The 57,017-nt window shown below is 56.2% G+C and carries 52 protein-coding genes (1 of these 52 running past the window's edge); 31 read left to right on the forward strand and 21 right to left on the reverse strand.

Going from position 1 to position 57,017, the window contains the following annotated elements; genetic code table 11:
- On the forward strand, positions 1 to 319 hold the end of the coding sequence (locus PU624_RS05185) for a hypothetical protein (protein ID WP_283546834.1). It extends 509 nt beyond the left edge of the window; the window shows 319 of its 828 coding nt (coding positions 510-828); its start codon lies beyond the left edge, outside the window; its stop codon occupies positions 317 to 319.
- A gap of 31 nt (positions 320 to 350) precedes the next feature.
- Here PU624_RS05185 and PU624_RS05190 read toward each other — a convergent pair whose 3' ends face one another.
- Positions 351 to 1,433 carry a type I restriction endonuclease gene (locus PU624_RS05190; protein WP_283546835.1) on the reverse strand — a complete coding sequence of 361 codons (1,083 nt, stop codon included), beginning with the start codon at positions 1,431 to 1,433 and terminating at the stop codon, positions 351 to 353.
- Between the two features lie 343 nt (positions 1,434 to 1,776).
- A complete protein-coding gene (locus tag PU624_RS05195) occupies positions 1,777 to 2,796 on the reverse strand; it encodes a LacI family DNA-binding transcriptional regulator (protein ID WP_283546836.1) in 1,020 nt (339 codons plus the stop codon).
- A gap of 229 nt (positions 2,797 to 3,025) precedes the next feature.
- Here PU624_RS05195 and PU624_RS05200 point away from each other — a divergent pair, with 229 nt between their 5' ends.
- The gene (locus tag PU624_RS05200; protein ID WP_283546837.1) at positions 3,026 to 3,703 is read left to right on the forward strand and encodes an SDR family oxidoreductase; all 678 of its coding nucleotides are present in this window, start codon (positions 3,026 to 3,028) and stop codon (positions 3,701 to 3,703) included.
- Between the two features lie 15 nt (positions 3,704 to 3,718).
- On the opposite strand, the gene PU624_RS05205 is transcribed toward PU624_RS05200, so the two are convergent.
- On the reverse strand, positions 3,719 to 5,107 hold the full coding sequence (locus PU624_RS05205) for a sugar porter family MFS transporter (RefSeq protein WP_283546838.1): 1,389 nt from the start codon (positions 5,105 to 5,107) through the stop codon (positions 3,719 to 3,721).
- A gap of 270 nt (positions 5,108 to 5,377) precedes the next feature.
- On the opposite strand from PU624_RS05205, the gene PU624_RS05210 reads away from it, so the two are divergent.
- Entirely contained in the window at positions 5,378 to 6,037 is a 660-nt protein-coding gene (locus tag PU624_RS05210; RefSeq protein ID WP_179898766.1) for an epoxyqueuosine reductase QueH, read from the forward strand.
- Here the strand turns inward: PU624_RS05210 and PU624_RS05215 are convergent, their stop codons facing one another.
- Positions 6,038 to 6,538, reverse strand: a complete 501-nt coding sequence (locus tag PU624_RS05215; protein WP_283546839.1) for a helix-turn-helix domain-containing protein — start codon at positions 6,536 to 6,538, stop codon at positions 6,038 to 6,040.
- A 338-nt stretch (positions 6,539 to 6,876) separates the two neighbouring features.
- On the opposite strand from PU624_RS05215, the gene PU624_RS05220 reads away from it, so the two are divergent.
- A complete protein-coding gene (locus tag PU624_RS05220) occupies positions 6,877 to 7,899 on the forward strand; it encodes an alpha/beta fold hydrolase (protein ID WP_283546840.1) in 1,023 nt (340 codons plus the stop codon).
- Positions 7,900 to 7,925: 26 nt separating this feature from the next.
- Here PU624_RS05220 and PU624_RS05225 read toward each other — a convergent pair whose 3' ends face one another.
- The 5 genes from PU624_RS05225 to uxuA all read right to left on the reverse strand — a co-directional run bounded on the left by PU624_RS05225 (position 7,926) and on the right by uxuA (position 15,132).
- Positions 7,926 to 8,894 carry a sensor domain-containing diguanylate cyclase gene (locus PU624_RS05225; protein WP_283546841.1) on the reverse strand — a complete coding sequence of 323 codons (969 nt, stop codon included), beginning with the start codon at positions 8,892 to 8,894 and terminating at the stop codon, positions 7,926 to 7,928.
- 102 nt (positions 8,895 to 8,996) lie between these two features.
- Positions 8,997 to 9,974 (reverse strand): porphobilinogen synthase, encoded by a 978-nt coding sequence (hemB, locus tag PU624_RS05230; RefSeq protein ID WP_283546842.1) that lies wholly within the window; start codon positions 9,972 to 9,974, stop codon positions 8,997 to 8,999.
- Positions 9,975 to 10,101: 127 nt separating this feature from the next.
- Positions 10,102 to 11,607 (reverse strand): glycine betaine/L-proline transporter ProP, encoded by a 1,506-nt coding sequence (gene proP, locus PU624_RS05235; protein WP_283546843.1) that lies wholly within the window; start codon positions 11,605 to 11,607, stop codon positions 10,102 to 10,104.
- A 447-nt stretch (positions 11,608 to 12,054) separates the two neighbouring features.
- Entirely contained in the window at positions 12,055 to 13,662 is a 1,608-nt protein-coding gene (locus tag PU624_RS05240; protein WP_283546844.1) for an EAL domain-containing protein, read from the reverse strand.
- A 285-nt stretch (positions 13,663 to 13,947) separates the two neighbouring features.
- Positions 13,948 to 15,132 (reverse strand): mannonate dehydratase, encoded by a 1,185-nt coding sequence (uxuA, locus tag PU624_RS05245; RefSeq protein WP_283546845.1) that lies wholly within the window; start codon positions 15,130 to 15,132, stop codon positions 13,948 to 13,950.
- Between the two features lie 148 nt (positions 15,133 to 15,280).
- Here uxuA and PU624_RS05250 point away from each other — a divergent pair, with 148 nt between their 5' ends.
- Entirely contained in the window at positions 15,281 to 15,964 is a 684-nt protein-coding gene (locus PU624_RS05250) for a FadR/GntR family transcriptional regulator (protein WP_283546846.1), read from the forward strand.
- On the opposite strand, the gene PU624_RS05255 is transcribed toward PU624_RS05250, so the two are convergent.
- Positions 15,953 to 17,008, reverse strand: a complete 1,056-nt coding sequence (locus tag PU624_RS05255) for an AI-2E family transporter (protein ID WP_283546847.1) — start codon at positions 17,006 to 17,008, stop codon at positions 15,953 to 15,955. The two genes, PU624_RS05250 and PU624_RS05255, sit on opposite strands and share 12 nt — an antisense overlap.
- Before the next feature lie 278 nt (positions 17,009 to 17,286).
- Here PU624_RS05255 and PU624_RS05260 point away from each other — a divergent pair, with 278 nt between their 5' ends.
- Positions 17,287 to 18,507 carry an MFS transporter gene (locus PU624_RS05260; protein WP_283546848.1) on the forward strand — a complete coding sequence of 407 codons (1,221 nt, stop codon included), beginning with the start codon at positions 17,287 to 17,289 and terminating at the stop codon, positions 18,505 to 18,507.
- Between the two features lie 74 nt (positions 18,508 to 18,581).
- Here the strand turns inward: PU624_RS05260 and PU624_RS05265 are convergent, their stop codons facing one another.
- Entirely contained in the window at positions 18,582 to 19,397 is an 816-nt protein-coding gene (locus PU624_RS05265; RefSeq protein ID WP_283546849.1) for a TIM barrel protein, read from the reverse strand.
- Between the two features lie 421 nt (positions 19,398 to 19,818).
- Between PU624_RS05265 and PU624_RS05270 the strand changes: the two genes are divergently transcribed.
- A complete protein-coding gene (locus PU624_RS05270; RefSeq protein WP_090966892.1) occupies positions 19,819 to 21,324 on the forward strand; it encodes a CoA-acylating methylmalonate-semialdehyde dehydrogenase in 1,506 nt (501 codons plus the stop codon).
- Positions 21,325 to 21,436: 112 nt separating this feature from the next.
- Positions 21,437 to 22,255 (forward strand): 5-deoxy-glucuronate isomerase, encoded by an 819-nt coding sequence (gene iolB, locus PU624_RS05275; protein WP_283546850.1) that lies wholly within the window; start codon positions 21,437 to 21,439, stop codon positions 22,253 to 22,255.
- Positions 22,256 to 22,346: 91 nt separating this feature from the next.
- On the opposite strand, the gene PU624_RS05280 is transcribed toward iolB, so the two are convergent.
- Together PU624_RS05280 and PU624_RS05285 are read right to left on the reverse strand one after the other, a co-directional pair.
- Positions 22,347 to 23,195, reverse strand: coding sequence for a MurR/RpiR family transcriptional regulator (locus PU624_RS05280; protein ID WP_283546851.1), 849 nt, complete (start codon positions 23,193 to 23,195; stop codon positions 22,347 to 22,349).
- 589 nt (positions 23,196 to 23,784) lie between these two features.
- Positions 23,785 to 25,698, reverse strand: a complete 1,914-nt coding sequence (locus tag PU624_RS05285; protein WP_283546852.1) for a bifunctional 5-dehydro-2-deoxygluconokinase/5-dehydro-2-deoxyphosphogluconate aldolase — start codon at positions 25,696 to 25,698, stop codon at positions 23,785 to 23,787.
- Between the two features lie 544 nt (positions 25,699 to 26,242).
- Here PU624_RS05285 and iolD point away from each other — a divergent pair.
- From iolD to PU624_RS22290, 4 genes are all read left to right on the forward strand, one after another.
- Complete coding sequence (gene iolD / locus PU624_RS05290) at positions 26,243 to 28,183, forward strand: 3D-(3,5/4)-trihydroxycyclohexane-1,2-dione acylhydrolase (decyclizing) (RefSeq protein ID WP_283546853.1); 1,941 nt, start codon at positions 26,243 to 26,245, stop codon at positions 28,181 to 28,183.
- A gap of 62 nt (positions 28,184 to 28,245) precedes the next feature.
- Positions 28,246 to 29,256 (forward strand): bifunctional inositol 2-dehydrogenase/D-chiro-inositol 1-dehydrogenase, encoded by a 1,011-nt coding sequence (gene iolG / locus PU624_RS05295; RefSeq protein WP_283546854.1) that lies wholly within the window; start codon positions 28,246 to 28,248, stop codon positions 29,254 to 29,256.
- A gap of 47 nt (positions 29,257 to 29,303) precedes the next feature.
- Positions 29,304 to 30,200, forward strand: a complete 897-nt coding sequence (iolE, locus tag PU624_RS05300) for a myo-inosose-2 dehydratase (RefSeq protein WP_283546855.1) — start codon at positions 29,304 to 29,306, stop codon at positions 30,198 to 30,200.
- 6 nt (positions 30,201 to 30,206) lie between these two features.
- Positions 30,207 to 30,263, forward strand: a complete 57-nt coding sequence (locus PU624_RS22290) for a hypothetical protein (RefSeq protein WP_502921583.1) — start codon at positions 30,207 to 30,209, stop codon at positions 30,261 to 30,263.
- On the opposite strand, the gene PU624_RS05305 is transcribed toward PU624_RS22290, so the two are convergent.
- A complete protein-coding gene (locus PU624_RS05305) occupies positions 30,250 to 30,804 on the reverse strand; it encodes a DcrB family lipoprotein (RefSeq protein WP_003852180.1) in 555 nt (184 codons plus the stop codon). The two genes, PU624_RS22290 and PU624_RS05305, sit on opposite strands and share 14 nt — an antisense overlap.
- Positions 30,805 to 30,920: 116 nt before the next feature.
- Complete coding sequence (locus PU624_RS05310) at positions 30,921 to 31,586, reverse strand: 7-cyano-7-deazaguanine/7-aminomethyl-7-deazaguanine transporter (RefSeq protein WP_283546856.1); 666 nt, start codon at positions 31,584 to 31,586, stop codon at positions 30,921 to 30,923.
- A 204-nt stretch (positions 31,587 to 31,790) separates the two neighbouring features.
- Between PU624_RS05310 and tusA the strand changes: the two genes are divergently transcribed.
- Complete coding sequence (tusA, locus tag PU624_RS05315; RefSeq protein ID WP_283546857.1) at positions 31,791 to 32,042, forward strand: sulfurtransferase TusA; 252 nt, start codon at positions 31,791 to 31,793, stop codon at positions 32,040 to 32,042.
- A gap of 53 nt (positions 32,043 to 32,095) precedes the next feature.
- Here tusA and PU624_RS05320 read toward each other — a convergent pair whose 3' ends face one another.
- A complete protein-coding gene (locus PU624_RS05320; protein WP_283546858.1) occupies positions 32,096 to 34,384 on the reverse strand; it encodes a zinc/cadmium/mercury/lead-transporting ATPase in 2,289 nt (762 codons plus the stop codon).
- A gap of 85 nt (positions 34,385 to 34,469) precedes the next feature.
- The gene (locus PU624_RS05325; protein WP_179898785.1) at positions 34,470 to 35,099 is read right to left on the reverse strand and encodes a lysoplasmalogenase; all 630 of its coding nucleotides are present in this window, start codon (positions 35,097 to 35,099) and stop codon (positions 34,470 to 34,472) included.
- Positions 35,100 to 35,244: 145 nt separating this feature from the next.
- Between PU624_RS05325 and PU624_RS05330 the strand changes: the two genes are divergently transcribed.
- A complete protein-coding gene (locus PU624_RS05330; protein WP_283546859.1) occupies positions 35,245 to 35,601 on the forward strand; it encodes a DUF2500 domain-containing protein in 357 nt (118 codons plus the stop codon).
- Between the two features lie 26 nt (positions 35,602 to 35,627).
- On the opposite strand, the gene PU624_RS05335 is transcribed toward PU624_RS05330, so the two are convergent.
- Both PU624_RS05335 and rsmD read right to left on the reverse strand, forming a co-directional pair.
- The gene (locus PU624_RS05335) at positions 35,628 to 35,900 is read right to left on the reverse strand and encodes a DUF1145 family protein (RefSeq protein WP_003852192.1); all 273 of its coding nucleotides are present in this window, start codon (positions 35,898 to 35,900) and stop codon (positions 35,628 to 35,630) included.
- Entirely contained in the window at positions 35,890 to 36,489 is a 600-nt protein-coding gene (rsmD, locus tag PU624_RS05340) for a 16S rRNA (guanine(966)-N(2))-methyltransferase (protein ID WP_283546860.1), read from the reverse strand. Before rsmD ends, PU624_RS05335 begins: the two co-directional genes overlap by 11 nt.
- A 232-nt stretch (positions 36,490 to 36,721) precedes the next feature.
- Here rsmD and ftsY point away from each other — a divergent pair, with 232 nt between their 5' ends.
- From ftsY to rpoH, 4 genes are all read left to right on the forward strand, one after another.
- Positions 36,722 to 38,395: a signal recognition particle-docking protein FtsY gene (gene ftsY / locus PU624_RS05345; RefSeq protein WP_283546861.1), complete on the forward strand. Its 1,674-nt coding sequence runs from the start codon at positions 36,722 to 36,724 to the stop codon at positions 38,393 to 38,395.
- Between the two features lie 5 nt (positions 38,396 to 38,400).
- On the forward strand, positions 38,401 to 39,069 hold the full coding sequence (ftsE, locus tag PU624_RS05350; protein ID WP_003852197.1) for a cell division ATP-binding protein FtsE: 669 nt from the start codon (positions 38,401 to 38,403) through the stop codon (positions 39,067 to 39,069).
- On the forward strand, positions 39,059 to 40,042 hold the full coding sequence (gene ftsX / locus PU624_RS05355) for a permease-like cell division protein FtsX (protein ID WP_283546862.1): 984 nt from the start codon (positions 39,059 to 39,061) through the stop codon (positions 40,040 to 40,042). Before ftsE ends, ftsX begins: the two co-directional genes overlap by 11 nt.
- A gap of 241 nt (positions 40,043 to 40,283) precedes the next feature.
- On the forward strand, positions 40,284 to 41,141 hold the full coding sequence (gene rpoH / locus PU624_RS05360) for an RNA polymerase sigma factor RpoH (RefSeq protein WP_003852201.1): 858 nt from the start codon (positions 40,284 to 40,286) through the stop codon (positions 41,139 to 41,141).
- 60 nt (positions 41,142 to 41,201) lie between these two features.
- Here rpoH and panM read toward each other — a convergent pair whose 3' ends face one another.
- Positions 41,202 to 41,597, reverse strand: coding sequence for an aspartate 1-decarboxylase autocleavage activator PanM (gene panM, locus PU624_RS05365; protein WP_283546863.1), 396 nt, complete (start codon positions 41,595 to 41,597; stop codon positions 41,202 to 41,204).
- A gap of 395 nt (positions 41,598 to 41,992) precedes the next feature.
- On the opposite strand from panM, the gene PU624_RS05370 reads away from it, so the two are divergent.
- The 10 genes from PU624_RS05370 to ugpQ all read left to right on the forward strand — a co-directional run bounded on the left by PU624_RS05370 (position 41,993) and on the right by ugpQ (position 52,267).
- On the forward strand, positions 41,993 to 43,105 hold the full coding sequence (locus tag PU624_RS05370; RefSeq protein ID WP_090966866.1) for a branched-chain amino acid ABC transporter substrate-binding protein: 1,113 nt from the start codon (positions 41,993 to 41,995) through the stop codon (positions 43,103 to 43,105).
- A 134-nt stretch (positions 43,106 to 43,239) separates the two neighbouring features.
- Positions 43,240 to 44,166 carry a high-affinity branched-chain amino acid ABC transporter permease LivH gene (gene livH, locus PU624_RS05375; RefSeq protein WP_009087789.1) on the forward strand — a complete coding sequence of 309 codons (927 nt, stop codon included), beginning with the start codon at positions 43,240 to 43,242 and terminating at the stop codon, positions 44,164 to 44,166.
- The gene (locus PU624_RS05380; RefSeq protein ID WP_283546864.1) at positions 44,163 to 45,434 is read left to right on the forward strand and encodes a high-affinity branched-chain amino acid ABC transporter permease LivM; all 1,272 of its coding nucleotides are present in this window, start codon (positions 44,163 to 44,165) and stop codon (positions 45,432 to 45,434) included. The genes livH and PU624_RS05380 overlap by 4 nt, the downstream gene beginning before the upstream one ends.
- Entirely contained in the window at positions 45,431 to 46,198 is a 768-nt protein-coding gene (livG, locus tag PU624_RS05385) for a high-affinity branched-chain amino acid ABC transporter ATP-binding protein LivG (RefSeq protein WP_013359342.1), read from the forward strand. Before PU624_RS05380 ends, livG begins: the two co-directional genes overlap by 4 nt.
- A gap of 1 nt (position 46,199) precedes the next feature.
- Positions 46,200 to 46,913 (forward strand): high-affinity branched-chain amino acid ABC transporter ATP-binding protein LivF, encoded by a 714-nt coding sequence (livF, locus tag PU624_RS05390; protein ID WP_008926291.1) that lies wholly within the window; start codon positions 46,200 to 46,202, stop codon positions 46,911 to 46,913.
- Positions 46,914 to 47,351: 438 nt separating this feature from the next.
- A complete protein-coding gene (gene ugpB, locus PU624_RS05395; protein ID WP_283546865.1) occupies positions 47,352 to 48,668 on the forward strand; it encodes a sn-glycerol-3-phosphate ABC transporter substrate-binding protein UgpB in 1,317 nt (438 codons plus the stop codon).
- A gap of 54 nt (positions 48,669 to 48,722) precedes the next feature.
- The gene (gene ugpA / locus PU624_RS05400; RefSeq protein ID WP_283546866.1) at positions 48,723 to 49,610 is read left to right on the forward strand and encodes a sn-glycerol-3-phosphate ABC transporter permease UgpA; all 888 of its coding nucleotides are present in this window, start codon (positions 48,723 to 48,725) and stop codon (positions 49,608 to 49,610) included.
- Positions 49,607 to 50,452 carry a sn-glycerol-3-phosphate ABC transporter permease UgpE gene (gene ugpE, locus PU624_RS05405; protein WP_031592696.1) on the forward strand — a complete coding sequence of 282 codons (846 nt, stop codon included), beginning with the start codon at positions 49,607 to 49,609 and terminating at the stop codon, positions 50,450 to 50,452. Before ugpA ends, ugpE begins: the two co-directional genes overlap by 4 nt.
- Position 50,453: 1 nt before the next feature.
- Positions 50,454 to 51,527 carry a sn-glycerol-3-phosphate import ATP-binding protein UgpC gene (locus PU624_RS05410; protein ID WP_283546867.1) on the forward strand — a complete coding sequence of 358 codons (1,074 nt, stop codon included), beginning with the start codon at positions 50,454 to 50,456 and terminating at the stop codon, positions 51,525 to 51,527.
- Complete coding sequence (gene ugpQ / locus PU624_RS05415) at positions 51,524 to 52,267, forward strand: glycerophosphodiester phosphodiesterase (RefSeq protein ID WP_283546868.1); 744 nt, start codon at positions 51,524 to 51,526, stop codon at positions 52,265 to 52,267. Before PU624_RS05410 ends, ugpQ begins: the two co-directional genes overlap by 4 nt.
- Here ugpQ and PU624_RS05420 read toward each other — a convergent pair.
- Positions 52,264 to 52,557: a DUF2756 domain-containing protein gene (locus PU624_RS05420; RefSeq protein WP_283546869.1), complete on the reverse strand. Its 294-nt coding sequence runs from the start codon at positions 52,555 to 52,557 to the stop codon at positions 52,264 to 52,266. The two genes, ugpQ and PU624_RS05420, sit on opposite strands and share 4 nt — an antisense overlap.
- Before the next feature lie 206 nt (positions 52,558 to 52,763).
- Here PU624_RS05420 and ggt point away from each other — a divergent pair, with 206 nt between their 5' ends.
- The 3 genes from ggt (at position 52,764) to gntR (ending at position 56,930) form a co-directional block, all read left to right on the forward strand.
- On the forward strand, positions 52,764 to 54,515 hold the full coding sequence (gene ggt / locus PU624_RS05425; RefSeq protein WP_283546870.1) for a gamma-glutamyltransferase: 1,752 nt from the start codon (positions 52,764 to 52,766) through the stop codon (positions 54,513 to 54,515).
- Positions 54,516 to 55,136: 621 nt separating this feature from the next.
- On the forward strand, positions 55,137 to 55,832 hold the full coding sequence (locus PU624_RS05430; protein ID WP_013359331.1) for a pirin family protein: 696 nt from the start codon (positions 55,137 to 55,139) through the stop codon (positions 55,830 to 55,832).
- A 102-nt stretch (positions 55,833 to 55,934) separates the two neighbouring features.
- Entirely contained in the window at positions 55,935 to 56,930 is a 996-nt protein-coding gene (gene gntR, locus PU624_RS05435) for a gluconate operon transcriptional repressor GntR (protein WP_283546871.1), read from the forward strand.
- Positions 56,931 to 57,017: the final 87 nt, after the last annotated feature.

Genomic DNA, 57,017 nt, shown 5'->3' on the forward strand with positions numbered 1-57,017 from the left:
CTTTGAATATGAGAGCACCAAAAACATCGTGCTGATCCCGATGCTGAGCGGATACCGCGACAGCAAGACGCTGAAGCTGGCAGTGGAACATAACTACAGCAAGTGGTACGCCGAGCATGACATCACGCTCGACTCTAAACCCAAAGATGCGATGTCGTTCCGTAAAGTGATCATGGTTGACCAGATTGAGAGCCTGTCACTGTTCGATCCGGCCAGCGCCACGGCGCTTTCGATGGGACATCCGCAGGAACTGGAGAAGAGTCAGGGCAAAGACGATGGCGACAGCCCGGACGATAAAAGCCGGGACGAGCAGGATTAAAAAGCCAGGAGAGCATCCTGGCTGCTGGCTATCAAGAGTATTGCTGTGCAGTATCTCTCAGCTGATCAGTTAGATTGTAAATATCGTTGAGTGACGTAATGGGATGGCGAGTCTCTTTTTTCTCGCCATCAAACATCCCGATATACAACTGGCTACGGTTGAAATGAAGACGGCAAATTGGCTTACGATTGTTATCGTCGATCAAAATACCAAGATAACTTTGGGTGTCGCGGAAGGTAATCCTTTGAGGATCAATAACTTTTCTGATTATTGATTTTACGATATGAAACCCTTCGATCTCCATTTCTGTCGTAACAACTGTGCCGTTATCTGCATCGTTTTTATCAACACTACTTTTCGACAAATCTTCACTATTAAGTTGGTTTGATACCATCGTTCCACCGCTAATAGCCGATTTCAGTCTTTCATTTACCTGGTCATTAAGCCACTGAGTGGCCGCTTTTTTAGTCAGTATAGTAAATTGCTCTCTGACTTTTTGCGTGAGTATGCCGTCATAAACACGTGAGGCAAAAAATTTAACAAAATCCTCATCGGGTTCGCTGAACTGGCTGGAAATCATCTTTTTTATCTGGCTAATGAATTTAAGTTCACCAGCTGCACTGACTATCGAATCTACATCAAAAGCACTTTTTGTGAGTTTAACCAGTTCTGGAACTACATGTTCATCGATATCCAGTAAATCCAGTTCTAAAAATGGCTTCTCATCCATTTTGTTCGGTGCATCCAGATCGGTAAAAAATTTATAAAGCTGGCCATTTGTTAAGATAGAAATTCGGGCATTTGTCACATGGAAGTAACGGAAGAGTTGCGAGGCATGTTTAACGTTTAATGGTTCTCCAATTTTTTTACATTCAATCAGGATCTGGATTTCACCACCTTTAGATATAGCGTAATCAATCTTCTCACCTTTTTTAGTACCGACATCACAGATGAACTCAGGAATGACTTCCGTCGGGTCAAAAACATCATATCCCAGGATCTGGCTAATGAAGGGCATGACAAAAGCACTTTTAGTGGCTTCTTCTGTCTGAATAATTGCTGCTTGCTGCTGAATCTTCGCTGAAAGCCCATTGAGGTTATTGAAAATATCCATAGCTCACCCTGTTTTGGTTCTACTTAGCTGTAGTTTTTAACTTCATTAGCTGAGGTAATGAAGTTGCCAGGACGCAAAAGGTCCGAACTCTTTTTTTCTTATATTGGTCAGTTATATAGTTTGTTGTGGGCGTGTTGAATTGTTCCTTCAATTCTTTTAAAAGTAAGAAAAAATTATCAGAAAAAAATGAGATTGGCTATTTAGTGATCGCTTATGAAGAGATTTTTTTCGAAAAGGGTTACTTTCTATGAAAGGTAATGAGTTCTTCCTGGGACTTCAGACCGCATTTAGCAACGTTTTGAGGATTCATCGCGTTACCAGAGCCTGGCAAATTTAGCCCCCCTCATACCATATTTTCCGCCGTAAACAGCCGAAACGCGACTTTACCCGCCTGATAGACATCCGGTTGATAGCCGGTCTCCAGATGATTCAGCATCAGATCAATCGCTAACCGGGCATGCTGCTGAGCATGCTGATCCAGCGTAAACGCCACTTCATCGTTCAGCAGCAGCTGGCGGGTCACATCATACAGCTCATGGGTGATGTAAGTGCATTTGCCCAGCAGCTGATGGGCGCGCAGGGTATCGCTGACGTCGGTGTTGCCCATGCCGGTGTTATAGACGCCGGCAATTGCCTGCGACGGACGCAGGTTACGCGCCAGTTCGCTGCGGATGGTCTCCCGCTGATCCTGACCTGCCAGCACCTCACGCAGATGACGCTGCGGCGCGCGCTGCGCCATCGCCTCACGGAATCCCGCGATGCGCTGACGGTGGGCGCGGTAATCAAAGCGACCGCTGACCATCAGAATGTCGCCAGGCTGATTCACTGTTTTACTCATCAGCAGTCCGGCCGTGCGGCCCGCCTGATACTGATCGATGCCGACATGACACAAACGGTCGGCATCGGGCAGATCGGTGACGATGGTGATCACCGGCACATTGCGGCTGTGGCACAGCGCCAGTGCCCGATAGATGGGCGGCGAGTCGTGCGCGAACACAATGATGCCGTCGCGGTTACTGCTGCGGGCGATAATGCTCTGCGCCAGCTGCTCAGGCTGCGCTTCGGCCACCAGGGTTTTGTGCAGTTTCAGGCGGCGATAGCCCAGCTGACTGGCAACCTCGCTGAAATGGGTCGTGAGTTGCTGAAAAAAGGATGAGCCGTTATTGCTGAGGAAAACCTCGATTTGCCACGGATGCTGGTACTCCTCTGGCAGCAGACGTTTCAATCCCACTTCACGTGCGGCTTTCAGGACTTTGCGGCTGGTCTCCAGCGACACGCCGCCGCGCTCGTTCAGCACCCGATCGACCGTCGCAATCCCGACGCCCGCCATTTTTGCCACCACTTCTAAGGTGAGCTTTTTCATTCAGACTCCACGCGGAAAATGGCGATTAACTGCTGCCTGCCAGGCTGTTTATCTCTTCTAACCGTTTAAAAGTAAAACATAAAGCGATTTAATGATGGAAAACCATCAACAGCGCTGGGGTGCGATGTTTTTACCGACCGTGCGGTCGACAGGCGAAAAAGCACAGCGGGTCGCTGTCCCGGCGGAATAGCCGTTAAGCTTCTAGTGAGACAATCAATGAGGAGTGAATATGGCTCAGCAAAAAGAGGTTCTGATTATTGGTGCTTCGCGCGGTATCGGTCTGGCGGTGGCACAGGCATTTGCCGGAGAGGGCTGGCAGGTCACGGCTACGCATCGCAGTGGCATTCCGGAACAGGGCAAAAAGCCAGAGATTCACTGGTATGCGCTGGATATGACCCATGCATCGGCGGTTCAGCAGCTTGCCAGCCAGCTCAGTGGCAAAACGTTCGATGCGATTCTGATCAATGCCGGGATTTCCGGGCCTTCGCATCAGAAGGTGTCTCAGAGTGACGATCAGGCGCTGGCACAGCTGTTCCTGACCAATGCGATAGCGCCGGTTCGAAGCGCAGAGATTTTGCTGCCGCTGCTGAAGCCGGAAGGCGTGCTGGCGCTGACTTCATCTCAGCTCGGCAGTCTGAATGAAAATCCAGAGGCGCAGATGCCGATTTACTCGGCCAGTAAAGCCGCCCTGAATATGCTGAGCCGTACGCTGACACCGGCGGTCAACGCGCAGCACGGGACGCTGCTGACGCTGCATCCCGGCTGGGTGAAAACGGATATGGGCGGTGAGAGCGCGCCCCTGACGGCAGAAGAGAGTGCCGCGGGTATCGTCCAGCAGCTGACCCAGTGGCGCGGACGCGGTGGTCATCACTACGTCGATTACGCCGGCCAGCAGCTGCAATGGTAAGCGGATACGGGGCGGTTACGCCCCGATGTCACGCAGCGCCTTACCCTTCATCAGGTTGCGTTCGATATGCTCCAGCGTGACGTGTTTGGTCTCGGGTACCAGCATGACTGTCAGCACGATAAACACCAGATTGAGCGCGCCATAGAACCAGAAGGTGTTGGCGTTCCCGAGCTGATCCAGCATCGTCAGGAAGGTTGCCCCCACAATCATATTGCCGACCCAGTTAGTGGTGGTCGAAGCCGTAATCCCGAAGTCACGCCCTTTCAGCGGCTGAATCTCTGAACAGAGCAGCCAGATTACCGGTCCGGCCGCCATTGCAAAGCCGACGATAAACATCAGCAGCATCGCGACAGCAAAATATTTGCGGAAATCGGTTTCAACGCCCATATGCAGCAGCGTGCCCAGCACGCCCATACCCACCGCCATCACCAGAAAACTGGTGGTGAGCATGGGTTTGCGACCCCAGCGATCGACAAAGAAAATTGCAATCAGCGTGGCCAGCATGTTCACCAGCCCGACAATCACCGTGCCCCACATCTGCTCACTGGTGCTGGAGAAGCCGGCAATGTTGAAGATTTTGGGCGCGTAATACATCACCACATTCATACCGGTAAACTGCTGCATCACCTGTAGCAGCATCCCCAGCCATACTGCGCGGCGGAAATTGCCATTTGAACGGAACAGCGACCAGCCGCGCTGCTTCACCTGCAGGCTTTCACGGATCTCTTCCAGCTCCTCCCGGGCCTGCTCACTGCTGTTACGCAGCCGATCCAGCACCCGCTGCGCCTCGTTAAAGCGTCCGTGTGCTGCCAGCCAGCGTGGGCTGTTGGGCAGAAACAGCACGCCGATAAACAGGATCACTGCCGGAATGGCGATCACGCCGAGCATCCCGCGCCAGTTGCCGCTGTAGCTGAACGCGGTGTCGGAGAGATAAGCCACCACGATGCCGGTGGTCAGCATCAGCTGGTACATCGAAATCATTGAGCCACGAATCCGTTCCGGCGCAATCTCCGCCAGATAGAGTGGCGCGGTATAAGAGGCGATCCCCACCGCCAGACCCAGCATCACACGGGCGCAGACCAGCGATTCCACATCGGGTGAAAAGGCTGACCACAGCGAGCCAATCACAAACAGCGTTGCGCCCGCCAGCATACTTTTTTTACGTCCCAGTTTTGATGACATCCAGCCCGCCGCCAGCGCGCCCAGCGCTGCACCAAACATCATCGAACTCACTACCCACTCCTGCTGATGGTTAGTGATCTGCAAATCCTTCGCCAGAAACGGCAAGGCACCTGCGATGACGCCGATATCCAGACCAAACAGCAGGCCGGAGAGCGCCGCCATAAAACAGACGAACCAGGTAAAGCGGTTCTGTTGATTTCCCGATTTTTTTGCCGCAACCATGCAGGTCTCCTTGCCGTGATTCAGTGTCAGTATTGTTAATGTTATGTAAACATAGTCGATACCAGTGTGGGGGCGATCACACTTCCGGCCATCGCCGCGGTCACACAGCCTTGTCGCGGCAAGAAAGTTTGGGAGATCAGCAGAGTGGCGCGGAAAGAGCACATCGCGGCAGAGGCACGAATACGCAAAGCAGGGCGTTTCAGGAGAGATTTTGCAACTGCCCGCCTGCGGCATTACACTGCCGCTTTCCTGCATTGATTGAAGGTGCTTATGTCTGAACCTTTCCAGCGTCAGCCGCTGCCCCTGCCGGGCGGTCATAAAAAAGTCCTGCTGCACTCCTGTTGCGCACCCTGTTCGGGTGAAGTGATGGAAGCGATGCTGGCATCCGGCATTGAATACACTATCTATTTCTACAACCCGAATATTCATCCGCTCAAAGAATATGAGCTGCGCAAAGAGGAGAATATTCGCTTTGCTGAAAAATTTGGTGTGCCGTTTGTTGATGCGGATTATGACCGGGATAACTGGTTTGAGCGGGCGCGTGGATTGGAGTGGTCACCGGAACGGGGTGAACGCTGCACCATGTGTTTTGATATGCGCTTTGAGCGCACGGCACTCTATGCCCATGAGAACGGCTTCCCGGTGATGACCAGTTGCCTGGGGATTTCACGCTGGAAAGATATGAAGCAGATTAACGACTGTGGTGTTCGCGCAGCGGCGGCGTATCCGGATCTGATGTACTGGGATTTTAACTGGCGTAAAGGCGGCGGGTCGTCGCGCATGATTGAAATCAGCAAGCGCGAGAGTTTTTATCAGCAGGAATATTGTGGCTGCGTCTATTCACTGCGCGACACCAATCGTCATCGCGTCACCCAGGGACGTGAGCGTATTCAGATTGGTGTGCAATATTATCAGCCGGATGAATCCTGATTAACCCCTGTCGCGGAAAGCGTCTGCCTGCGCATATCCGCGCACTGTGTGCGTAACAGGCCGGACTGTTACGCCACAGCTCTGCTTCAGGCTTCCGGGTCGCACGTAGCTGCACAGCGCACAGGGATCATCAACGTCGCCGATCTGCTGCTTCGCCTCGTCGTTCATCAGACGCTTACGGCAGGCGCTCGGCGTGCAGCCCATAATCTGCTTAAACGAGCGGGTAAAAGATTGCTGGCTTTCAAAATGATATTTCAGCGCCAGACTGATAATCGGCGTACTACTGTTTTTTAAATCATTAACACTGGCATTAAGCTTTTTCTTACGAATATAACGCGCCAGCGTTTCATTATGATAACGGGCAAAGAGTTTCTGCAAATACCACTTAGAGTAACCGGCCTTTTCTGCAATATCATCAACGCTTAAACGCTGATCCAGATTATTATTAATCCATTCCGTGACGGAGACGATTACGCTTTCGTTATATTTATTCTCGTTCATAGACCCCCCTTTTAATTTGGGAAGATTCTAATTAATTTATCTTAATGTGCTTATTCTTTGCGTAAAGATTTTTCAGTATTTGAATCGTTATCTCTGAAGATATTCATCTGAACGGCAGTTATTAATAAACAGGATGCATTGTGATTAATATGTTGGTAATTATGGTTAAACCGATAACGGATTCAGACTGACAGGCATTAACGCGCGGCAGGATGCTGCCCGCCTCAGATTCAATGCGGTCAGCGCCTGTGTAATCAACGTGATAGCACAGCTCATCAATAGATTTTTCGCTGTGACCTGCCAGGCTTACGACTGACCTTTAACCTGGAGACCCCCGGATGAGCCCGATAGATGCGCTGAGAAAACCGCTTGCCGCCTTGCTCACCTCGCTGGCTTTATTTGCGCATGCATCGGCCAGTGCCGCGCCTGTCTATGGCGAGCAGCTGGAAGGATTTCACTATCCTTATCCTCTGCAGCATTTCGATTTTCAGTCCCAGCAGCAACCGCTGAGCATGGGCTATATGGATGTGAAACCGGCGCAACGGGCCAACGGCACAACCGTGGTGCTGATGCACGGTAAAAACTTCTGTGGCGCGACCTGGGAAGAGACTATTCGCGCCCTGAGTCAGCAGGGATATCGCGTTATCGCGCCCGACCAGATTGGTTTTTGCAGCTCGACCAAGCCCGCCAGCTATCAATACAGCTTTCAGCAACTGGCAGAGAACACCCATCAGCTGCTTGCCCGGCTGGGTGTGGAGAAGGCGGTGATTGTCGGTCACTCCACGGGCGGGATGCTGGCCACGCGCTATGCACTGATGTACCCGGCACAGACGCAGAAGCTGGTGCTGGTTAACCCGATAGGGCTGGAGGACTGGAAAGCCAAAGGCGCGCCGTGGCGTTCGGTGGATCAGTGGTATCAGCGCGAACGTAAACTCAGCGCAGCGGGCATTAAGAAGTATGAGCAGCAGACTTACTATGTCGGGCGCTGGAAACCGGAATATGACAAGTGGGTCGATATGCTGGCCGGGCTCAACAGCGGGCCGGGCCATCAGAAGGTGGCATGGAACTCGGCCTTAATCTACGACATGATCTTCACGCAGCCGGTGTTTTATGAATTCGGCGATCTGAAAGTCCCGACGACGCTGATGATCGGCACCTCAGACACCACCGCCATCGGCAGTGATATCGCTTCTGCAGAGGTGAAAGCCCGGCTGGGGGATTATGCGGTGCTGGGGAAAGAGACGGCAAAACGCATTCCGGGCGCGCGCTTGATTGAATTTCCCGGTATGGGACACGCGCCGCAGATGGAAGAACCGGCAAAGTTTAATCAGGCGCTGCTCGACGATCTGGGCCGGCCCTGATGGGTCAGGCGCTGCGGCGCCTGACTTTACACCGCGATGCGTTTCTGCTTTTTACTGAGGTACATCTGCTCATCGCTGTCGTGCAGCAGCTGTTCCAGCGACTGCGGATTCGCCGCGTCAAACGCGACCACGCCGGAAGAGAATTGCAGACGGTAGCGACGGTTCAGGCTGATTGACTGCTGTTGTAAGTAACGGTCGAACTGCATGAGCAGTGCTTCACTCTGCTGCTGCTGCAGGCCATTAAACAGCACCACAAACTCATCGCCGCCCAGACGGGCAAACAGATCGGAGTGCTTAAACACGACTTTCATCGCATCGGCAAAGTCCATCAGCGCACGGTCGCCTTCGCGATGGCCCAGCGTGTCATTAATCTGCTTAAACTTGTCGAGATCGAGGAAGGTCAGGCAGGCGGGACGGTTTTTCATCCGGCACTCATTCAGCACCATCTGGCCCAGCGTCATAAAGCCGCGACGATTGGTAATCTGTGTCAGTTCATCACAGGTGGCGGTCTGAAAGGCGACCAGTTCCGCTTCGGCCATGGCAGCCAGGTCGCGCATCGTAGCCTGGTCCTCTTCATTAAACTGACGCGGCTCACGGCCAATAATACAGAGCGTACCCATTTTCGCGCCGCCAGGTGACCGCAGCGGACAGCCGGCATAAAAGCGAATATGCGGATCGCCGATCACCAGCGGGTTATCATGAAAACGTTCATCTTTTGATGCATCTTCAACGATCATGATCTCATCCTGCAGGATGGCATGGGCGCAAAAGGAGATGTTCCGGGGCGATCCTGTAGGTTCATAGCCCTGAGCGGATTTAAACCACTGATGGTCAGATTCCAGCAGGCTGACTAACGCGATAGGAACGTCATAAAGACGGCGCGCCAGTCGGGTTAAACGGTCAAAACGCTCTTCCGCAGGGGTGTTCATTATGTTCAGCGCACGCAACTGCGATAAACGTTGTGCCTCATCGGCGGGGATTTCAGGTGCTTTCATCACAGAGCCCTTTGTTTTCTAGCTGAAGCCAGGTTCTGGTGTTTGCCTTACAGCGAAGAAAAAGAGCGTGATATAGCGACCACGCTCTTTATGAGGAGGGGATCAGAGCACTTTTTGTTCGGCGAGATCAAGGGCGAAATAGCTGAAAATGAGGTCCGCACCGGCGCGTTTAATTGCACCCAGACTTTCCAGCACCACATTGCGTTCATCAATGGCACCGGCCTGTGCGGCAAATTTAATCATCGCGTATTCACCACTCACCTGATAAGCCGCCAGCGGCAGTTCGGTGCGTTCGCGGATGTCGCGCAGGATATCCAGATACGCGCCCGCCGGTTTCACCATCAGTGAATCTGCGCCCTGCGCTGCATCGAGCAGCGATTCGCGGATTGCTTCACGGCGGTTCATCGGGTTCATCTGGTAGGTTTTACGGTCGCCTTTCAGCGCAGTCCCCGCCGCTTCACGGAACGGGCCGTAAAACGATGAAGCGAATTTAGTGGAGTAGGACATGATGGCAGTATGAGTGAAGCCCGCAGCGTCCAGAGCCCGGCGAATCGCCTCGACCTGACCATCCATCGCCGCTGACGGGGCGATGAAATCTGCACCGGCGGCGGCGGCCACCACGGCCTGCTTACCCAGGTTTTCCAGGGTTGCATCGTTATCGACGCCGTGATCACAGAGCACGCCACAGTGGCCGTGGCTGGTGTATTCACAGAAACAGGTGTCAGACATCACAATCATTTCCGGCACGGTATCTTTGCAGATGCGCGACATACGCGCCACCAGACCGTTTTCGTTCCAGGCATCGCTGCCGGTGGCGTCGGTATGGTGTGAAATACCAAAGGTCATCACCGAGCGGATACCCGCTTTAGCGATACGCTCAATCTCAAACGCGAGACGTTTTTCCGGAATACGCATGACGCCAGGCATCGCCTGAATCGCTTTGTAATCGTCGACTTCTTCTTCAACAAAGATAGGCAGAGCCAGATCGTTCAGGCTCAGGGAAGACTCCTGGAACATTTCACGCATTGAGGCGCTGGCGCGCAATCTTCTTGGGCGCTGGATAAGGGAATAATCAGACATTTTCATTCTTACGCAGGTGAAAAAAGTAACAACAGTTTACTCCCTTTGACCGCGAGGCATGAAGGTTTGTGTGCGGTAAGAGAGGGGGAAAAGGACTCTCCCGCCGGGCGGCGGGAGAGCAGAACGATTACTCGTTGATATCCGGATGCTGCTGCACCAGGTTTTTACGTTTCGCTTCCAGACGGGCGATCTCTTCGTCGATATCTTCGATTTTGTGCTCGATGTTATCGTGATGCTCCTGAAGGATTTCGCGCGCTTCTTCCATATCGGAGGCCGCTGGCGTTGCACCTTTCAGTGGCTTGTTCGCCGTCTCTTTCATGAACAGACCGGTAATCAGACCAATCACTGCCACCACCATCAGATAGTAGGCTGGCATGTAGAGGTTGCTGGTGGTTTCTACCAGCCAGGCGGCCAGCGTCGGCGTCAGACCGGCAACCAGTACCGAGATGTTAAACGCACTCGCCAGCGCACTGTAGCGGATGTGGGTCGGGAACATCGCAGGCAGTGACGACGCCATCACGCCGGTAAAGGCGTTGAGAATTACCGCCAGCAGCAGCAGACCACCAAAAATCAGTCCCAGCACGCCGCTGTTGATCATCATGAAGGCAGGAATCGAGAAGACCATCAGGGCGATACTGCCGATGATGACAAACGGACGACGGCCAAAACGGTCACTCATCATGCCGATCATCGGCTGAACGAACAGCATACCGATCATGATGGCGATGATAATCATCACGCCGTGATCTTCGCTGTAGTGCAGGTTGTGCGACAGGTAGCTCGGCATGTACGTCAGCAACATGTAGTAGGTGACGTTCGTGGCGATAACCAGACCGATACAGGAGAGCAGGCTGCGCCAGTGTTTGGTGGCGATCTCTTTAAATGAAACCTGCGGACCATCCTGCAGACCTTCGCGGTCGCCCTGTTCCAGTTTGTCCACATGCTGCTGGAATGCCGGAGTCTCTTCCAGTGCATGGCGCAGGTAAAGACCGATAATACCCAGCGGCAGCGCGACGAAGAACGGCAGACGCCAGCCCCACTCAAGGAAGCGCTCTTCTCCGATAATGGAGGAGATCAGCACCACCAGGCCCGCGCCGAGCACGAAGCCCGCAATCGAACCAAAGTCCAGCCAGCTTCCCATAAAGCCGCGTTTACGGTCAGGCGAATACTCGGCCACAAAGATTGAAGCACCGGTATATTCACCCCCCACCGAGAAGCCCTGAGCCATCTTCGCTAACAGCAGCAGGACCGGTGCCCAGATGCCGATTGAGGCGTAAGAGGGTATCAGGCCGATACAGAAGGTACTGACCGACATGATGATAATGGTGATGGAGAGGATTTTCTGACGACCATATTTGTCGCCCAGCATCCCGAAGAACAGACCACCCAGCGGGCGGATCAGGAATGGAACAGAGAAGGTGGCGAGCGCCGCGATCATCTGGACACCCGGCGAAACGTCCGGGAAGAAGACTTTACCCAATGCATAGGCGACGAAGCCATAAACACCGAAGTCAAACCACTCCATTGCGTTCCCCAGAGAGGCCGCAGTGATGGCTTTACGTAAACGGGCATCATCGATGATAGTGACATCATCGATCCCAATTGGTTTTACACGCTTCCTACGCAATTTCATAGAATTACCCTGTAATGGAACACGAAAGTTCTCAACGGCGCGAGCCGGGGTGAATCATTCAGACCGCTGCGTTGAGAAATTTAAGCATAGCCCTAAATAAGCGCTGTTTACGCGCCGGCTGACACAATAATTACTGTTGTTATTATTGCGAACAGCGACAGAGTATACCGTTTTTGTGTGATATCTGTCATGTTTGAGCTAAAAATGGCCGCCATGGACACGAGTTTTCGCTGTTTAGCTCCACAAAAAAATTATCACTCTGCGTGACGACCGCCGTTTTTTTCAGCAAATCAGGGGGCCAGGCGGGGTATCAGGAGAGCAGCAGACACCGCATGTGGTTATCGGGTGTACAACGCCAGCTGCAGGGAAATCCGGGCAGACCAGGAACAGGCGGGAAAAGAGATTGAGGGTTGATCCGGCAGCGAACCTCTTCAGTTCAGGTTCCGTTCAGAGACTGGCCTGCGGATGAGCATCAAGGCGGCGATCCTGCTCAACGGGCTGGTCACCCTGTTCGGCCAGCCAGGCGATGAACGTCGCGTTGTCCATCGGGCGCGCATAATAATAGCCCTGGATATAAATCACGCCGCGACGTTGCAGATAGCTGAACTGTAACGCGGTCTCGACGCCTTCCCCCAGCACTTCCAGCTCGAGATCATGACTGAGCTGGATAATCACATCCAGCACCGGGGTTCTGCCTTCCAGGGATTCAATTGCGTTGATAAAGCCGCGATCGATCTTCAGATAATCCATGGTGAAGGTCTGCAGATAGCTCAGCGAACAGTGACCGGTACCAAAATCATCAATCGCGACCTTCATTCCGCAACCGCGTAACTGCTCCAGTTTGCGTGCCACCTCAGCGCCATCTTTGATCAGGCTGCGTTCAGTCAGCTCCAGGGTAATCAGGAACTGCTTATCTTTGACTCTCCCGGCAAACTGCAGCATATCGTCGACAAAGTCCGGATGCTGCAGATGATCCGCCGCCACATTAATGGCCAGGTGGAAATGCGGTTCAACCTGCCACGCCTGCACATCCTCTGCGATTAAATCGAGCAGATGGCGGGTCAGCGGCACAATCATCCCTTCCGCCTCTGCCGCGCTGATGAAAATATCGGGCCGCACACCGTTACCGTCGGGCGTGGTCCAGCGCAGCAGGGCTTCTGCGCCGCTGCAGCGTTGCAGCCGGTTGTCATAGACCGGCTGATAATGCGCCCTGAACTGGCCGCTGATGATGGCCCGGCGAATCTCATCGCGCCATGAAATACGTCGTTGCAGCCAGTTCGACATCAGCATCATCAGCAGAAGAGAGAAGATAGCCGCCATCGGCATGATGATAAACATCACCTGACGCCAGGCTGAGATCAGCTCAGAGGGCGAGGCAAGCAGAGTGACAGAGAGCGGATAGCGGTTTGATCTGGCCTGATAAATCATAGGTTCAAACCAGCTGGATGCGCCGATGTGCGGATCCCCGAACGAGATGGGGGCGCCATCGCTGAACGTCATGCTGAAATGATAGAGATGGGTGCTGCTGATAGCCCGCATAAAATCGATCAGATACTGGCCATCAATCACTGCCCAGAATCCCTCGCCATCAGGCAGGTCGCGCATAAAAATCACTGCCGGGCGGTCAGGTACGCCGGCTGTCCCGGCAATCGACAGACTCCACCAGGCTTTTCCGGTGACGGGCGCGTCGCGCATGATCATATCTTTCAGAAAACCCGGCTCTGTTCCATAGGCTGAAGAACAGGCAATTCTGTTCTCTTCCATTTTACCGACGGCGCGGAAATAGGGGTTGAGGGAGCCAATTCGCTGCAACTGGTTTTGAATCTGGCTGCAGGGCTGCTGCTGAAACTGGCGCAGCCCGGTAATCATATCCCAGGCGCTGTCACTCATTCTCTCAGCCTGAGATAGCAGGGTATTTGCTGCACTCACCTGCTGCTGTTGCACGGTGTGGCGCGCATCCAGGGCGGTGAAAAAAATGCCAATAGTCAGAGGCAGCACGCCGGCGATAATAATCACCAGCCTGGCGTAGTCGCGTTTTCGTTTCAGTAGCGGCACCGCTGAGTCCTCTGTGTATTTTTTTGTTTTATGCAGGGGGCTGATCAGTCGCGCAGCATAGCATCTCTCCGGGCCGGGCAGATTAGCGTTTTTGCGATTAACAAAACTGACTCAGGTCAATTATCGACCAGACATTACATTTATTGACAGATTGCTTTGCTTTCAGTTGTGTTCAGCAAAAAAATCAGGTGAGAACGGGTGACTGACAGGGTAAAAGGCAACCCGACGCGGCCGATGAAGGAGACCCTGGCCTGTCACAAGACGGGCGCAGGGTAAGACAATGCGTTAATCAGCGAAGTAGATCTGTTTCAGCGCCACTTCAACGCCGCGCAGCTCAGCAAGCCCTTTGAGACGGCCAATGGCGGAATACCCCGGATTGGTGCGCTTATGCAGGTCATCCAGCATCTGATGGCCGTGATCGGGACGCATCGGTATCGCCCGCTGATTCCCCGCTCTGCGACGACGCTGCTCTTCCGCCAGAATAACCCTGATGACGCCGACCATATCGACGTCGCCCGCCAGATGCGCCGCTTCATGGAAGCTGTTGGGGTTCGCCTCACGCTTCGTGGCGCGCAGGTGAATAAAGTTGATGCGGTCGGCATAGGTTTCCGCCATCTCAACCAGCGCATTGTCGGCACGCACGCCATAGGAGCCGGTACAGAAACAGAAACCGTTGTGCAGACTGTCCACCGTTTCTTTCAGCCACTGCATATCTTCCTGCGTCGAGATAATGCGCGGCAGGCCGAGAATGGGACGCGGAGGATCGTCCGGATGCACCGCCAGTTTAATCCCCACTTCCTCTGCAACCGGCACGATGGCGCGCAGGAAGGCAGCCATATGCTCGCGCAGTTTTGCTTTGTCGATACCGTCATACTGGGCCAGCTGCGCCTGGAACTGCTCCAGCGTGTAACCCTCTTCGGCACCCGGCAGACCGGCGATGATGTTGCGCACCAGGGTGCTTTTCTCTTCTTCGCTCATGGCGGCAAAACGCGCGGCGGCGGCCTGCTGCTCAGCGGCGCTGTAATCCTGTTCAGCACCGGGACGCTTCAGCAGATACAGCTCGAAGGCGGCGAACGCATCGGCATCGAAGCGCAGCGCTTTTGCGCCATCCGGCAGCGTCCAGCCGAGGTCGGTTCGTGTCCAGTCCAGCACCGGCATGAAGTTGTAGCAGACGGTATCAATGCCGCAGGCGGCCAGATTGCGTATCGACTGCTGATAACTGGCGATATAGCGAAGGTAGTCACCACGCTGGGTTTTGATCGCCTCATGGACCGGGATGCTCTCCACCACCGACCAGACCAGACCTTTTTCCGCCAGCAGAGCCTGACGCGCTTTAATCTCCTCAACCGGCCAGACCTCGCCGTTAGGGATATGGTGAAGAGCCGTCACGATGCCGGTCGCGCCCGCCTGGCGCGCATCATCCAGTGAGACCGGATCGTTCGGGCCGTACCATCGCCATGTATGTTCCATTTTTACTCCTTACTGTGATGTGGCCCAGTGGTCAGGCCGCTGGACCAAGAGTATGATAGTGGGCAAAACAGGGCCGTGATCCGGATCGCAGCATCACAAACTGCACGGACAAAGTAAGCGGTTTTAAGCGGACAAAAAGGAGAGGGTGATGGCGCTTCCCGTCATTAAAACTGAGCGGCTCTACCGTCAGATCGCTAACGTCATCATGGCCGGCATCACGCGCGGTGACTTTGTGGCCGGTGGCCTGCTGCCACCGGAGCGCGAGCTGGCAAAACAGCTGGGTGTCAGCCGTTCGTCAGTGCGCGAGGCACTGATTGCACTGGAGATGACCGGCTGGGTCGATATCCGGACGGGCAACGGCGTCTATGTCGCTCAGCCGCTGCCACAGGCCGCCGTTCCACAGGAGAGTGAAACCGGCAGCCTGCAGGATCTGCTTCAGGCGCGTGAAGCCTTTGAGGGAATGCTGGCAGGATTTGCCGCCCGGAACGGCACCGCCGATCAGCGTGCGGCACTCCTGGCACTGGCCGCTGAACTGCAGCAGTACAATGAAAACGATGCGGCTTTTCTGGAGCAGGACAAACGTTTCCACCTGCTGATCAGCGAGATGAGCGGCAATGATGTGTTACGTGACCTGCTGGAGCAGTTATGGAACCGGCGTCACAGCCCACATGTGCAACGGCTGGAACGCCATTATGCCGATAACAGCTTTGCGCAGGAGATGAACGCTGACCATCAGCAGATCGCCGATGCGATTGTGGCGGGCGATGAAGTCGCAGCCCGCCAGGCGATGGAAAGCCATCTGCAGCACGTGCAGCAGCGGCTACTTGGTTAATGCCCGCGCCCGCTTAGGTCGTCCGGTGCCCAGCATAATCGCCAGACGGCTGCCGCCTGGCGTGGTCTCCATCAGGATTTTGGTAATGCTGGTGAGTGGCACCGAGAGCAGCATGCCGACCGGCCCGAGCAGCCAGCCCCAGAACACCAGCGACAGGAACACAACCAGCGTTGATAAGCCAAGACCGCGGCCCATCAGACGCGGTTCCAGCATATTACCGAACACCATATGAATGGCGGTAAACAGCGCCGCCACCATTGCGGCATCAAACAGACTGTTCAGTAACAGCGCCTGAAGAAAGGGCGGGATACCGGCGATAATCGGGCCGATATTGGGAATAAAGTTGAGGATAAACGCCACAACAGCCCACAGCAGCGCGAATTTCACATCCAGCAGATAGAGACTCAGCCAGACGGCAATGCCCGTAATCAGACTGACCAGGGTTTTCAGCGCCAGATAGTGCGTCACGCCTTTCAGCGCCTTATGCAGCCCGGCGATGCGGATTTTGGGATTGACCAGCGCGTTACGCATTTTGTAGGGCAGGTGATGGACCTCAAACAGCATAAAGACCACGGTCAGCACCAGCAGCACAGTATTGGTCATCGCGCCGGAAAAGCCGCTCAGCGCCACGCTCGCCAGGTTCATCATGGTGTTCGGGTCGAAACGCTGAACCAGCGCATCGGTTGAAATATTGAGATGAAAACCCGCCGCCAGATGCTGCAGCACCGTCATTTTCTGCTCCATGGTGGCGCGCAGTTGCGGGTAGAGATCAGAAAACTCGCTCATTGAGCTGGCAATAATGGCACCCAGCAGCAGGATACCGCAGAAGATCACGGTAATAACCAGCCCGATTGCCAGTCCACGGCGGAAACCGCGACGCATCAGCATCGTCACCAGCGGATTCAGCACGATGGCAAAGAACGCCGCCAGCAGGAGCGGAACCAGAATATCGGACGCTGCCCGAACCCCGGCGAGGATGATGACCAGCATCGCCAGTTTTATCAGAATATTTTGTCCGATCTTTTCCCGTTGCAGCTCGCTCATGCTCTCTCTCGTAACGTAAATTGGCTGTTACAAGTGTAGCTGAAAGAAAATTAACAGTCTGATTTATCAGAGAAACGGTAAAGCGCGGCGGCAATATGGCCAGGTAATCAGCACCACTGCGCTCAGCTAAAGCGACAGCGCAATAGCCATCCCTTTTCCTGGTTTGCACGCCGCGTTCTGCCGCCCGATAACCGTGCCATTGTGATGCGTGGGGGGCGAAAGCGGATATAGTTAAAGGATAAACCTTATCATTCAGCCAAATACGAGCGCGAGGACTCATGCCTGAACAGCCTGCAGCCGAACAGAATGCCCCATCCGGAAACCTGAATATCTCTCTGCTGATCCTCTCTATCGTGGCCTACAACTTTGCCAGCTATCTCACTATTGGTCTGCCGCTGGCCGTATTGCCAGGCTGGGTACATGACCAGCTGGGCTTCAGCGCATTCTGGGCGGGCCTGGTGATCAGCCTGCAATATGTGGCGACGCTGCTGAGCCGGCCACACGCCGGACGCTATGCCGATATCTGGGGGCCAAAGAAAGTGGTGGTGACGGGCCTGGTGGGCTGTCTGATCAGCGGTTTATGTATTCTGCTGGCGGCGCTAATCGCATCACCGATGTGGAGCCTGACGCTGCTCTGCGTGGGCCGGTTAATTCTGGGCGTGGGCCAGAGCTTTACCGGCACCGGCACTTCGCTGTGGGGTGTCGCGCGTGTCGGTTCGCTGCACATTGGCCGGGTCATCTCCTGGAACGGCATTGTCACCTATGGCGCGATGGCGATTGGCGCGCCGCTCGGCGTGGTGATCTTCCAGGCAGGTGGCCTGCTGTGGCTGTCGCTGGTGATTGTGGCTATCTGCGTGGTGGGCATCGTCTGCGCCGTGCCCCGTCCGGCCGTAAAAGCCAGCCGGGCCAGACCGCTGCCGTTTCGGGCCGTGCTGGGGAAAATCGCCAGCTTTGGTGCAATTCTGGCGATGGGATCGGCAGGTTTTGGCGTCATCGCCACGTTTATCACGCTGTTCTATCAGGATAAAGGCTGGGAAGGGGCGGCCTTCGCGCTCTCCCTGTTCAGCGTGGCTTTTGTCGGTACGCGGCTGCTGTTTCCCAATGCGATTAACCGCCACGGCGGCCTGCGGGTCGCCAGTGTTTGCCTGGCGGTTGAGGCTGCCGGGCTGTTTCTGGTCGCCGCTGCGGGTCATCCCTGGATGGCAAACGCGGGTGCGTTTCTGACCGGTGCCGGGTTCTCGCTGGTGTTCCCGGCGCTGGGCGTGGTGGCGGTAAAAGTGGTGCCGCAGCAGAATCAGGGCAGCGCTCTGGCAACCTATACCGCCTTTATGGACCTGTCGCTGGGGATAACCGGGCCACTGGCCGGATTTATCATGAATTATGCGGATGTTTCACGCGTCTATCTGCTCACGGCGCTATTAGTCTGTGTGGCGTTTTTCTGCACGCTGCGCCTGCAGCGGCGTCAGGCATCGCTGCCAGCAGACGGTTCTTCAGAATAAAAAAATGGCCCAGCAGCGGGCCATAACGTCTTTGCAGACACAGATAAACGTATAAATTCTGGCTGCAACAGGCTTCAGGCCTGAAGCAGTTCAATACTGTGGCGGATCTGGCGTTCAATCTCTGCCGGGGTCCAGCTGTTGAGCTGCCCGGAGAACGGCTCAAAGGCGTAGATGCCCTTATAGCCGAGCTTCTCCAGCCGTTTAACCTGCGCCACGCTCTTCAGCACATCGTTATCACTGAGCATGATGCGTTCGTCGTCGGTCAGTTCGGCGGTCGGACGACGATCTTCCACGCCCGAAAGGTGCACCAGTCCAATCTGATCAATATCAATGCCCGCCGGAAATTCCTGCTCAGCATTCTCATAGAGATGATGGTGAAAGGTATCCAGCAGCAATGTAAAGGGCACGCCCGCCGCGGCAATCAATTCCTGCGCCTGCACGATCGAACGCAGTGAGCTGACCGGAAACCCCAGCGGTTCCACCAGCCCCTGAATGCCATAGTGGGCAAAGTGCGGAGCCAGCGCCTGCATCGCCGCCTGTGTCTGCTGAGACGACACGGCAATCCCCTCATTCAGCGGGCACATCACCAGCGCCTTTGCGCCAATCTGTTGTGCTGTCTGTAACAGCGCCCCGGCACGGTTTAGCAGCGCGTCATCCATGCGGTTAAACGGATAGAGCGCATTAATGGTGACGATATCGATGTGATATCGGTCGGTCAGGGCACGCAGCTGATCGGGGCTGAGATCGTCAGTGACGCTGCCGCCTGGCATGTCATTCCGCAGTTCAACCTTGCTCAGCCCCAGACGCTGAACCAGCTGAAAGAAGGCCTCCAGCGAGAGCCGGGGCGCGATTTTGCGGTTGATACAGAAACGGGTGGGATCAATAGCCATGCGCTGACTCCGGGACAGGAGAGTGTTGCGACTAAAGAGAACATTTATTTCATTAATAGTGAATTATGAAATACAGTTTATTAGATCAGCCTCGCATTAATTTCATATTTCGTTTCACCTATATGCATAAACGCTCAATCAGCTTCGCAGTAACAGAACCGATCCGCAACAAGGCGATTTCCCTTCTGCGCAAAGGCTGGCAGGTATTAACCGCCCCCTGACCTCCTGACGCCGCCAGACACAATCGGACAGTAAAAATGCGATCCGTGCCGCTAAAAGCAAATTTTCCAAAAAGAACTATTTGAAAAATTTATTCCACTGTAATAGCTTCATAGCACGCTTTCAGGTTTGCCTGGTCAGGCAGTGTGGCAGGCCACAGGGTCTGTCTGCAGGGAACTTAACCATCTTAAGAGGCAACATCATGACAATCATAGGTAACTTTATTGGCGGTAAAACCACTTTCAGCGCCAGCAACGAAACCATTCCTGTTTACGATCCGGCAACCGGCAAAGTGGTTCGTGAACTGACGCAAAGTACCGCTGATGAAGTGGCCCAGGCGATTGGTGTCGCGCATGACGCGTTTGCAGCCTGGTCGAAAACCTCGCCGCTGCGTCGCGCCCGCGTTCTGTTTAACTTTAAAGCCCTGATGGAGCAGCACCGCGATGAGCTGGCGGCGCTGATTGTCTCTGAACATGGCAAAGTCTGGTCTGATGCACTGGGTGAACTGACGCGTGGCATTGAAGTGATTGAGTTTGCCTGCGGAATCCCTCATCTGCTCAAAGGCGAATATTCCCCGAACGTCGGCGGCGGCGTTGACAGCTTCTCGCTGATGCAGCCGGTTGGCGTCGTGGCGGGCATTACACCATTTAACTTCCCGGCGATGGTGCCACTCTGGATGTTCCCGATCGCGCTGGCCTGCGGTAACACCTTTGTCCTGAAGCCACCGGCGCTGGATCCTTCAGCGGCCGTGCGTATGGCTGAGCTGCTGACCGAAGCGGGCCTGCCGGATGGCGTATTCAACGTGGTGCACAGCTCTAACGAAGATGCTGAGCAACTCTATAAAGATCCGCGTATTGCTGCGGTGAGCTTCGTCGGCTCTTCAGGCGTGGCTGAGCATATCTATAAAACCGCCAGCGCCCATGGCAAGCGCGTGCAGGCATTTGGCGCGGCGAAAAACCATGCCATCGTCATGCCGGATGCCGATCTGGATGCCACCGTTAACGCCATCATGGGCGGTGCGTTTGGCTCTGCTGGTGAACGCTGCATGGCACTGCCAGTTGTGGTCGCCGTGGGCGATGACACCGCTGATAAGCTGATTGCCCGTCTGACACCGCTGGTGAAAGCACTGCGTATCGGCCCCGGAATGAGTCAGGGTGCTGATGAGAATGAGATGGGACCGGTCGTCTCAGCCGCGCACCAGAAGAAAGTGCTGGGTTATATCGACAAAGGCGAGCAGGAAGGGGCGAAGCTGGTGGTCGATGGCCGTAACGTGCAGGTAGCGGGTCACGCCGAAGGTTACTACGTTGGCGGCACGCTGTTTGATAACGTCACCTCAGAGATGGTGATCTGGCGTGAAGAGATTTTTGGGCCGGTGCTGAGCATCATGCGCGCTCCGGACTACGACAGCGCCCTGCAACTGGTCAACAGCCATGAGTTTGGCAACGGCAGCGCGATTTTCACCAGCAACGGTCACACCGCGCGTGAGTTTGTGCAGAACGTTGAAGCGGGCATGGTCGGTGTCAACGTGCCGGTTCCGGTGCCGATGGCATTCCACAGCTTCGGCGGCTGGAAGCGTTCCGTGTTTGGTGCGCTTAACGTTCACGGGCCGGATGGCGTGCGCTTCTATACGCGTATGAAAACCGCCACCGTGCGCTGGCCGTCCGGTCAGCAGACCGTGTCTGAATTCAGTATGCCAACCCTGGGCTAATTCATTTCAACGCTGATCACGACCGGCAGGATAATCTGCCGGTCGTTTTGTTCACGGGCAACGCGCCCGCGAAACGACCGCAGCGTCAATCGTGACAGAGAGGAGGATCAGGATGTCTTTACTGTCGAAAGTACAGGCCCCGGACGCACAGGGCCGTATTCAGCATGTCACGCCTGAGCGCGCTGGCTGGCGTTATGTCGGCTTTGATGCCTATATGCTGAAGAAAGGGGAAACCCTGCGTCTTACCAGCGGTGATAAAGAGCTGTGTCTGGTGCTGGTGGCCGGGCTGGCCTCGGTGAAAACCCGCCATGCTGAGTTTCCCGGTATCGGTAAGCGCATGTCGCCGTTTGAGCGCGTGCCGCCTTATTCCGTTTACGTGCCGCATGACGATGAAGTGGAAATTTACGCTGACAGCGATCTTGAGCTGGCGGTCTGCAACGCGCCCGGTCAGGGAAATCTGCCTGCGCGACTGATTGCGCCATCCGATGTCGGTGTTGAGCATCGCGGAAAAGGGCGCAACCAGCGTCTGGTGCATAACATTCTGCCTGACACTGAACCCGCTGACAGCCTGCTGGTGGTGGAGGTCTACACCAACGAGGGCGATACCAGCTCTTATCCCAGCCACAAGCATGACCAGGAGGAAAGTGAAAATGAAACCTATCTGGAAGAGACCTACTATCACCGTTTCGATCCGGAGCCTGGTTTCGCCATGCAGCGCGTCTACACTGACGACCGGTCACTGGATGTCTGTATGGCACCCTATAATCGCGACGTCGTGATGGTGCCGCGCGGCTATCATCCGGTGGCAACGCTGGCGGGTTATAACAACTACTATCTGAACGTGATGGCGGGGCCGGTGCGGCTATGGAAATTTACCTGGGAGAAAGATCACGCCTGGGTGAACAGCGACAGCTATCCGCGCAAAGCGTAAGCCACTGCGGTTTTATCCGTGTGTAAAGTACGTAGATAGCATCAAAAAGGGCAGCCGATGGGGCTGCCCTTTTTACTGTGCGGAACGCAGGTTACTGAGCAGTACTGTCCGCGTTGTTCAGCGCCAGTGACACCGCCAGCGTCTGCGCCAGGCAGAGCGAGGCGACCTGCGAACGGAAGCCATCGACCTGCGCTTCACGCACCACAAAGCAGACGTCGCTGAAAGCGGCCAGCGGGCTGACCTGGCTGTCGGTAATGGCGATCTGATGCGCGCCACGCTTGGCACCCATTTCCACCACTTCGACGGCTTCACGCGCATAAGGTGAGTAGCTGATTGCAATCACCACATCTTTCGGATTTACCAGGCTAAGCTGCTCGGTAAACATCCCGCCCAGACCATCAATCAGAAAAGCACGACGTTCCAGGTGACGCAGCGCGTAGACCAGATAGGAGGCGACGCTGAACGAGCGACGCAGGCCGATCACATAGATGTTTTCAGCCTCATTCAGCAGTTTCACCGCTTTGTTCAGCTGCTCAGGATTAACCTGCATCGCCAGCTGCTGCAGCGCCTGGCTGTTCACCATCGTAAAGACGTTGAGGATTTCCGCCGGACTTTCAGGCGCACTGGCGCTGTCGTCCGTTGAGGTCTGACGAAACAGACGAGCGCGCTCGGTATAGTTGACCGTCTCCTCCATCAGGTGCTGACGAAAAACCTGTTTCATTTCGTTGAAACCGCTGAAGCCAAACGCATTCGCAAACCGGATCAGCGTCGATGGCGGCACATCGGCCTGCTGGGCAATCGAGGCGACGGTATCGAAAGCAATACTGTTACTGTTATCAAGGATGTAGCGCGCAACCTGTTTAAGACGCTTGCTCAGCGTTTCATAGCGGCGACGAATATCGTCCTGCAAGAGAGAAAGTTGGGTGGGATTATTGTTCATCACTTCTGCCCGTATAATTAGAATAATGGCTGCATAATGAGCGCTATATTACCAGATGGATGGAAAATTTCATTTCTTTGCGTTAACGACGCGGTTTATTTCATGGCTTTATGAAATGGTTCACAGATTAGCTTTAGCGCCCGGGGCGCACATCTTCGCGGGCAATGCCAGGGTAAAAAACGGGATGAAATGACAGCAGGGGTGAATTGACAGAAGGGATGAAGGGTAACCAGTAAAACGCCATCCCGGTTGGGATGGCGTGATATTACTAAAAAGTCTGTCTCTGCCTGCTATGAGTCCGCACAGGCTCAGGTAACACGGTCAGATCGGAAAGTCGCTCAAGCCATCCATGGCCGCTCGGCCCGCGCGATTACGCACCTCATCCATGAGGTGCGGCCGTTGCCGGGCCAACGCTCTGCGTTGTTCAAAAACGCTCCCGGCGTTTTTTTCCGGGTGGCGGGACGCTTTCCTCTTCTGGCCATGTTACCTGCGCGTTGAGCTTATTCGTTGCTGAAACTTTCAGCCTGCTTTGAGTGAGTCAGCAGTCTGAGGCCATCGCGGTTGAGACAGCCTGAGGCAGCGCAGCAAATCAGGCGCGGGCAGCGCGCCAGTACTCAATCAGTCGCAGATAGTTGCCTTTTACGGTCTCAATCAGCGCCTGATCGTCCAGTTCACCCTGCAACCACTGACGAGAGGGCTGACCAAAGATGGTGCGACCCACCGCAAAGCCTTTCACCCATGGCGCTTTGGCCGCCGCCGCAAATCCCGCTTTAAGCTTCTCTTCGGGCGCATCCAGACCCAGCAACAGAATGCCGCGACAGTGGGGATCCTGCTGCTCAATCAGTGTACTGATCGCCTGCCAGCTCTCCGCCGACAGCGGTGGCAGTTTCCACCAGTCAGGCTGGATGCCCAGACGGTAGAAATGAGTCAGCATTTCAAGGTAATAGGCTTCATTCTTATCCGGATTACTCTCAGGCAGAATCACTTCCAGCAGCAGTTCATGACCGCTTTTGTTACAGCCCTTCCAGACGTCGAGCACCACATCATCCTGCTCTTTACGCAGTTCAGCACTGTCATGAGGATGATAGAAGACCAGACATTTCACTACGTGCTCGGCGGGCCAGTCGATCAGCTGCGAGCCGATATTGCCATGCTCCAGGCGCAACGGACGTGAACTGGGCAGCTCAATCGGACGGCCAATCCACCAGTTCTTACCGGTAATGGCATTCAGCGCTTTCTGACCATAGGTGGTATCCGCCAGAATGCCGCTCTTATTCTCCAGTCCCGCCTCGCTGGCCGCCTGCTGAGCGGCTTCCAGCAGCAGCAGTTTCAGCTGTGGAATGCGGCTCTCGTCAACGCCCGCTTCCTGCGCCATGTCCGCCAGCTGTTTGCGGTGATCAAAGGCGAAAACATTCAGCTCCGGCCACTCTTGCCTGCGGGTGGTTACGCGGTGCAGGTGGTTCAGACGGCTGTCGAGATCGGGACGCTTCACCTCTTTGTCGCGGCTCAGAAAATCATCCAGTTCCGCTTTGGTTGGCATGGCAGGAGCACAGCCGTGGCGTGAAACCACCAGCGCTCCGCAGGCGTTGGCGTAACGGCACGCCTGCTCCCAGCCTTCATCATTCAGCCAGCCGCGCAGCAGGCCAGACATAAAGGCATCGCCTGCGCCCAGCACGTTGAGCACGTCAACACGCACGCCAGTGTGCAGCTGAGTCTCTTCCCAGCTATCCGGAATATCACCCTCAAACACCACGCAACCCAGCGGGCCGCGTTTGCAGACCAGCGTCGCCTGGCTCGCCTTACGCACATTCTTCAGCGCGGTCAGGGTATCGGTGCTGCCACCGGCAATATGAAACTCCTCTTCGGTACCGACGATCAAATCGAAATAGTGCACCACTTCCTGCAACTGCTGCGTGACCTGTGACGACTCAATGAAACGCGTTTCACCGTCACCTAAAGAGGTCAGTCCCCACAACACCGGGCGGTAATCGATATCCAGCGCCGTGCGCAGGCCGTTACGGCGGGCGATATCCAGCGCTTTTAGTACCGCTTCACGGGTCTGTGGATGCGATAAGTGAGTCCCGGTTACCGCTACCGCACGGGAGGAGGTTATAAAGGATTCATCAATATCTTCCGGCACCAGACCCATATCGGCGCAGTTATCACGGTAGAAAATCAGCGGAAAAGTCTCTTCGTCTTTGATGCCGAGGATCACCAGTGCGGTCAGACGCCGCGGATCGGTGATCAGCGCATCGGTGTTACAGCCCACACGCTGTAACGCTTCACGCAAAAAGCGACCATTATGCTCATCTCCCACCCGCGCCAGCATGGCCGATTTCAGACCCTGAATCGCGGTGCCGTAGGCGACGTTGCCCGACGATCCGCCCAGATATTTCGCAAACGAGGTGACATCTTCCAGTCGCGCCCCGATTTGCTGGCCATAAAAATCAACGGCGATGCGCCCGATACAAATCACATCAAGCGGCTTCTGTTGTGTACTCATACCTGTGGTTTCCTTCTGTGATTAGCAGAGCTGGCGGGCGAAAAACCGACACCAGGTGCGCTCTGCTTCCGGGTCTGTGGGTGTCTGACTGGCTATGAAGCGAGTATGAGGAATAAAAATTCCATATTCAACACGAAATGAAATATCCATCGCAATTTTGTGAACCAGGTAAAACTCCTGATTGCCGTCCGGCTGTGCGGTCTCTGCCATCATGATGTGCGGTATGTCAGGGTTGTGAAGGGGATCGCAGGAATCCGCACGCCAGTCAGGCAAGCTGCTGCACTGAAATGAATTTTTTCATCACGGTCCACTCTCTGTTAAACGTTCCAGATTTCCCCTCTGCTATCCCCCGCCAGACCCGCTGCCGCCATTAAATTTGATCTCACTCGCAAAATGAAATGTTTCTTCTGTAATCGTGTTTTATGAAAAATATATTTGTTTATAATCGCCTCACGTTTCAGTTATTCCGGTCGCCTTTTCCGCCGATGACACCGCCTGGCGCGCTGTCGCGGAAGTCGGGGTCCACCAGCATGTAAGGAAGAATATGGGCACTATCAGACTGACCACGGCACAGGCGCTGGTTAAATTTCTTGATAATCAATTCATTGATGTCGACGGCGTTGAGACGAAGTTCGTCAAAGGTATCTTCGCGATCTTCGGACATGGCAATGTGCTGGGGCTGGGCCAGGCACTGGAACAGGACAGCGGCGATCTGATTGTCTATCAGGGCCGTAATGAGCAGGGTATGGCCCATGCTGCCACCGGCTTTGCCCGCCAGTCACTGCGCCAGCAGATTATCGCCTGCAGTTCATCCGTGGGGCCTGGTGCGGCCAACATGATCACTGCCGCTGCGACGGCGACGGCTAACCGCATTCCTCTGCTGCTGCTGCCCGGCGACGTCTTCGCCACCCGTCAGCCCGATCCGGTCCTGCAACAGATTGAGCAGAGCTACGATCTCAGCATCAGCACCAACGACGCCTTCCGCGCCGTCAGCAAATACTGGGATCGCGTCAGCCGTCCGGAGCAGCTGATGTCCGCCTGTATCAACGCCATGCGCGTGCTGACCGATCCGGCAGAAACCGGTGCGGTCACGCTCTCTCTTCCTCAGGATGTGCAGGGCGAAGCCTGGGATTACCCGGACTACTTCTTCCAGAAACGCGTACACCGTCTGGATCGCCGCCTGCCGGTAGCGGCGCAGCTGGCAGACGCCCTGACGCTGATTAACCGTAAGCGCAAGCCGATGATTATCTGCGGCGGCGGCGTGAAGTACTCCGAAGCGGGCGAGGCGCTGCGCCAGTTTGCCGAGCGTTATCAGATTCCCTTTGCCGAGACGCAGGCGGGCAAAGGCACGCTGGTCTCTGACCATCCGCTGAATGTCGGCGGCGTGGGTGAAACCGGCTGTCTGGCCGCTAACCTGCTGGCAAAAGAGGCCGATTTAGTGATCGGCATTGGCACCCGCTACACCGATTTCACCACCGCATCGAAATGGATTTTCCAGCATCCCGATGTCAGCTTCCTGAACATTAACGTCAGCAACTTCGACAGCTACAAGCTGGATGGTGTGCAGCTGCTGGCCGATGCCCGCGAAGGGCTGACCGCGCTCACCGCCGCGCTGGCCTCACAGCACTACAGCAACGACTGGGGCGATCAGATTGAGCAGGCGCAGAGCCAGCTGCTGAAAGAGACGCAGCGCGTCTATCAGGTGGAGTATCACGATGGCGACTTTGTGCCGGAAATTGCGGACCATCTCGACCGCGAAGCGGTGTTTGCTGAATTTAACCGTCTCACTCAGTCGCTGCTGACGCAAAGCAGCGTGCTCGGCACCTTAAACGAGCAGCTGCCGAAAGACGCAGTGGTCGTCGCAGCGGCAGGCAGTCTGCCAGGCGATCTGCAGCGCGTCTGGCGCACCAAAGATTACAACGCTTACCACGTCGAATATGGCTACTCCTGCATGGGCTATGAAGTGAATGCCGCGCTGGGTGCGAAGCTGGCACAGCCGCAGCGCGAGGTCTATGCGCTGCTCGGTGATGGCTCCTTCATGATGCTGCACTCGGAGCTGGTCACCTCGATTCAGGAAGGGGCGAAGATCAACGTGGTGCTGCTGGATAACATGACCAACGGCTGCATCAACAATCTGCAGATGGAACACGGCATGGACAGCTTCACCACCGAGTTCCGCTTCCGTAATCCGGAAGGCGGCAAACTGGATGGCGGCTTTATCCCGGTCGATTTCGCCGCAATTGCTGCCGGTTATGGCTGCAAAACCTATCGTGTCACCACGCTTGAGCAGCTCAAAGCGGCGCTGGAAGATGCCCGGACTCAGACGGTTTCCACCCTTATCGACATCAAAGTGCTGCCTAAAACGATGATTCACAAATATTTCAGCTGGTGGCATGTCGGCGTGGCGCAGGCCTCGAAAACCGAACGCGCTCAGGCGGTGGCAGACAAGCTCAACAGCCATCTGGATCAGGCACGCAAATATTGATTTCCGGGCCGTGCTGCGGCCCGTTTTCCTCTTCTCCGTATGAACCCTACACAGGTGTAATTATGACTTTGAAACTTGGCGTCATCGGTACAGGTGCAATTGGTCAGGAACATATTCGCCGCTGCAGCCATGTGCTGCAGGGTGCCCAGGTGGTTGCCGTCTCTGACATTAATGTCGACGGCGCGCGTGCCGCACTGCAACGCCTGAACATTGAGGCGGAGGTGTTTGAAAATGGCCACGATGTGATTCAGTCACCGAATGTTGATGCGGTGCTGGTCACCTCATGGGATCCGACCCATGAAGAGTTCACCTTAGCGGCGATTGCCGCCGGTAAGCCGGTCTTCTGTGAGAAGCCGCTGGCGATGAGCGCCGAGGGCTGCCGCCGGGTGGTGGATGCAGAGATTCAGGCAGGTAAACGCCTGGTGCAGGTCGGCTTTATGCGTCCTTACGATGCGGGCTATCGCGCCCTGAAAAAAGTCATCACCGATGGCGATATTGGTGAGCCGCTGATGCTGCACTGCGCACACCGCAATCCGACCGTGCCAGAGAATTACACCACGCCGATGGCGATCACCAATACCCTGATTCACGAGCTGGATGTGCTGCGCTGGCTGACAAACGACGACTATAAAACGGTGCAGGTGATCTTCCCGCGCGTGACGTCGAAGTCACATGGTCAGCTGAAAGACCCGCAGATCGTGCTGTTCGAAACCCACAAAGGCGTGCGTATCGACGTCGAGATCTTCGTTAACTGCGCTTACGGCTATGACATTCAGTGTGAAGTGGTCGGTGAAGAGGGTATTGCCCGTCTGCCGGAGCCTTCCTCCGTGCAGCTGCGCAAAGATGCGCGCCTGTCGAACACCATTCTGGTGGACTGGAAAGATCGCTTTATCGAAGCGTATGACGCTGAGCTGCAGGCGTTTATCAACGACATCAAAGCGGGCCAGCTGACCGGTCCTTCTGCCTGGGATGGCTTTGCCGCCTCCGTGGCCGCCGATGCCTGTATCAAAGCGCAGAATAGCGGTGCGATTGAGCCGGTAGAAATGCCGCCACGTCCCGCTTTCTATAACTGATTCAGCTGTCTATGCGGCCTGGCCGCTCTCCGCCTGGGAATGAGAAAATGAACAAAGAGAACGTAAAACTGGCTATCGCGCCGATCGGCTGGACCAACGATGACATGCCGGATCTCGGCAGTGAAAATACGTTTCAGCAGACCGTGAGTGAGATGGCGCTGGCTGGCTTTACCGGCAGCGAAGTGGGCAGCAAATACCCGCGCGATCCGGCGATTCTGAAACCGATGCTCGACATTCGCGGCATCGAAATCTGCAACGCCTGGTTCAGCACCTTTTTCGCTAATGGCGATAAAGAGAAGACCATCGAACAGTTCATCGGGCACATGAACTTCCTGCATGCGATGGGCGCGCGGGTGATTGGCTGTTCAGAACAGAGTAAAAGTATTCAGGGCACCACGCTGGCGGTGTTTGAAGAGAAAGCCATTTTCAGCGATGAAGAGTGGCGGTTAACGGCAGAGGGCTACAACGAACTGGCCCGCATCGCGGCGGAGAAGGGGATGCGCGTGACGCTGCATCACCATATGGGCACCGGCATTCAGACCACTGAAGAGATTGACCGGTTTATGGCGATGACCGACGAGCAGGTCGGTCTGCTGTATGACACCGGCCACGTCTATTACTCCGAAGGCTCCCAGCAGAAGATGCTGGCGGTACTGGAAAAATATCTGCCGCGCATCTTCCACGTGCATCTCAAGGATGTGCGTGATGAGGTGGTCGCCGAGGTGCGTGAGAATCATCTCTCGTTCCTGGAAGGCGTCAAAAAAGGCACCTTTACCGTACCGGGCGATGGCGTGATCGACTTCAAACCGGTGTTTAAAATCCTGGATGATTACGGCTACAAAGGCTGGATGGTGGTGGAAGCGGAGCAGGATCCGGCGCTGGCCAATCCGTTTGAGTATGCGGTGAAAGCGCGGAAATATATCCGGGAAAATACAGGTTTATAACATGCTCTGAACAAAGGCTGGCTTCTCTATGGGAAGCCAGCCTTTTGTTTTACTTCAGCGTAATGCTTTTCACAATGTTGTCAGCATCGCTCTGCGCCTGCTGCTGATTATCGCCTGGCAGCGTAATCTGCAGTGTCACCAGCTTGCCATCCACTTTTGCCAGAACAACGGAAGACCATGAGGTCTGGTTGTTGGCAGAAATCACGGTATCCAGCTGCTGTGCGGGCTGATCTTTCAGCGTCACTGATTTGTTCGACACCACCTGCAGCTGCGGGTCGCGGTTACGCTGCTGCTGTTCCATGCGCTTCGACAGCACATCCAGCCCATCACTGGTCGGGTCGCCCGCAATCACAATAATGGCGCGCGCACCAGTTTCATCCGCATAAACGTGCATGTTCGTCGTCTGCGAACCCAGTTTACCGCTTTTATCTGACATGCCTGGTGGCAGTGAGAAGCTCAGTTTGCCATCCATCAGCGTGACGGTCTGCGCCGACTGACTGGCGCTGACGCCGTTGTCGTTCGCCGCTTCATCTTTCTTCTGGTCACAGGCCGCTAAGCCAAGTACCAGTAAACCCATTCCTACATATTTCACCAGGTTGCGCATCAGAATCCCTTTTTAAGTTTCCAGTCAGCCGTTAATACAACAGGAATCAGGTTGCAAACGCAACCTGATGATTGTCAGAAGATCTTAGCGGGTAATGGCAGAATTTATATGAGTTCTTAGCCGAAATTGACCTGGCGGGCGGTCTGGCGCTCGGCCATCCGCTTCAGCGCGGCGTTGAGCAACACACCGTAGGCGGGCAGGAAGAAGACCATGCAGATCAGTACTTTGAAGCTGTAATCCACCAGGGCAATCTCAACCCAGTGCTGCGCCATAAACGCATCGGGGCTTTTATAGAAGGCGATGAAGAAGAAGGCCAGCGTATCGCTGATATTCCCCAGGAACATCGCGCAGCCCGGTGCTATCCACCACTGTGGCAGACGACGCAGACGGTTAAACACATGCACATCGAGGATCTGACCCAGCGCATAAGCCATAAAGCTGGCGCAGGCGATTCGGGCCACAAACAGATTCATCACTTCCAGTGCCTGCCAGCCCTGCCATTCGCCCTGATAAAACAGTGCCGAGACGCCGTAAGAGATAAACAGCGCCGGGATCATCACGGCCAGAATAATGCGTCGGGCCAGCGGTGCGCCAAAAATACGCACGGTGAGATCGGTCGCCAGGAAAATAAACGGGAAGCTGAACGCACCCCAGGTGGTGTGGAAGCCAAAGACGGAAATTGGCAGCTGAACCAGATAGTTACTGGATGTGATCACCAGCAGGTGAAACAGCGACAACCAGAAAAGCGCATGCATGCGCTGACGTGAAGAAAATGAGAGCATATTCAACCTTTTTAATGTTGGGGTGAGGGAACCCATTGCGGGACGCCGTTCGGGCAGCGCCTGGCAGTTTTATGAGCAAAAAGCGGCGGCATCTTACCGCGTTGTGCTTTTTATGCAATGGTTAATTTTAGCGCAATCGTTATCGCCTTGCTTCACCGCCAGCACGCGCTAGAATGAGCGCCCTTTACCTGAACCGAGTTGATTATGAGCGATGTTTTTTCCTCTGCCGACCATCAGCTGGATGCCCGTGGCCTGCGTTGCCCGGAGCCGGTGATGATGGTGCGCAAAACCGTACGCGGCCTGCAGGATGGCGAGACGTTGCTGATCATCGCTGATGATCCGGCGACGACCCGCGATATTCCCGGCTTCTGCCGCTTTATGGAACATGGCCTGCTGGCGCAGCAGACCGAGACGCTGCCCTACCAGTTTCTGATTCGCAAAGGCATGGCAGGTTAACGACAGCCGTTCGGACCGTCGTTAACTTCACTCATCGATCAGAAGCCGCCTGCTCAGGCGCGACGACGCAGTAACCGCAGCGCGTTGGCGGTGACCAGCGCGGTCGCACCGGAATCCGCCAGCACCGCCAGCCAGAGTCCGGTCAGACCCAGCAGGGTGGTGACCAGGAAAATCGCCTTCAGACCCAGCGCAATGCCGACATTCTGGCGGATGATGCGCCGTGTCCGGCGTGCCAGCGCAATCATCGGTGCCAGATTACTGAGCTGATTCCGCGTCAGGGCCGCATCGGCCGCTTCCAGTGCGACATCGGTGCCGCTGCCCATCGCAATACCCAGCGTCGCCGCTTTCATTGCCGGGGCATCGTTAATCCCATCTCCGACCATCGCCAGCGGCTGCTGCTGACTCAGTTCACGGATAGCCGCGACTTTATCGGCGGGCAGCAGGCTGGCGCGATAATCAATATCCAGCTGGCGGGCGATGGTCGCTGCGGCGCGTGGGTTGTCGCCGGTCAGCATCAGGCTCTCAATACCCAGCTTTTTCAAAGCCTTTAACGCCTCCACGGCATCGTCGCGCAGCTGATCGCGCAGGGCCAGTGCACCCAGCGCCTCGCCATCGCGCATCAGCACCACCAGGGTTTCACCTTCGGCTTCCTGTTGTGCAATCTGCGCGCTTTGCTGCGGCGTCAGACCGGGCGCATGGCCAGGCGTCAGCAGCTGAATCTGCTGGCCTGAGACCTGCGCACTGATGCCGCGTCCCGCCTGCACCTGCTGATCCTGTGCTTCGGGAATCGCCACATTACGTGCCTGCGCGGCCGCCACGATAGCGCTGGCCAGCGGATGAGTTGCACCCTGTTCCGCAGCGGCGCTCAGCGCCAGCATCTCTGTTTCACTGGCCTCGCCAAACCGCAGGATCTGCGTCAGCTGTGGCTTACCCAGCGTCAGCGTGCCGGTTTTATCAAACGCCATTCTGCGCAGAGAACTCAGCCGCTCCAGCGCCGCACCGCCTTTAATCAGTGCGCCCTGTCGCGCCGCCGCAGCCAGCCCGGAGGTAATCGCGGCGGGTGTTGAGATCACCAGTGCGCAGGGGCAACCAATCAGCAGCAGCGTCAGCCCTTTGTAGATCCACGGCTGCCAGTCGCCTGCAAAGAGCAGAGGCGGCACCACCATCACCAGCAGCGACAGCAGCATCACCAGCGGCGTATAGATACGGCTGAACTGATCGATAAAGCGTTCAACTGGCGCACGGTGCGTTTCCGCCTCCTCAATCAGCTGCAGGATACGGTCAATCGCGCTTTCACCCGGCTTCGACACCACTTCCAGCATCACCAGCCGATCCACGCTGGTGGCCCCGGCAAGGATCTTTTCGCCACTGGCGCGGGTGACCGGCAGCGATTCACCGGTCAGCGCGCTCTCATCGAAACTGGCGAGCGGACTGATCAAACGGCCGTCGACAGGCAGGCGACTGCCCGCCGCGACTTCAATCACATCGCCGGGTTGCAGCGCCGCCAGCGACACTTCTGTACGTTTGCCCTGTTCCAGGCGAATCGCCGATTCAGGCCGCAACGCCATCAGGCTGGTGACGCCGCTGCGCGCCCTGGAGGCGGCATAGCTTTCCAGCTGTTCACCCAGCTGAAACAGCACCAGCACCATCGCGGCTTCTGCGTGCGCGCCAATAATCAGCGCACCGGCTGACGCCACGGTCATTAATGTCTCAATGGTAAAAGGCGATCCGCTGCGAATGCGCTGCCAGGCACTGCGGGCCACCGGGATCAGGCCGACCAGCGTAGTCAGCACAAACAGCCGATCGCCCCAGGCGGGTGCGAACTGGCTGAGAACGCTGCTGGCGAGCACCAGCAGTGCCAGCAAAATCAGCATGCGGTTCTGCTGCCAGCCCGGACTGGCGGGCGGGGTGGCTGAGGTAGCGGAGGGGGTGGCGAGCCGGAAGCCGGCTTTTTTCACTGCCAGTTCAACGGCGTTTTGCACATCCTGGTCTGCGTTGACGACCAGTTTCTCGCTGCTGAACAGCACGCGGGCATCGTTCACGCCTTTTACCTGACGGACGGCAGTTTCAATGGTGCGGGCGCAGCCCGGACAATCCATCCCGCTGATCTGCCAGCTAAAGGGATAAGCGGAGCTTCGCCGGTCGCTTTCCTCAGCGGAGTCGGCATCATTGCCAGGGCTGCTGTTACTGTCACAGCAACAACCTGCGGTATCCGCCGTCACAGGCGTAGCAGCATGGATAGAAAGAGAGAGGGGACGGGCCTGACGAACCTGGCACAGCGGTTTTGCTGCGGCGTGACTGGCACGCGGTTTGCCGCAGCCACAGGCGTGATGTTGATGCATATGACCTCCGGATAATGGGATGAGCAACGCTGCCCATCCCGCTATCCTACACTCTGGAGTGAACTCCAGAGTCAAGGCTATTTTCTCAGACGACCCACAGTGAGCGCACGATCATAAAGTGACCGGCAAAGTAGCAGGCGGCAACAATCGCGCTGTCAGCGGTGAAGCGACGGCGATAGTGCGAGATGAACCAGACGGCGTTTGCCAGCAGCAGCAGACCGGCACCGACCATGATCGAGAAGCTGTAATCGGTCGGGCGGAAGAAGTACTGCTCGGTCGCTATCCAGGTCATCACCAGCGTCATGCCGATAAAGGTACAGACAGGCCAGCGCAGATCTTCCAGTCGGCTCCAGATGATGCCAATCAGAGCGGCACCGATGATGAGCAGCGTCAGCGGAATCGGCCAGAAGAAGGTCATGGTCATGCTGGCGGCGAAGCAAAGCGTATAGAGCAGGTGCGACAGGAAGAAAGCCCCGACGGCATAGAGCATCTGCTGGCGCGGCAGCAGCGTTAACGCATCACCGACCAGCGTGGCGACCAGACCGGCCAGAATCAGGTAGTCCGTGGTCTGCAGCACCGGTGCCTGCCAGGCCAGCCCGACGAGCAACAGCAGCGTGACCGGTTTAAACAGCCAGCGTTGCCACTGGGGGCCGCGATAGGTGGCGTCGACATAGAGCCAGCCGGAGAAAAGTACAGCGAGGAAAGACCAGAGCATTGTTTCTCCCTTTTTTACTCAAAATGGTGAAAGATCCCAAAATATCACTTCCAGTTTAGGTTAAGCCTCTGAGATGTGACAATCAGGCAACTCTGGTTGTATGCTTTGCCGCCTGATTCATTATCCCGGCAGGCCCGAAATCGCTATGAGCAAACCGCCGCTAATTTTTATCATCGTCCTGGCGATTATCGCCGTGCTGGCGACCCGTCAGTTCATTAAGCAACGCCGTGAAGTGGCGGTGAACGACGCGTCACCGGAGCGTTCTCTGCAGGCTGAGGTCAAAACCAAACGTGAATTTCCGTCTCCCAATCGCCGTTCACGGCAGCGTGAAGTGATCGCCGGGGAAGAGATGCGTTATGAGGTACTGTTTCATCCGCTGAACGGTGCCAGCGACATCAAGGTGCAGCTGAAAGAGGCGGAATATCATCAGCTGGATAAAGGCGCCAGAGGCGAGCTAAAGATGCAGGGCACGCGCTTTATCAGCTTCACGGCCCTGCCGTAACCGGCGGGCATTGCGCCCGCCCGACACTATTTCTTGCGTGGGAAGTTTTTCTTCTGCCAGGCGACCAGTTCGAACACCCCGAACAGAAACACTTTGGCCTGGGTGACGCGGTCAATCGGCGGCGCATCTTTGGTCTGCGTCGTGCGCAGTAACACCAGCTGCAGACCGTGCATCAGGATCATGAAAATCAGTGCAACGTTGATAAAATAAGTCAGCGGTTTCGGGTAGGGATGAACCAGGTTAGCCAGTAAAAATCCCCACACGCATAGCATCAACAGACGCCCCAAATTAAGTAACATCCTGCGTCTCCAGTTGACGTTGATACAAACGATAAGCCACTTGTCCGGCTATTTTCTCGCGATAAAGATCCCACTCTGGCGGCACCGGCGGTGCGCCATTTTCCACTTCACTTTCGACGTAAATCAGCGCCTGATCGGCCAGCCAGTGATTCTGCTCCAGCAGCTGCAACGTCTGTTCCAGCAATCCCTGACGAAATGGCGGATCGATAAACACCACATCGAACGGGGTACCCGGCTGTGCCAGCCAGTTTAACGCATTGGTCTGAATCACGGTGCCATTACTGGCGCGCAGCGTCTGCAGATTTTTTGTCAGCTGCTGCGCTACCGGACGTTCCAGCTCCAGCAGCGTGGCTGATCCCGCGTAACGTGACAGCGCTTCCAGTCCTAACGCGCCGCTGCCGGCAAAGCAGTCGAGGCAGCGAGCCTCTGGCAGCACCGGGGCCAGCCAGTTAAACAGCGTCTCACGCACCCGATCGGTGGTCGGGCGCAGTCCGGCACTGTCCGGCACCGGCAATTTGCGTCCGCGCCACTGGCCGCCAATGATGCGAATCTGCCCGGCACCGCCTGTACTGCGGGGGTTTTTATTCATCTTGCTCACAACTCGTCATAATTTGTTGCGTAGTTTAACGGGCGAATCGGTGAGAAGAAACGTTAAAAAAGGGTGCTGTGGTGAGCTGGCTGGAAAGTGTTAGACTACTGAGTTGCTGAAGTCATGCATTATTCTGCGGTTTACGCCGGTCTGGCGCTGACCGACTTTCATTGATTTACCCCTGGAAACCACGCGCGACCGGGACAAAGCCATCGAGGAGTGTCGTCACACAATGGCAAAAGAGAAAAAACGTGGCTTTTTTTCCTGGCTGGGATTTGGCAAAGAGGAAGAGAAACAACCTGTAGCGGAAGAGCAGACACAAGACGTCGCGGAACCCGCACAGCAGCAGACAGAACAGGAAGCCCCGGCATTAAGCCAGGCTGAAGCGCAAGCGGAAGAGACTGTCGTTATCACCGAAACGGTGGCCGGACAGCAGCGTGAGGCGGAAGTCACCGCGGCAGCGCCGCATGAATCAGCACCTGCGGTGCTCGATGAGGCTGAACCGATTGAGGCCGATCCTGAAGCGTTACTGGAAGTCTCCGCACCTGAACATGACGCGACGCCGGTTATCGACGCCGACGACGTCGTCACGCCGATCGCCGACGAGACGCCTGCCGACGCGCCATTAAGCGAAGAAGAGCTGACCGCGCTGGCACTGGGCGACGCCCCGATCGTTGACATCCCGGACAGTGAAGCAGATGCGCCGTTAAGCGAAGACGAGCTGACGGCGCTGGCGCTGGATGACGCCGGGATCGTTGAAACGCCGCACAGTGAAACAGACGTGCTGGCGCTGGATGAGGCCCCAATCGTTGAAACCCCGGACAGCGAAGCGGAAGCGCCGCTGACTGAGGAAGAGCTGACCGCGCTGGCACTGGGCGAAGCCGACGTCACTGACGCGGAACCGGCTGAGGCGTTATCCGATACCGTGAGCGATCTTCCGCTGGCCGCCGCGCCTCTCATCGTGCAGGAGCAGGAGCGTCCCAGCAAAGAGGGCTTCTTTGCCCGCCTGAAGCGCAGCCTGGTCAAAACCCGTCAGAACCTCGGTTCCGGTTTTATCAGCCTGTTCCGTGGCAAAAAGATTGATGATGAGCTGTTTGAAGAGCTGGAAGAGCAACTGCTGATTGCGGATGTGGGCGTGGATACCACGCGCCGCATCATCACCCATCTGACCCAGCAGGCAAACCGCAAGCAGCTGCGTGACGCGGAAGCGCTCTACGGCCTGCTGAAAGCAGAAATGGCCTCGATTCTGGCAAAAGTGGATGAGCCACTGGATGTCTCCGGCAAAACGCCGTTTGTCATCCTGATGGTTGGCGTCAATGGCGTGGGTAAAACTACCACCATCGGTAAACTGGCGCGTCAGTATCAGGCAGAAGGCAAAACGGTGATGTTAGCGGCCGGTGATACCTTCCGTGCGGCGGCGGTTGAGCAGCTGCAGGTGTGGGGCCAGCGCAATAACATTCCGGTGATTGCGCAGCATACCGGCGCCGATTCCGCTTCGGTGATCTTCGATGCCATTCAGGCCGCGAAATCGCGTGGTGTTGACGTGCTGATTGCTGATACGGCCGGTCGTCTGCAGAACAAATCGCACCTGATGGAAGAGCTGAAAAAAATCACCCGCGTGATGAAAAAACTGGATGATTCAGCGCCACACGAAGTGATGCTGACGCTGGATGCCAGCACCGGACAGAATGCAGTCAGCCAGGCCCGGCTGTTTAACGAAGCCGTCGGCCTGACCGGTATTGCGCTCACCAAGCTGGATGGCACCGCCAAAGGCGGTGTGATCTTCTCGATAGCCGATCAGTTCGGTATTCCGATTCGCTACATCGGCGTCGGTGAAGGCATTGAAGATTTACGGCCGTTTAAGGCGGAAGATTTTATTGAGGCACTGTTTGCCCGAGAGGACTAATTAGGATGATTCGCTTTGAAGAGGTCAGTAAGGCATATCTCGGCGGACGTCAGGCGCTACAGGGAGTAGATTTCCGTCTGCGTCCCGGCGAAATGGCGTTTCTGACCGGCCACTCCGGTGCCGGTAAAAGTACCTTGCTGAAGCTGATTTGTGGCATTGAGCGCCCGAGTGCCGGAAAAATCTGGTTCAGCGGCCATGACATTTCCCGCCTGCGTAACAGCGAGGTGCCTTTCCTGCGTCGTCAGATCGGCATGATCTTCCAGGATCACCACCTGCTGATGGATCGTTCGGTTTATGACAATGTGGCAATCCCACTGATTATTTCCGGTGCCAGCGGCGAAGATATCCGTCGTCGCGTCTCAGCGGCGCTGGATAAAGTGGGCCTGCTCGACAAAGCGAAAAGTTATCCGATTCAGCTTTCGGGTGGTGAACAGCAGCGTGTGGGTATCGCCCGTGCGGTGGTGAACAAGCCGGCCGTTCTGCTGGCCGATGAACCGACCGGTAACCTTGACGACGCGCTGTCAGAAGACATCCTGCGCCTGTTCGAAGAGTTTAACCGCGTTGGCGTCACCGTTCTGATGGCGACGCATGACAGCGGCCTGATCGCCCGACGCAATTACCGGATGATGACGCTGAATCAGGGACGTCTGCACGGAGGCCACGATGGTCAATAAACGCATTAAACGTCCGGCTGCACCAAAACCGAAGCAGCAGTCGAAGAGTAAAGCGCTGAAGGGCGGCTGGCAGGAACAGTGGCGCTATGCGCTGCGCGGCACGCTTTCTGATATGTGGCGTCAGCCGCTGGCTACCCTGCTGACGGTCATGGTTATCGCCATCTCCCTGACGCTGCCCAGCGTCTGCTATATGGTGTGGAAAAACGTCAGCCAGGCGGCCACGCAGTGGTATCCGGCACCGCAGTTAACCGTTTATCTCTCCAAAACGCTGGATGATACGGCGGCAGAAAACGTGGTGGCGCAGCTCAAGCAGGTAGAAGGCGTGGATAACGTCAATTACCTGACGCGGGAAGAGGCACTGAATGAATTCCGCAACTGGTCAGGCTTTGGCGGCGCAATGGATATGCTGGAGCAGAATCCGCTGCCTGCGGTAGCCATCATCACGCCTAAGCTCAACTTCCAGAACTCAGACACCATGCAGAGCCTGCGCGATCGGGTGAGTAAAGTGCAGGGCGTCGATGAAGTGCGGATGGATGACAGCTGGTTTGCAAGACTGGCGGCGCTGACCGGGCTGGTGGGGCAAATCGCCTCAATGATTGGCGTACTGATGATTGTGGCGGTGTTCCTGGTGATCGGTAACAGCGTCCGTCTCAGCATCTTTGCGCGACGCGACACGATTAACGTGCAGAAGCTGATTGGTGCCACCGACGGCTTCATCCTGCGTCCTTTCCTCTACGGCGGGGCGCTGCTGGGCTTCAGCGGGGCGGTGCTGTCACTGCTGCTGTCAGAAGTGCTGGTGCTACGTCTGCAATCGGTTGTCGCCAGTGTGGCGACCGTATTTGGTACCACCTTCTCGCTGGAGGGCTTCTCCTGGGATGAGGCGCTGCTGCTGTTACTGATTGCGGCGATCATCGGCTGGGTGGCTGCATGGCTGGCAACGGTCCAACATTTACGCCGATTTACGCCGCAGTAAACGCCTGCAACATTTTTTTGTTATAATGGTCCTCTGCTGCCGACGGTAGGTGCAGAGGATCTTTCCCCCTCTTCCCTTCCTGTCATCTGTGTGTAAAATATTCACTGCTACAATTGAACTTGTGGATAACTTTATCACTCTTAGTAGCACAGATTGCTTTCGGATTTCGCGCGACGTTGACTTAATGTATCGTCTGCGCAGGGAAATGTGCGGCAATTCCACTGAATTTGTGAGGGTTTGAATGACCAAAGAAATGCAAACTTTAGCTATTGCTCCTCTTGGCAACCTGGAGTCTTACGTCCGGGCTGCGAATACCTGGCCGATGCTCTCGGCTGAAGAGGAAAAAGCGTTGGCTGAACGGCTGCATTACCAGGGCGATCTGGAAGCAGCAAAGACGCTGATCCTGTCTCACCTACGCTTTGTAGTTCATATCGCTCGTAATTACTCCGGCTACGGTCTGCCACAGGCTGACCTGGTCCAGGAAGGCAACATCGGCCTGATGAAAGCGGTGCGTCGCTTCAACCCTGAAGTGGGCGTGCGTCTGGTTTCGTTTGCCGTGCACTGGATTAAAGCGGAGATTCACGAATACGTGCTGCGTAACTGGCGTATCGTGAAAGTCGCGACCACCAAAGCACAGCGTAAGCTGTTCTTTAACCTGCGTAAAACCAAGCAGCGTCTGGGCTGGTTCAATCAGGACGAAGTCGAGATGGTTGCGCGTGAGCTGGGCGTAAGCAGCAAAGATGTGCGTGAAATGGAATCGCGTATGGCCGCGCAGGACATGACCTTTGATATGTCTGCCGACGACGAGAGCAGCGAAGGCCGTTCGATGGCGCCGGTGCTTTATCTCCAGGATAAAACCTCTGACTTTGCTGACGGCATTGAAGAGGATAACTGGGACGCGCACGCCGCTGACAAGCTGAGCTATGCGATGGAAGGTCTGGATGAGCGCAGTCAGCACATCATTCGCGCCCGCTGGCTGGACGAAGACAACAAAACCACGCTGCAGGAGCTGGCCGATCAGTACGGCGTATCAGCCGAACGTGTCCGGCAGCTGGAAAAGAACGCCATGAAGAAACTGCGTATGGCGATTGAAGCGTAACGCACTTCAACACCACAAGGGGCGACAGATGATGTCGCCCTTTTTGTTTTCTGCGTCTGCCTATTCTACGGCCATTATCCAGCCATCACTCTGCGCCCTGAAACCACACGCCTGCATAAACGCCGCCCGCACCTGCTGATCGTCACTGCCATCATCGGCAATCCACCAGTCCGATATCGACCCGTTCTGCCTGATCGTCTCCTCCAGCAAATACTGTCCCACTCCGCGTCGCCGGGTGACATCACGCACCGTGAGCCGGTGAATCCTGCCCTGCATCCCCGAGATTTCAAGCTGCAAACCCGCCAGCAGCCGATCGTTAAAACGCGCGGCGTAGAGGCGATGTCGCTCACTCAGACTCTGTTCCAGTTGTTCAATCTCCAGATCCGGCCAGACTTTGCCAAGATCGATGCGGTCCTGCGCGGTCAGCGTAGTTAAACGCTGAATAGTGAGCTTCATAACAAAAACCTCTGTAATAGGGGAAAGTGCAGCGAAAGTATACAACCAGAGTGCTACCACATTTTCATCAATAAAACAGGTCAAAAGGTAGCCTGGATGCCAGGATGATAGTTGTAAACAGGGTTGTCAGGCGATTAATCCAGCATAACGCGCTGGCAAAGTGATGAAAAACCGGCCGTTGCCTCCAGTGTATTATGCTGTTTCACTCAGTCAATTCTGAATATGTCAGTTGATTTACAGAAGAAACTTCCTGTTTAATAACCTGAAAAATAAAGCCTTATTACTAAAAAAAGCCAGAAAAGTACGCTAACTCCTTCAAGATTAATCAGTTTTCGGCTTTATCTGGCAACGCAAGCACTCACAACATACACGACAAAACAAATGGGGTAGTCAGGATGAAAATGAAAGGTCGCGCATTACTGGCGGGATGTGTAGCACTGGCGATGAGCCATGCGGCGCTGGCTGAAGATATCAAAGTGGCGATTGTCGGCGCAATGTCGGGTCCGGTCGCACAATACGGTGACATGGAGTTCGCGGGTGCAACGCAGGCGATTGAAGACATCAATGCCAAAGGCGGCGTTAACGGTAACAAGCTGGTTGCGGTGAAATATGATGACGCCTGCGACCCGAAACAGGCGGTTGCGGTAGCGAACAAGGTAATCAACGACGGCATCCATTACGTGATCGGCCACCTCTGCTCTTCCTCCACCCAGCCTGCGTCTGACATCTATGAAGATGAAGGCGTGCTGATGATCACCCCGGCCGCGACCGCACCTGACCTGACTGCCCGTGGCTATAAGCTGATTATGCGCACCACCGGTCTCGACTCTGATCAGGGTCCGACCGCCGCGAAATATGTGATGAGCGAGCTGAAACCTAAGCGCATCGCCGTGGTTCACGACAAACAGCAGTATGGCGAAGGCCTGGCGCGCTCCGTTCAGGAGAGCCTGAAAAAGCAGGGCGCCAATATCGTGATGTTTGAAGGTATCACCGCAGGCGACAAAGATTTCTCTACCCTGGTGGCGCGCTTCAAGAAAGAGAACGTCGATTTCGTCTATTTCGGCGGTTACTACCCGGAAATGGGCCAGATCGTGCGTCAGGCGCGTGCTGCTGGCCTGAAAACCCAGTTTATGGGACCAGAAGGCGTGGGTAACGCCTCGCTGTCGAACATCGCCGGTGCGGCTTCCGAAGGCATGCTGGTGACTCTGCCGAAACGCTACGACCAGGTTGAAACCAACAAACCGATCGTTGACGCGCTGAAAGCGAAGAAACTGGATCCGACCGGCCCGTTCGTCTGGACCACCTATGCAGCTCTGCAGTCGCTGGCAACCGGTATGGAGCGCAGCAAGAGCGCTGAGCCGGACGCTATCGTGAAAAACCTCAAGGAAGGCGCTGCCGTGCCAACCGTAATGGGCAACCTGAACTGGGATGAGAAGGGCGATCTCAAGGGCTTTGAATTCGGCGTCTTCAAATGGCATGCCGATGGCACCTCGACCGCAGTGAAGTAAACCAGGCTGTTTTGTGGTGAGCGGGAGGCCGGGTGACCGGTTTCCCCTGACCAGCGACACGAACGCCTGGTGCTCGTCTGCCAGGCGTTTTTTGTACCCCGATCGCCTGCGATCGGTTAAGTAAGGGTCAAGGTATGTCCGAGCAGTTCCTCTATTTTATTCAGCAGATGTTTAACGGTGTGACCCTGGGTAGCACCTATGCGCTGATCGCCATCGGTTACACCATGGTTTACGGCATTATCGGCATGATCAACTTCGCCCACGGCGAGGTCTACATGATCGGTAGCTATGTCTCCTTTATCGTGATTGCCGCCCTGATGATGATGGGCATCGACACCACCTGGCTGATGATTGCCGCTGGCTTCGTGATGGCGGTGATTATCTCCAGCGCCTACGGCTGGAGCATTGAGCGCGTCGCCTACCGGCCTGTGCGTTCCTCCAAGCGCCTGATTGCGCTGATCTCCGCCATCGGGATGTCGATATTCCTGCAAAACTACGTCAGCCTGACGCAGGGTTCACGCGACCTGGCGCTGCCGAGCCTGATCACCGGACAGTGGACGGTCGGTGAAAGCAACGGGTTTGCCGCCACCATTTCCACCATGCAGATCGTGATCTGGGTGGTGACGTTCCTGGCGATGCTGGCGCTGACCACCTTTATCCGCTATTCCCGCATGGGCCGCGCCTGTCGCGCCTGTGCTGAAGACCTGAAAATGGCCAGTCTGCTGGGAATAAACACCGACCGCGTGATCTCGCTGACCTTTGTGATCGGTGCCGCGATGGCGGCAGTCGCAGGCGTACTGCTGGGCCAGTTCTACGGTTCGATCAATCCCTTCATCGGCTTTATGGCGGGCATGAAAGCCTTCACCGCCGCCGTGCTGGGCGGGATTGGCAGTATTCCGGGCGCAATGATTGGCGGCCTGGTGCTCGGCATTGCTGAAGCGCTGACCTCGGCGTATCTCAGCACGGAATATAAAGATGTGGTCTCGTTTGCCCTGCTGATTGTGGTGCTGCTGGTGATGCCGACCGGGATTCTGGGTCGCCCGGAGGTCGAAAAAGTATGAAGACTTCCTTTATCAACGCCCTGATCTCCTCGGTGATGTTACTGGTGCTCGCCACCTTCTTTATGGGACTGCGCCTGAATCTGGACGGCACGAATCTGGTGGTGCAGAACGCGGGTAGCGTGCGCTGGAACTGGATCGCTGCAGGCTGTGCGGTGGTGTTTCTGTTCCAGCTGCTGCGTCCTGTATGGCAAAGCGGCCTGAAGAAAATCTCCGGTCCGGCGCTGGTGTTGCCTGGTCTGGATGGCTCGACGCCAAAGCAGAAGCTGGTGATGGCGGTGATGATTATCGCCGCGATTGCCTGGCCATTCCTGGTGTCACGCGGCACCGTTGATATCGCCACCATGACGCTGATCTACGTGATGCTCGGTCTGGGCTTAAACGTGGTGGTCGGACTTTCTGGCCTGCTGGTACTGGGTTATGGCGGCTTCTACGCCATCGGCGCTTACACCTTTGCGCTGCTGAACCACTATTACGGTCTTGGCTTCTGGCAGTGTCTGCCGCTCTCCGGCATGGTTGCTGCGCTGTTTGGTCTGCTGCTGGGCTTCCCGGTACTGCGACTGCGCGGCGACTATCTGGCGATTGTGACGCTGGGCTTCGGTGAGATCGTGCGTATTCTGCTGCTGAACAATACCGCCCTGACCGGCGGCCCGAATGGCATCAGCCAGATCCCGAAACCGACGCTGTTTGGTCTGGAGTTTGGCCGTACGCCACGTGAAGGGGGCTGGGATACTTTCCACAACTTCTTTGGGCTGAAGTACGATCCCAGCGACCGTATTATTTTCCTCTACCTGGTGGCACTGCTGCTGGTGGTGCTGACGCTGTTCGTGATCAACCGGCTGCTGCGCATGCCGCTGGGCCGGGCCTGGGAAGCGCTGCGCGAAGATGAGATTGCCTGCCGTTCACTGGGCCTGAGTCCGACCCGCATCAAGCTGACCGCCTTTACCATCAGTGCCGCGTTTGCGGGCTTTGCCGGCAGTCTGTTTGCGGCGCGTCAGGGCTTTGTCAGCCCGGAATCCTTTACCTTTGTCGAATCCGCCTTTGTGCTGGCGATTGTGGTACTGGGCGGGATGGGCTCGCAGTTTGCGGTGATTCTGGCTGCCATTCTGCTGGTGGTGTCACGCGAGCTGATGCGCGATCTGAATGAGTACAGCATGCTGGTGCTGGGTGGCCTGATGGTGCTGATGATGATCTGGCGTCCACAGGGATTGTTGCCGATGAAGCGTCCGCATCTGAAGCTTAGAGCCGCTAAAAAAGGAGAGCAGGCATGATTCAGCCTTTATTAGCCGTTGAAGGCCTGATGATGCGCTTCGGCGGTCTGTTAGCCGTAAACAATGTGGCGCTGGAGCTGCGTCCGCAGGAGATCGTCTCACTGATTGGCCCCAACGGTGCCGGTAAAACCACCGTCTTCAACTGCCTGACCGGCTTTTACAAGCCCACCGGCGGCACGATCAAATTGCGTGAGCAGCATCTGGAAGGATTGCCAGGCCAGAAGATTGCGCGGATGGGCATCGTGCGCACTTTCCAGCACGTGCGTCTGTTCCGTGAGATGACGGTCATTGAGAACCTGCTGGTCGCGCAGCATCAGCATCTGAAAAGCGGCGTGTTTTCCGGCCTGCTGAAAACCCCGGCGTTTCGCCGCAGTGAGAGCGAGGCGCTGGATCGTGCGGCGACCTGGCTGGAGCGGGTCGGTCTGCTGGATCTGGCAAACCGTCAGGCGGGCAATCTGGCCTATGGTCAGCAGCGTCGGCTGGAGATTGCGCGCTGCATGGTGACGCGCCCGGAGATCCTGATGCTGGATGAACCGGCGGCGGGCCTTAACCCTAAAGAGACCCACGAGCTGGACGCGCTGATCGCGGAGCTGCGTGGCGAACATAAGGTGTCGGTGCTGCTGATTGAACATGATATGAAGCTGGTGATGGGTATTTCTGACCGTATTTACGTGGTTAATCAGGGAACGCCGCTGGCTAACGGAACGCCGGAGGAGATTCGCAATAATCCGGATGTCATTCGTGCCTATTTAGGAGAGGCCTGAGATGGCAAATGCGATGTTAACCATTGAGAACGTCAGCGCCCATTACGGCAAAATTCAGGCGCTGCACAACGTCAGTCTCTATATCAATCAGGGCGAAATCGTCACCCTGATTGGTGCTAACGGCGCCGGAAAAACCACGCTGCTGGGTACGCTCTGCGGCGAGCCGCGCGCGACCCAGGGCACCATTACCTTTGATGGCAAAGCGATTACCGACTGGCAAACGGCGCGCATCATGCGTGAAGCGATTGCCATCGTGCCAGAGGGGCGGCGGGTGTTTTCGCGCATGACGGTGGAAGAGAACCTGGCAATGGGCGGATTTTTTGCCAGTCGTCCGGACTATCTGACGCGGATTAAGCGTGTGTATGAACTCTTCCCGCGTCTGGAAGAGCGTAAAATCCAGCGCGCCGGGACGATGTCAGGCGGTGAACAGCAGATGCTGGCGATTGGCCGTGCGCTGATGAGCCAGCCGCGCCTGCTGCTGCTGGATGAGCCGTCGCTGGGACTGGCACCGATCATTATTCAGCAGATTTTCGACACCATTGAGCAGCTGCGCAGCGAGGGGATGACAATTTTCCTGGTGGAGCAGAATGCGAATCAGGCGCTGAAGCTGGCGGATCGGGGATATGTGCTGGAGAACGGGCATGTGGTGCTCGAAGATACCGGTGCAGCGCTCCTATCCAACGAAGCCGTCCGCAGCGCTTACTTAGGTGCCTGATGGGGCACGGCCTGGCTTACTTGCCAGGTTCCGGTTGGGCAGTGCTCGCCATCCTCACGTACTACGTGTACGTTCCGGTGGCTGCGCGCTGTCCGCCCGCAACCTGCCTGCGCCGCCGACGGCCTTTGAAAGTGTGATGCGGAATGTGACGCCGTCGGCCTTGAGTGTCGGTGTGGGTGGTTCTGAGAATGGCCTGATGTGCGTGGTTTAAAACCTCAGTCAGGCATTTTCAGCTTCCAGTCGCTCTGCAATTTATGTAACTAAAAACTGGCAGCGGGGACGTTTTTCCGCCGCGCTGCCAGCGTCCTCTTTTCCTCCATAAAGCCTGTCACCCGCCTGTCATCTGCCTGTTATTAATCCGTCATTTCCCCGTGTCATGTTACTTCGCGAAACAGAAATCCGTGATTTCACGCGTATTTACCTGCACAGGAAAATTCTATGTCCGTCGTTACCTTTCGTCGTAGCCTGATGAGCGCGCTGCTCGGTCTGACGCTCAGCACCCATGCCATGGCCGCCACTGAGATCCCTTTCTGGCACTCTATGGAAGGCGAGCTAGGCAAAGAAGTGGATTCGCTGGCACAGCGTTTTAACCAGACGCATCCCGATTACAAAATTGTTCCGACCTACAAAGGTAACTACGAACAGAGCCTGGCGGCAGGCATCGCGGCGGTGCGCAGCGGTAAAGCGCCTGCGGTGCTGCAGGTCTATGAAGTCGGTACGGCGACCATGATGGCGTCGCATGCGATTGTGCCGGTGTATCAGGTCTTTAAAGACGCCGGCATCCCCTTCGATGAAAAACAGTTTGTGCCAACGGTGGCGGGCTACTACAGCGACAGCAAAGGTCAGCTGATCTCTCAGCCGTTCAACAGCTCGACGCCGGTGCTCTACTACAACAAAGACGCCTTTAAAAAAGCCGGTCTGAACCCGGACCAGCCGCCGAAAACCTGGCAGGAGCTGGCGACGGATGCCGCCGCACTGCGCAAATCGGGCATGAGCTGTGGCTACGCCAGCGGCTGGCAGGGCTGGATCCAGATTGAAAACTTCAGCGCCTGGCATGCATTGCCGGTGGCAACTAAAAACAACGGCTTTGACGGACCTGATGCCGTGCTGGAGTTCAACAAGCCGGTACTGGTTCGTCATATCGAACTGCTGGAAGCGATGAACAAGAAAGGGGACTTCACCTACTTTGGCCGCAAAGATGAGTCCACCGCCAAGTTCTACAACGGCGACTGCGGCATCACCACCGCCTCATCGGGTTCGCTGGCCGATATCCGTCATTACGCTAAATTCAACTTCGGCGTCGGCATGATGCCGTATGACGACACCGTGCCGAATGCGCCGCAGAACGCCCTGATCGGCGGTGCCAGCCTGTGGGTGATGAAAGGCAAAGATGCGGCAACCTACAAAGGTGTAGCCGAGTTCATGCAGTTCCTGGCTAAACCGGAAATCGCTGCGGAATGGCACCAGAAAACGGGCTATCTGCCGATTACCACCGCGGCCTACGAGCTGACTAAACAGCAGGGCTTCTACGATAAGAATCCGGGTGCGGATATCGCGACCCGCCAGATGATGAACAAGCCACCGTTACCGTTCACCAAAGGGATGCGTCTGGGCAACATGCCGCAGATCCGTGCCGTGATCGACGAAGAGCTGGAAAGCGTCTGGACCGGCAAGCAGTCGCCGCAAAACGCGATGGATAATGCAGTGAAACGCGGCAACGAGCTGCTGCGCCGCTTCCAGCAGCAGGTGAAGTAATCTCTCCTTGTGGGCCAGCCTGGCTGGCCCCTCTTTTCTGACGCCAGGTACGCCATGTCTTCATCCCGTCCGGTCTTTCGCACCAGCCTGTTGCCCTATCTTCTGGTGCTGCCGCAACTGCTGATTACCGCTATCTTCTTTCTCTGGCCTGCCGGTGAAGCGCTGTGGTACTCGCTGCAAAGCCTCGATCCCTTTGGCATCTCCAGCAGCTTTGTCGGGCTGGAAAACTTCCGACGGCTGTTTGCCGATCCTTATTATCTGGATTCGTTCTGGACCACCATCAAATTCAGCGGCATGGTCACCGTGTTCGGCATGGTCTTCTCGCTGCTGCTGGCGGCGCTGGTGGATTATGTGGTGCGACTGCGCCGCCTCTATCAGACCCTGCTGCTGCTGCCCTACGCCGTTGCGCCCGTTGTAGCCGCGGTGCTGTGGATGTTCCTGTTTAACCCCGGCATGGGCCTGTTCAGCTACCTGCTGAACCACGTCGGCTACAACTGGAACTTCGCGCAGAACAGTGGTCAGGCGATGTTCCTGGTGGTGCTGGCGTCGATCTGGCAGCAGATGAGCTACAACTTCCTGTTCTTCTTCGCCGCCCTGCAATCTATTCCCAAATCGCTGGTGGAAGCCGCCGCGATTGACGGTGCCGGACCGGTGCGTCGCTTCTTCAACCTCTCGCTGCCACTGATTACGCCGGTCAGCTTCTTCCTGCTGGTGGTGAATCTCATCTACGCCTTCTTCGATACCTTCCCGGTGATTGATGCCGCAACCGGCGGCGGGCCGGTGCAGGCGACCACCACGCTGATCTACAAAATCTATCGCGAAGGCTTTACCGGTCTGGATCTCTCCTCGTCCGCTGCGCAGTCGGTGGTGCTGATGCTGCTGGTGATCGGCCTGACGGTGCTCCAGTTCCGCTTTGTTGAACGTAAGGTGCAATACCAATGATTGAGAATCGACGCGGGCTGGATATCTTCAGCCACATCGTGCTGGTGCTGGGCGTGCTCACCATCCTGTTTCCGCTTTATGTCGCCTTTGTGGCGGCGACGCTGGATAACGAGGCGGTCTATCAGGTGCCGATGACGCTGGTACCCGGTACGCACCTGTGGGAGAACATCTCGCGCATCTGGACGCACGGCGTCAACGGCAACGGACCGGCGTTTGGCCTGATGCTGCTCAACAGCATGATCATGGCGCTCGGCATCACCTTCGGCAAAATCACGGTGTCGATGCTGTCGGCGTTTGCGCTGGTCTGGTTTCGCTTTCCGCTGCGCACGCTCTTTTTCTGGCTGATCTTCATCACCCTGATGCTGCCGGTTGAGGTGCGTATCTTCCCCACGGTGCAGGTGATTGCCGACCTTAATCTGCTCGACAGCTACAGCGGATTAACCCTGCCGCTGATGGCTTCGGCCACCGCCACCTTCCTGTTCCGTCAGTTCTTTATGTCGCTGCCGGATGAGCTGGTGGAAGCGGCGCGTATCGACGGCGCCAGCGCGATGCGCTTCTTCATCGATATCGTTCTGCCGCTGTCGAAAACCAATCTGGCGGCGCTGTTCGTCATCACCTTTATCTATGGCTGGAACCAGTATCTCTGGCCGCTACTGATCATCAACGACGCCAGCCTCGGCACGGCGGTGGCGGGGATCAAAAGCATGATCTCCACCAGCGGCTCGCCGACCCAGTGGAACGAAGTGATGGCGGCAATGTTATTAACCCTGATCCCACCGCTGGTAGTGGTGTTAGTCATGCAGCGTGCCTTTGTGCGCGGTCTGGTTGAGAGTGAGAAATAAGATGGCAGGCGTAACCCTTCAGGCAGTAACCAAGTCCTACGATGGCAAAAATCAGATCATTCAGCCGCTGAACGTCACCATCAATGACGGCGAGTTTATGGTGATGGTCGGGCCATCCGGCTGCGGGAAATCGACCCTGCTGCGTATGGTAGCCGGGCTGGAGCGCGTCACCTCCGGCGATATCTATATCGACGACCGGCGCGTCACCCAGGAAGAGCCGAAAGATCGCGGCATTGCGATGGTATTCCAGAACTACGCGCTCTATCCGCACATGTCGGTGGAGGAGAACATGGCTTATGGCCTGAAAATCCGTGGGATGGGCAAAGAGCAGATTCGCCAGCGGGTGCTCGACGCGGCGCGCAGTCTGGAGCTGGATCACCTGCTGATGCGCCGGCCTCGCGAACTGTCGGGCGGACAGCGCCAGCGTGTCGCGATGGGCCGCGCCATCGTGCGTGAACCGGCGGTATTTCTGTTCGATGAGCCGCTGTCGAATCTCGATGCCCGCCTGCGGGTGCAGATGCGGCTGGAGCTGCAGCAGCTGCATCGCCGCTTACAGACCACCAGCCTCTATGTGACCCACGATCAGGTCGAGGCGATGACGCTGGCGGAGCGGGTGATGGTGATGAACAAAGGCGTGGTGGAGCAGATCGGCACGCCGGTCGAGGTGTATGAGCGTCCCGCCAGCCAGTTTGTTGCCTCGTTTATCGGCGCGCCCGCCATGAACCTGCTGAAAGGGCAGTTCAGCAGTGACGGCTCACGCTTTGACCTCGACGCCTCGCACGCACTGCCGCTCAGCGACAGTAAACCGAAATGGGCTAACCGGCCGGTTGTGCTGGGTATCCGGCCAGAGCATATCCAGCTCAGTAGCCGCGAGCAGGGCGGCATCCCACTACGGGTCGATACGCTGGAGATGCTGGGCGCCGATAATCTGGCTCATGGCCGCATCGGTGACACGCCACTGGTGGTACGCTTAGCCCACAGCGAACGGCCGCAGCCCGGCAGTACGCTGTGGCTGCATCTGCCGTCAGATGCGTTACACTTCTTCGATTCAACTCATGGAAAGCGTCTGGAATGAGCACACAATACTGGCCCTATCCCCGCATCGTCGCCCATCGCGGCGGCGGTAAACTGGCACCGGAAAATACGCTGGCAGCGATCGATACCGGCGCGAAATATGGTCATCAGATGATTGAGTTTGATGCCAAGTTATCGGCGGATGCGCAGATCTTCCTGCTGCATGACGACACGCTGGATCGCACCAGCAATGGCTGGGGCGTAGCGGGTCAGCTGCCGTGGGAGAAGCTGTCACAGCTCGATGCGGGCAGCTGGTTTGGCAACGCGTTTACCGGCGAGAAACTGGCGCGGCTGGACGAGGTGGCGGCACGCTGTCGTCAGCATCAGATGATGGCGAATATCGAGATCAAACCGACCACCGGCAGTGACGCCGAAACCGGACGCGCCGTCGCGCAGGCTGCCGCGATTCTGTGGCAGGGACAGACCGCACCGTTGCTCTCTTCGTTCTCTTTTGACGCGCTGGAAGCGGCGATGCAGGTGGAACCACAGTTACCGCGTGGCCTGCTGTCACACAGCTGGGATCCCGCGTGGCAGGAAAAAACCACCGCGCTGGCGTGTGTGTCGATTCACCTTAATCACAAGGTGCTGACCGCTGAGCGTGTCGCCGAACTGAAAGCAGGCGGACTGAAGATTCTGGTTTATACCGTGAACAGCCCGGATCGGGCGCGGGAATTGCTGACGTGGGGCGTCGATGCCATCTGTACCGACAGCATCGACATCATCGGCCCCGATTTTCGTTAGTTTTGGTTTAGATTCTGGTTCTGATTCTGCTGGCCCGGCTGCGAGGTAATCACCCGCTGCTGGGCGCTGTTACGCTGTTCCTGCATTTTACGCTGCATGTCCTGCGTCTGACGCTGCTGATCCTGGCGCAGCCTCAGCTGTTGCTGCTGCTGGTCGGTCTGCATCTGCGACTGCATCCGCTGCTGACTCGGGTTGTAGCCCGGTTTGTTCGGATCGTTGGTGCTGTTCAGCGTGTTCGCCTGGCTGGCGAAAGGCAGCAGGGCGGCTAAAACAATCATCCACTTTTTCATCACTCCTCCTTCCTTAACGCGACAGGGTTTTGGGTGCACAACGGCGCACACCGGTATCAGGGTCGCACCCATAAGTTTACCCGATATCACAGACCTTACTTTCAGATGTATTCCTGATTTGACTTAACCCCGGTTATTTTGCTGTATTTGTAGACACTTGCAGAAATGATAAAAAAATGTAAATAACAATACGGGATGGTGGCAGGATGAAAATGCAGCAAACAGTGCGTCAGCTCAGCTGGTCGCTGGTGATGAGTTTCACCGTGGTGGCAGGCGCTAACGCCGCACCTGTTCAGGCTCCGCCGGTCTCCTACGGCGTGGACAGTGACACCTTTCACCCGGTAAAAGCGCAGCACGGCATGGTGGCGTCGGTGGATGCGATGGCGACCCAGGTCGGCGTGGAGATCCTGCGTCAGGGCGGGAATGCGGTGGATGCCGCGGTCGCCGTGGGCTTTGCGCTGGCCGTGACCCATCCGCAGGCGGGCAACCTGGGCGGCGGTGGCTTTATGCTGCTGCGCACCGCGTCTGGCCGCGCTACCGCTATCGATTTCCGTGAAATGGCGCCGGGTCACGCGTCGCGCGATATGTTCCTGGATAAGCAGGGCAACGCCGACAGTAAGCTGTCGCTGACCTCTCATCTCGCTTCCGGTACGCCGGGCACCGTCGCCGGACTGGCGCTGGCGGCGAAGAAATATGGCACCCTGCCGCTGAGCACCCTGCTGGCACCGGCCATCAGACTGGCGCGTGACGGTATTCCGGTCAACGATGCGCTGGCGGATGACCTGAAAACCTACGGCAAAGAAGTACTGATCACCCATCCCAACAGCAAAGCGATTTTCTACAAACCGGACGGCACGCCGTGGCAGAAGGGCGATCGGCTGGTGCAGAAGAACCTGGCTCACAGCCTGCAACTGATTGCCCGTCAGGGACCGGATGCGTTTTACAAAGGTGAAATCGCGGATGAGATCGCCGGAGAGATGGCGCAACACGGTGGCCTGATCAACAAAGCTGACCTTGCGGCCTATCGTGCGGTCGAGCGAACGCCTGTCAGCGGCACCTATCGTGGCTATGAAGTCTTCTCCATGCCGCCGCCGTCATCCGGTGGTATCCACATCGTGCAGATCCTGAATATTCTGGAGAACTTCGATCTGGCGAAGATGGGCTTTGGCAGCGCGGACGCCATGCAGGTGATGGCGGAAGCGGAAAAATATGCCTATGCGGACCGCTCGGAATATCTCGGCGATCCCGATTTCGTGAAGGTGCCGTGGCAGGCGCTGACCAGTAAAGCCTACGCCAGAACCCTGGCGCAGCAGATCGATATGGCAAAGGCGCGTCCTTCCAGCGAGATCAAACCGGGCAAGCTCGAACCTTACGAAAGTAATCAGACCACTCATTTCTCGGTGGTGGATAAGCAGGGCAATGCGGTCGCCGTGACCTACACGCTGAACACCTATTTCGGCAGCGGAATTGTGGCGGGCAAAAGCGGCATCCTGATGAATAACGAGATGGATGACTTCTCAGCCAAGCCGGGCACGCCAAATGTCTACGGGCTGGTCGGCGGGGAAGCGAATGCGGTGCAGCCGGCGAAACGTCCGTTGTCATCGATGTCGCCGACCATCGTCGCCAAAGGCGGCAAAACCTGGCTGGTGACCGGCAGTCCTGGCGGCAGCCGTATTATCACGACGGTGTTGCAGATGGTGGTTAACAGCATCGATTTCGGGATGAACGTAGCGGAAGCCACCAATGCGCCGCGCTTCCATCATCAGTGGCTGCCGGATCAGCTGCGGGTGGAGAAGGGCTTCAGCCCCGATACGCTGCGTCTGCTGGAAGCCAAAGGTCAGCATGTGAAGGTGCTGCCGTCGATGGGCAGTACGCAGAGCATCATGATCGGGCCTGACGGCATGCTCTATGGCGCTTCGGATCCGCGCAGCATTGATGATTTGAGTGCGGGTTACTGATATCTGAGAACCTGGGCAGGGTTGTGTGGCTGTGAGATTGAGCTGCTCATGGAACACGGTCAGATCGGAAAGACGCAAAAGCGTCATCCCTGACTGCTCGGCCCGCGCCGTCCCTGGCGCGGGACGCTTTCCTCCTCTGACCGTGTTACCTGCGCGCTAAGCTAATAAGTTGCTTTCAGATTCACTAAATTTTGGATTTGTCATCGGTCTGAAGGGCGCTGAAAGGTGCCTTTTTCAAGTCTAGGGCCACAGTTATATACAAACGGCGTGACGGTTAAGCCCCCTCATTAGATAAAAACCTTTTAAACATCAAGGTATTCACCACGTTAATCAAGCGAAAAAATGTGAAAAACTCTTTACAGATACGAATGATAATGATTATTATTGCCATGCGTTCCCGGGAGGTCATCGACAGCCTGAGAAAGCACGACATTGCTCACATTGCTTCCAGTATTATTTAGCCAGCTTATCCGCTGGCTTTTTTTTGCCTGCTCTCCATCAATCCTTTTCAGCCACCGGCTCACACTCATTCAATGAATTTGAACAGAGGAGTGAAGTTTTTCAGCTATCAATCAGACCGCCTCGGGGACACACTATAAAAAACATTGAGGAGATTTGAACATGATCTATGTACGCAAAGCTGAAGAACGCGGTCACGCAAACCATGGCTGGCTGGATAGCTGGCACACCTTCTCTTTCGCCAGCTATCACGATGCGAACTTCATGGGTTTCTCCGCGCTGCGGGTCATCAATGAAGATGTGATCGATGGCGGTCAGGGGTTTGGCACCCATCCTCATAAAGACATGGAAATTCTGACCTACGTGCTGTCCGGTACGGTTGAGCATCAGGACAGCATGGGCAACAAAGAGCAGATCCCGGCAGGGGAGTTCCAGATCATGAGCGCCGGCACCGGCGTCCGTCACTCTGAGTACAACGCCAGCGAAAGCGAACCGCTGCACCTCTATCAGATCTGGATCATTCCTGAACGTACCGGTATTGAGCCACGCTACGATCAGCGCCGCTTCCCGGATGTGCAGGGACGCCAGCTGGTATTAAGCCCGGATGCCCGTGAAGGGTCGCTGAAAGTGTATCAGGACATGACCTTGTCGCGCTGGGTACTGGCGGCTGGTGAGCAGGACAATGTCGCGATTGATGCGGGACGTCGTATCTGGATTCAGGTGGTTAAAGGTGATGTTACCGTTAACGGCAACGCGGTCACCACCAGCGACGCTCTGGCGATCTGGGACGAAAGCGCGCTGACGATTGAAGCCAGCTCGGCTGCAGAAGTCCTGCTGTTTGATCTGCCACCGGTCTAAGCAGATAACGGGCGCGACTCGTCGCGCCCGGTTGGCAATTTTGTGACAGAAAAGTGATAGACTCATCGTACTTTAGCTTTCAGGGCGATCCCAGGCGCTACGATGAAGAAGAAAAGACCGGTATTACAGGACGTTGCCGATCGCGTCGGCATTACAAAAATGACCGTCAGCCGTTACCTGCGCAATCCTGAGCAGGTCTCTGTTGCCCTGCGGGACAAGATTGCAGTGGCACTGGATGAGCTGGGTTATATCCCCAATCGCGCCCCCGATATGCTTTCTAACGCCACCAGTCGCGCCATCGGCGTGCTGCTGCCGTCACTCACCAACCAGGTTTTTGCCGACGTCCTGCGCGGCATCGAAGCCGTCACCGACGAAGCCAACTATCAGACGCTGGTCGCCCACTTTGGTTACAACCCGCAAAAAGAGGAGCTGCAACTGCGCTCGCTGCTGGGCTGGAACATTGATGGCGTGATCCTCACCGAACGTACTCATACGCCGGGCACGCTGCGCATGCTGGAAGTCGCCGGGATTCCGGTGATTGAGGTGATGGACAGCGTGACGCCCTGCCTGGATATGGCGGTCGGCTTTGATAACGTCGAAGCGGCCCGGCAGATGACGCGGGCGATCCTCAGCAAAGGCCATCGTCACACCGTCTACCTCGGCGCACGTCTTGATGAACGTACGCTGCAGAAGCAGCGCGGTTACGAAATCGCGATGCGTGAAGCGGGGCTGCCGCCGCGCAGCGTGATGATGGAAGATGCCTCTTCGTTCAGTGCCGGTGGCGATCTGCTGCGCGAGGCGCAACGTCTCTACCCTGAAACGGATAGCCTGTTCTGTACCAATGACGATCTGGCGGTCGGCGCGATGTTTGAGTGTCAGCGCCAGGGATTGCAGGTGCCCACCCAGATGGCGATTGCCGGTTTCCACGGCCATGACATCAGCCAGGTGGTGACACCACAGCTGGCGACGGTGCTGACGCCGCGCGATCGCATGGGCCGTGAAGCCGCCGCTCTGCTGCTGGCCCGTATCGCCGGTGAAAGCAGTGATAATCAGCTGCTGGACGTCGGTTTTGAGATCAGTGAAGGTGGCAGCATCTGATTGTGGTGTTTTTATGAGTCAGCTCACACTTTCATGCTTTTCCTGGTAAAAAGGTTGCCAGGCTGTTAACCGGCCAGGAGAATGAGA

The sequence above is a fragment of the Pantoea sp. Lij88 genome, from assembly GCF_030062155.1.
In the GTDB taxonomy this organism is placed as follows: Bacteria; Pseudomonadota; Gammaproteobacteria; order Enterobacterales; family Enterobacteriaceae; genus Pantoea.

Coding starts and splice junctions, on each gene's coding strand:
- PU624_RS05190 (WP_283546835.1), bottom strand. CDS start 1,433: ATGGATATTTTCAATAACCTCAATGGGCTTTCAGCGAAGATTCAGCAG.
- PU624_RS05195 (WP_283546836.1), bottom strand. CDS start 2,796: ATGAAAAAGCTCACCTTAGAAGTGGTGGCAAAAATGGCGGGCGTCGGG.
- PU624_RS05200 (WP_283546837.1), top strand. CDS start 3,026: ATGGCTCAGCAAAAAGAGGTTCTGATTATTGGTGCTTCGCGCGGTATC.
- PU624_RS05205 (WP_283546838.1), bottom strand. CDS start 5,107: ATGGTTGCGGCAAAAAAATCGGGAAATCAACAGAACCGCTTTACCTGG.
- PU624_RS05210 (WP_179898766.1), top strand. CDS start 5,378: ATGTCTGAACCTTTCCAGCGTCAGCCGCTGCCCCTGCCGGGCGGTCAT.
- PU624_RS05215 (WP_283546839.1), bottom strand. CDS start 6,538: ATGAACGAGAATAAATATAACGAAAGCGTAATCGTCTCCGTCACGGAA.
- PU624_RS05220 (WP_283546840.1), top strand. CDS start 6,877: ATGAGCCCGATAGATGCGCTGAGAAAACCGCTTGCCGCCTTGCTCACC.
- PU624_RS05225 (WP_283546841.1), bottom strand. CDS start 8,894: ATGAAAGCACCTGAAATCCCCGCCGATGAGGCACAACGTTTATCGCAG.
- hemB (WP_283546842.1), bottom strand. CDS start 9,974: ATGTCTGATTATTCCCTTATCCAGCGCCCAAGAAGATTGCGCGCCAGC.
- proP (WP_283546843.1), bottom strand. CDS start 11,607: ATGAAATTGCGTAGGAAGCGTGTAAAACCAATTGGGATCGATGATGTC.
- uxuA (WP_283546845.1), bottom strand. CDS start 15,132: ATGGAACATACATGGCGATGGTACGGCCCGAACGATCCGGTCTCACTG.
- PU624_RS05250 (WP_283546846.1), top strand. CDS start 15,281: ATGGCGCTTCCCGTCATTAAAACTGAGCGGCTCTACCGTCAGATCGCT.
- PU624_RS05255 (WP_283546847.1), bottom strand. CDS start 17,008: ATGAGCGAGCTGCAACGGGAAAAGATCGGACAAAATATTCTGATAAAA.
- PU624_RS05260 (WP_283546848.1), top strand. CDS start 17,287: ATGCCTGAACAGCCTGCAGCCGAACAGAATGCCCCATCCGGAAACCTG.
- PU624_RS05265 (WP_283546849.1), bottom strand. CDS start 19,397: ATGGCTATTGATCCCACCCGTTTCTGTATCAACCGCAAAATCGCGCCC.
- PU624_RS05270 (WP_090966892.1), top strand. CDS start 19,819: ATGACAATCATAGGTAACTTTATTGGCGGTAAAACCACTTTCAGCGCC.
- iolB (WP_283546850.1), top strand. CDS start 21,437: ATGTCTTTACTGTCGAAAGTACAGGCCCCGGACGCACAGGGCCGTATT.
- PU624_RS05280 (WP_283546851.1), bottom strand. CDS start 23,195: ATGAACAATAATCCCACCCAACTTTCTCTCTTGCAGGACGATATTCGT.
- PU624_RS05285 (WP_283546852.1), bottom strand. CDS start 25,698: ATGAGTACACAACAGAAGCCGCTTGATGTGATTTGTATCGGGCGCATC.
- iolD (WP_283546853.1), top strand. CDS start 26,243: ATGGGCACTATCAGACTGACCACGGCACAGGCGCTGGTTAAATTTCTT.
- iolG (WP_283546854.1), top strand. CDS start 28,246: ATGACTTTGAAACTTGGCGTCATCGGTACAGGTGCAATTGGTCAGGAA.
- iolE (WP_283546855.1), top strand. CDS start 29,304: ATGAACAAAGAGAACGTAAAACTGGCTATCGCGCCGATCGGCTGGACC.
- PU624_RS05305 (WP_003852180.1), bottom strand. CDS start 30,804: ATGCGCAACCTGGTGAAATATGTAGGAATGGGTTTACTGGTACTTGGC.
- PU624_RS05310 (WP_283546856.1), bottom strand. CDS start 31,586: ATGCTCTCATTTTCTTCACGTCAGCGCATGCATGCGCTTTTCTGGTTG.
- tusA (WP_283546857.1), top strand. CDS start 31,791: ATGAGCGATGTTTTTTCCTCTGCCGACCATCAGCTGGATGCCCGTGGC.
- PU624_RS05320 (WP_283546858.1), bottom strand. CDS start 34,384: ATGCATCAACATCACGCCTGTGGCTGCGGCAAACCGCGTGCCAGTCAC.
- PU624_RS05325 (WP_179898785.1), bottom strand. CDS start 35,099: ATGCTCTGGTCTTTCCTCGCTGTACTTTTCTCCGGCTGGCTCTATGTC.
- PU624_RS05330 (WP_283546859.1), top strand. CDS start 35,245: ATGAGCAAACCGCCGCTAATTTTTATCATCGTCCTGGCGATTATCGCC.
- PU624_RS05335 (WP_003852192.1), bottom strand. CDS start 35,900: ATGTTACTTAATTTGGGGCGTCTGTTGATGCTATGCGTGTGGGGATTT.
- rsmD (WP_283546860.1), bottom strand. CDS start 36,489: ATGAATAAAAACCCCCGCAGTACAGGCGGTGCCGGGCAGATTCGCATC.
- ftsY (WP_283546861.1), top strand. CDS start 36,722: ATGGCAAAAGAGAAAAAACGTGGCTTTTTTTCCTGGCTGGGATTTGGC.
- ftsE (WP_003852197.1), top strand. CDS start 38,401: ATGATTCGCTTTGAAGAGGTCAGTAAGGCATATCTCGGCGGACGTCAG.
- ftsX (WP_283546862.1), top strand. CDS start 39,059: ATGGTCAATAAACGCATTAAACGTCCGGCTGCACCAAAACCGAAGCAG.
- rpoH (WP_003852201.1), top strand. CDS start 40,284: ATGACCAAAGAAATGCAAACTTTAGCTATTGCTCCTCTTGGCAACCTG.
- panM (WP_283546863.1), bottom strand. CDS start 41,597: ATGAAGCTCACTATTCAGCGTTTAACTACGCTGACCGCGCAGGACCGC.
- PU624_RS05370 (WP_090966866.1), top strand. CDS start 41,993: ATGAAAATGAAAGGTCGCGCATTACTGGCGGGATGTGTAGCACTGGCG.
- livH (WP_009087789.1), top strand. CDS start 43,240: ATGTCCGAGCAGTTCCTCTATTTTATTCAGCAGATGTTTAACGGTGTG.
- PU624_RS05380 (WP_283546864.1), top strand. CDS start 44,163: ATGAAGACTTCCTTTATCAACGCCCTGATCTCCTCGGTGATGTTACTG.
- livG (WP_013359342.1), top strand. CDS start 45,431: ATGATTCAGCCTTTATTAGCCGTTGAAGGCCTGATGATGCGCTTCGGC.
- livF (WP_008926291.1), top strand. CDS start 46,200: ATGGCAAATGCGATGTTAACCATTGAGAACGTCAGCGCCCATTACGGC.
- ugpB (WP_283546865.1), top strand. CDS start 47,352: ATGTCCGTCGTTACCTTTCGTCGTAGCCTGATGAGCGCGCTGCTCGGT.
- ugpA (WP_283546866.1), top strand. CDS start 48,723: ATGTCTTCATCCCGTCCGGTCTTTCGCACCAGCCTGTTGCCCTATCTT.
- ugpE (WP_031592696.1), top strand. CDS start 49,607: ATGATTGAGAATCGACGCGGGCTGGATATCTTCAGCCACATCGTGCTG.
- PU624_RS05410 (WP_283546867.1), top strand. CDS start 50,454: ATGGCAGGCGTAACCCTTCAGGCAGTAACCAAGTCCTACGATGGCAAA.
- ugpQ (WP_283546868.1), top strand. CDS start 51,524: ATGAGCACACAATACTGGCCCTATCCCCGCATCGTCGCCCATCGCGGC.
- PU624_RS05420 (WP_283546869.1), bottom strand. CDS start 52,557: ATGAAAAAGTGGATGATTGTTTTAGCCGCCCTGCTGCCTTTCGCCAGC.
- ggt (WP_283546870.1), top strand. CDS start 52,764: ATGAAAATGCAGCAAACAGTGCGTCAGCTCAGCTGGTCGCTGGTGATG.
- PU624_RS05430 (WP_013359331.1), top strand. CDS start 55,137: ATGATCTATGTACGCAAAGCTGAAGAACGCGGTCACGCAAACCATGGC.
- gntR (WP_283546871.1), top strand. CDS start 55,935: ATGAAGAAGAAAAGACCGGTATTACAGGACGTTGCCGATCGCGTCGGC.